Source organism: Hyphomicrobiaceae bacterium (genome assembly GCA_041397645.1).
GTDB lineage: Bacteria > Pseudomonadota > Alphaproteobacteria > Rhizobiales > Hyphomicrobiaceae > Hyphomicrobium_B.
Map to the genome: position 1 here is coordinate 1496659 of JAWKWE010000004.1, position 57671 is coordinate 1554329.

Consider the following 57671-nt stretch of genomic DNA (forward strand, 5'->3'; position numbering starts at 1 on the left):
GATCGCATTATTGGCGGAATGACGGAGTTTTGCGTAGCAAAAGCGAACAGCCTTTATGAGTCGTTCGTAAAGGGTACATCCTATACCACTGATTGCCGGACAGCCGAATTCGTCAAGCTGATGGAGAACGCCTACCGGGACGTCAACATTGCGTTCGCCAATGAGGTATCGCTGATCTGCGACCGTCTAGATGTCGACGTCTGGCAGGCGATCGATCTTGCTAACAAGCATCCGCGTGTGTCGGTGCTGAAGCCTGGCCCTGGTGTTGGCGGTCACTGCATTGCGGTCGATCCTTGGTTCATCGTCGATTCCGCCCCTGAGCAGAGCCGCCTCATCAAGACGGCGCGTGAAATAAACGATCAAAAGACGGACTATGTGTATGATCGTATTGTTCAGGCGGCCAGCCGCTTCCGCAATCCTGTCATCGCTTGCTTTGGTGTCACGTATAAGCCGGATGTCGATGATCTTCGCGAAAGTCCAGCGCTGCATATTGTTGAACGCCTGTTGAAAAACTCAAAGTTCAAGGTGCTTGTCTGCGATCCCATGCTGAAAGATCTGCCCCAGAAGATCGCATCTCATCCAAGGCTCAAGGTGGTGGATGCTGAAGCAGCCCGCGCTGAGGCGGACATTGTGACATTCCTCGTGGGACATAAGAAATTCCGCAACTTGCAGCCACAGAAGTTCCTGGAGAAAGTTGTGGTCGACACCATCGGCCTGATGTCGGTGACGCCAAGCGCTCAGTGAGGGCAGCCACGGATCGCTAGCGGCGGGATCAACGGCTCGAACCGCGGCAGCTGGGATCTCGCCGGTCGGGCTTTCATGCAAGAAAGTCATTCACAAGCCGTCGCCTCATGCACTGGTGAGGCTACGGAGAATGCTTAGGGCTTGTTCGCGCTATTTCTAAGCGAAGAAAGCGCTTCCTTCAGAGAGGCGGCGAAGGCGGCGTACAAGATACCAAGGAAGAGTCCGAAGATAAGGGCTACGCCGAGAATGTTGAAGCTAGCCAAGCCGGATGGCAGAGTGTTCGGCCGGGCGGGTACAACGTATCCGGTGGCGGCAAGCTCGGTTTCATCCGGCGGCTTGCGATTTTCTTCAGCTCTTAGGGCCCGTTCGGCCTGATCAAGAGTATCCTTGGCGCTGATGACGCTGGGGTGTTGGTCCCCGTAGGTCATTCGTAGGTTTGTCAGGGCCGTTCGCGCAGCTTCGGCGCGCGCTGCAATTCTCTGCGACCGCATCGCATCGACATACTCAGCCACAACGGCATTCGCGATGCGTGCTGCATCCAATGACGAGCGAGAGATAAAGTCGACTGTAACGATGTTAGAGCGCGGTTCGTTTTTCACGCTCAGGCGCTTCATGAGCGTCTTTGTGGCGGCATCCTCTTTGGTTGGAATGGTGTAGGTAATTGGTACGAGATTATTCAGTCGGCTATTCTGCCACTGCTGTGCGATCTCATCCATCCAGGAGCGTTGCTGCAGCTTGTCGAGGCCCAATCGCACAACGACTCGGTGGGCAAGCGACTCTGATCCGATGAACGTCGCTGCATCGGTCGCCGCCGTCGGAGACACCATTATGGGCTGCTGGGTCGGGGTTTGTGGCTCTTGAGCCGAAGCGATCTGGACAATGGCACGCGCAGTATAGGTGGGCGACCTAACGAGAACGACGATTGTCGCTAGCAGAAATACCGTCCCGCAGATCAAGGCAATAGCCCGCCGTTCACGCCATGCGGAGAGAATGACGCGATGGAGCGAATTATCATCGTTCAGCGGAAGCGTGTTAGCCGCGCTTCTTATGGAATTCGGAACGTTTTGCAGCATATTTTCGAGTACCAATGACTGGGGTTATGCAAGTGCGCTATTGGGCGTTCGAGTTGGCGTTTTGTTTTTGAGCATCTTGCATGCTTTCTGCTTTTGTCTGCATTTCAGCGCGCCCGGCCACCTTGTCGTTGATAAGAATTGCATTTCTTACCTCCAAGATATCGCCGGGCTCCAAGAACGCTGTGTCATCCACCTTGGAGGACGTGACTTGACCGTTCTGCACGCGCGTGAGCGTCAGAACGAGAGCGGCTGCATCGACGTCCTTTCCGGCGACAGCAGCTTTGAAGTCACGCAGTTGCTGCGCTGATGGCAGGGTAACATCGATTTCGCGAATCCGCTTTTCAGCCTCTTGGAGCTGAGTGGTCAGCTTGTTGTTATAGGTGGCTTCAATGTCGTTCAGCTGGATCTCAAGTGCCAATATTCGGTTCTGGAGCTGAAGTTTATCGGCTTTAAGCCGGAAGACGTTGGACTGCTTGTTGGCCTCGCCAAGCTGTAACTCGATGACCGAATTGGACTTGCCCAAGCCCTTTTCGATGAGTCGCCTGTATTCCTTCAATTGCGCCTGAACGAGCTCAATCTGCTTTGACTCAGTTTCGATTTGGCCATCGATCGCCTCGCTCTCGAGGAGCAGTTGAGGCTTCAGCGATCTTATCGTTTCCCGCTGCTTTTCTATTGCTGCAGTCTCTCCCTTGAAGACAGCAGCCTCCTGCTGAATAAGGTTCGACAGATCCGCGTCCTGCTTGTCTCGCTCGGACAACGTCTCCTCAAAGGTCTTCGCCCCATCGCGCTGCGCCTCTAGCCTTGACTTGCGGACGAGCAATTGCTTGCGCTCGGAATTGAGCAGCCTTAGGCGCTCATCACTCAGCAATAATTCGGAGACCGCCGCGCCGGCAAATTGCTGTGCGAACCCAAGCCCACCAGCCTGAGCAATCGCTCCCTTGACGATGCTGCCGAAGCGATAAGGATAAACGCCAGGTGATCTCACATCCCCCAGAACCTGAATGGGGCGGAGTTCTCCAACCTTGACGTTGACAACGGGCTTCTGAAGGATTCCGTCTTCAAGCAGGCCGACGATACGGTCCTGGCATTCAAACACGGTCAGATTGGCCACTTCGAGGTTTCCAACCAGCGGCAGGAGTATGTTGCCGGCGCCGTCGACGCTGAAATCGCCGGAGAGCTCAGGTTGGCCGAACACTGTCACTGTGATCTTGTCGCCAGGTGCCAAATGGTACTTGCGCATGTCGATTGGCCCGTCCGCTCGCACCGGAGAAGTGACGGCGATCAGAGCGACAATTAGAGCGAAGAGTTTGGGAACGATCGAAGTCCAAATTGTCGAGAGCTGCGTCATATGAAAATCCGCTATCTCCAAATCGCAATTTCCGGCCACCGCGGGTGATCTGGCGGTGTTATGTCCCAAATTCAATTGGTACAAATACTCGGTTGCTGGTGAAGCTTCAGAACTATTGCCGCTCTGATTGGTGGCGTTCGCTCAGCGTGGCGCCACTATACTTGGACATCCATATTCGTTGTTGGTTTGAGTTTCTGTTTTTTAGAAGTTAGCTAATGTTTATGGTAAGCTCCAACCTGAGCCCATATTTGAGGGCAATTCGGCTTGTTCCCGTTTGGCGGGCACCGGCCAAGCGAGCTATTGCGGGAAATTTTTCCTTGCCTCGAAGCAGGCGGTCAGGAGCGGTCGTAGCTCGCTGAGACTTTCTCACTTAGATCCCATGGCACTCTAAAACTGTTGGAATAATGCCGTTAATCTGGGCGGACTGTTCCTGCTGTAGGAACCGCGCGCTGCCGCTCGTCAGCAGTGCTAGCAGCAGGTCAAGCCCATTTTGAACGCGTGCAATCAAATCGCTCAGACATCGTTGTCAGCGTCATTTCGCAGACATGTCCGCGATAGCGGTGGCACTCGTTACGTATTGCTACGGGGTCCGCCGATAAGCAACAGATGCGATATTGGTCCGAACTTGCGGCACTATTTTTGGGGTTAAGCATAACCGTCAATAAATATGAAAATCGGTCACTTGTTGTCGTTGCGCAGTGATAAATTTTACGTCTAATTCGAGCGATATTTTCGTGTCAGCGTAGAGGATATTTTAAATGCAGGTTGTGATCCAGTGCGGAGGCAAAGGTACACGTCTTCGCCCTTACACATCCGTATTGCCAAAGCCCTTAATGCCGATCGGTGCCCGTCCGGTTCTTGAATTACTGTTGAAGTCATTGCGGCGCCACGGGCTCGAGGAAGTTTTCATAACGACGGGATACCTCGGGCATCTCATTCAGAGCTTTTGTGGAAACGGCCACCAGTGGGGCATCAACATACGCTACACGACTGAGCCGGAGCCGCTTGGCACAGTCGGTGCGCTTGCTCTTCTTCGAGATCGGATCAATGACACCTTCCTGATGCTAAACGGGGATGTGCTGACCGATCTGGATCTGCGTAAATTCACCAGCTGCCACAGAGCTCATGGCGGCCCCGTGACGATCGCCACGACGCTGCGGTCAACGCGCATGGATTATGGCGTGATCGAAGATGCCGATGGAGAGGTCACGCGCTTCCTTGAAAAGCCCATTCTGCAGCACCGTGTGAGTATGGGTGTTTACTGCATGGAGCCCTCCGTGATGTCGCTCGTGCCACCAGGAACGCCATTCGGATTCGACGACATGGTGTTTGGGATGATGGCACGCGATCTTCCTGTCCATACTTATCACCATAACGGCTTGTGGCTCGACATCGGCCGGGTTGAGGATTTTCAGAAAGCCCAAGACTTGGATTGGGACGGCGAAACCGTATCGCCTGAAGCGGTTCTCGGCTGAACCGTCATTAACTATGTTCTCCTACTCAACCATATCTCCAGCAGCGAGCTTCGTGCCACATGCTAAGCGTTTCTGAGCCTTGTCTCGGGCAAGACGAAAAGAATGCCCTGATTGAAGTCATCGATAGCGGCTGGATCACTGCGGGCGAAAAGGTCCGCCGGTTCGAGCAGGCGTTTGCCGCAGTGCACGGTGCGGACGATGCGGTGGCGGTGTCATCTTGTACTGCTGCGCTGCATCTCATCCTGCTCGGGCTGGGGCTTGGTCCGGGCGATGAGGTTCTTGTCCCGGCGATGACCTTCGCCGCCACCGCAAATAGCGTCCTTTACGTAGGGGCGAAACCTGTCTTTGTGGACATCGAGTCGGCCGATGTTCCATTGATGTCGCTGGAGCACGCGGCAGCCAAATGCACAGAGAGAACCCGTGCGGTCATTCTCGTGCATTATGCCGGGTATCTGGCTGACCGGGAGAAATGGCAGGCATTTGCGGAAGAACGCAATCTTTTGCTTGTCGAGGATGCTGCGCATGCGTCCGGTCTGCGAGAGGCCGGCACCTTCGGTGTGGCGGCCGCTTTCAGCTTTTACGGCAACAAAAATATGACGACTGCTGAGGGGGGGGCCGTTATTGCCCGGGATCCGGCCCTCCTTGAGCGCATTCGGCAGGCTCGCGGGCACGGACTGACGAGCGCTACCTTTCAGCGTCACGGAAGTTCGATGCCGGGGTACGACGTTACGATGCTCGGCTATAACTATCGAATAGACGAATTGCGCGCTGCAATAGGCCTGGTGCAGCTCAAGAAGCTCTTGGAGTGGAATGAGCGTCGTCGTCAACTTACCGCTCTGTATAGGACCCTTCTGTCAGAGCGTGCTCAACATGTGCGCGTGCCATTCTCGGCGCCGCGTACATCTGCTTGTCATATTATGCCGATCGTATTGCCCCATGAAAGTAATCGTGCCGAGGTCATTGCGGCCATGCGTACCTCCGGGGTACAAACAACCATTCACTATCCGCCGACCCATTTATTTTCGTATTATAGAAATCAGTTTCCAGGTGTTCATTTGCCCGAGACAGAGGATTTCGCGCAGCGTGAGTTAACGCTTCCGCTTCATCCGAAGATGGAAGAAGGTCACGTGGATTTAGCGGTGAATGCTCTTGTTGATGCGCTTTGAGTAACGAGAAGGTGTGAGTTCCGTGGCTACAGTAACGACGAGTTCAGTGCGTAGCGTGACGATTGGCCATATTACCCGTCGGGTGTTTGATATTGTTCTGGCCGCCGTTTCGTTGATTGCGCTTGCGCCGCTCATGGGCCTTATCGCACTCGCGATTGTGCTTGAGAGTGGTCGCCCAATATTTTTCTCGCATACGCGGCTTGGCCTGCACGGCCGGCCATTTCGCATGTTCAAGTTTCGCAAATTTCACAAGACTTGCAGTGCCAGCGGTCTTCAGCTGACATTGGACGGTGATGCACGCATGACAAGCGTAGGCCGCTTGTTGAGGCTGACCAAGCTCGATGAGCTGCCTCAACTCTGGAATGTTCTCCTTGGCGACATGTCCATTATTGGACCTCGTCCTGAATCGACCGGTTATGCCGATTGTTTCAAGGATGGCTTTGAAGAGATCCTGAAATACAAGCCGGGAATTCTTGGGCCGACGCAGGTCAAGTTCCGCGACGAGGGTGCTCTGTATCCCAAGACTGGCGATTTGGACGAGTTCTATCGCAAGGTTCTGTTCCCCGCAAAAGCCCGCATTGATCTGGACTATTATTCAGACCGTACCCTTCTGGGAGATCTCGGCTGGCTTGTGCAGGGCATATTAGCGACGATTGGCGTGCAGAAGCATACGGTCTCGCTGAAAACCAGCGAAACACGCGAACGCGAGCCTTCAAGGTCGAATGCTTGAAGGCCGCGTCGCGGCAAGTCGATTGCGCGTGTAATGGCGAGTGTACATACGAACAGCCAACGGCTGGGCCGACTAACCCAGGAAGCGTCTCGGGTTGGCGGCGTTCTCCTGATCGGACCGTTGCCCCCACCCAGGGGCGGAATATCAATCCATATCCTTCGTCTTGCGCGCATATACGAACAAGAAGGTATCGCGTATCGGTTACTTGATGAATCGCGAACCGCCAAGCCTGGGGTTCCCAACCTTCGACGACAAACGGTCTTTGCCTACTTCGGGCTGCTGCGTGCGGCGGATGTTGTTCATATCCACACCAGCAACCGATATCTCCGTTTGGCGCATACCATTTTTGCTCGACTTATGGGCGCACGTGTTCTTCAAACCGTACACGGTCATGACAGTCGGTTCTTCCCCAGACTTTGCCTTCGCGCGGCATGTCGGCTGGCTCATGAACGCATCGCAGTGAGCGACGCGGTATCCAAAGAGATTGGTGTACCGTCACGTGTTATCCCTGCTTTCATCAGTCCAACCGTAGACCAGGGAAAAGTTCCCGCAGACATCGTGCGGTCGATTGCGGATTACCGGGCGAGTGGAAAAAAAGTACTGGCTTTGAATGCGAGCCGTCTGCCACAATTTAATGGTGCAGATATTTACGGAATCGATTTGTTGATGTCCGCATTTTTGCGCTCAGATGTTCGCGAACGATGCGGCGCAGTCGTCTGCATCTCAGATATAGACCAGAATAACGCGTATCTTCACCATTTGCGCGATCGCTTAAGGCACAACGGGCTTAACGACCATATATTGCTCAGAGTGGGTGAGATCGAGTTTGCTGGTATGTTGAAACATTGCGATTTATTCGTCCGTCCAACGAGTACGGACGGCGATGCAGTTTCCATTCGGGAGGCACTTTGGCTGGGCATTCCGACAGTCGCGTCTGATGCCGTTGCCCGTCCCGCTGGGGTCACCACGTTCCGCAGTCGTGATGCGAATGATCTCGCGCGAAAAATTTTGCAGACCGTCTCAACAAAGGAAGCAGTCGCCGTACGTTCCGATTGCTATGGCGAGCAGGTTCTGGAGACATGCAAGGGATTGCTAAAGAGGCAGTGCGATGTGGAGTAACATCTACTTCAAACTGCCGGTGTCGCTGCAAAACGCAGCTTGCTCGCTGGTTGGGCTGAGGCTGAAGCGATTCCGGTATAACAGCGAGTTCTGGAAACTGCTCCATCAGCTTGAAAGAAACGGCCAGCTTGATGATGCCGGCTTGGTGCAACTGAGAGATCGGCGTCTTGCGGAAGTGGTTCGGCATGCCGCCACGACTGTTCCCCATTACCAGAGGCTTTTCGCCGAACTCGGCATCAGACCGACGGACGTTCGCAGCTTGTCGGACATCGCCAAGCTTCCCATTCTCAACAAGGTCGAAGTGCAAAGGTCGACCGAGAGCTTCTTTTCGAGCGCGGTTCCAAGGTCGGAGCGCAAATGGGTGCACACGAGTGGCACGACGGGTGCCGGGTTGGATTTCGTCACTACCCCGACAGCAGTGCGAGAGCACTATGCTGTTTGGTGGCGCTATCTGCGATGGCACGGAATACCGTTTGGGACGTGGTGCGCTTATTTTGGAGGGCGCTACATTGTCCCTTCAGAGCAGACTTATCCGCCCTACTGGCGCGAAAATATCTTCGGAAAGCAGCTTCTATTCAGCGCTTTTCACACGACGCCGGAAAATCTAGAACATACTGTTCGCAAGCTTCGAGAGGCGCGGCCGCCTTGGCTTCATGGATACCCATCCCACCTCACAATTATCGCCACTCACATACTTGAGACCGGATTTGATCTTGGCTACAGGCCTCGATGGATAACGACCTGTTCAGAAAGTGTGCTCGCGCATCATAGTTCTGCCATTCGCGCGGCATTCGGTGTCGCGCCCCTGCAGCATTACGCAATGGCCGAGGCAGCCGCCAATATATCAGAGTGTCCTGCAGGCAATCTCCACGTTGATGAGGATTTTGCCGCGGTCGAGTTCATTCCGTTGGGTGAAGACGGACTGCACCGGGTTGTCGGCACGAATATGTCCAACCTCGCGACGCCTCTGCTGCGCTACGATACCGGCGATCTCGTTCGGCTGTCGTCAACACCGTGCTCGTGTGGGAGGCATGGACGAATCGTCGTGTCGATCGAGGGTCGTGCGGAAGATAACGTCGAGCTCCCGAACGGCGCACGCATTTGCCGGTTCGATCACGTTTTTAGGGGACAAGTGAATATTCGAGCGGCCCAGATCCACCAAAGCGAGGTCGGCGCGATCGATGTCCTCATCGTCAAGGGAGAACGATATTCAACGGAAGACGAGGCCAACATTCTAGATGGCTTCCGGCTACGTGTCGGCAAGAATACCGATGTTCGCCTTCATTATGTCGACGAAATTCAGAGAGCCGCGAGTGGTAAGACGCGGTTTGTCATTAGTGACGTCCGGCGGAAAAGATCAACGTGCAGTTCAGGCCAATCCGTTGCCAACACCATGTCGTGATGTCTGCGTCCAATAGGGTTTCCGCAAGCAGCATTCATTCAACAGAAACTCCAATTGGCAATAGCGTTAATTTCGAATTGAACAAGCATCTGTACTTTTGGGATGCGTCATGCGCCAGCCCTTAGGGCGATTTCAAATTAGGGTTGTTGAGCAGGATACAGGGCAGACAGGTTCAAATGCTTGTTGTAAGCCTGTATTAATGGAACGTGGTGCCCTCGTTACCAGGCGTCAATCGGCGTTTGAGAAGGCGGAGCCAGCAAAGGTCGAGTCTGAGATATTTGCATTTATGTCTTCAATCGAAGAGGCACATGCAGATCTCGTTTGTAACGACACAGAAAGACAGCGCGAACTCCAAGCACTTCCGAACTTCCAGAACGTGGAATGTCGATATTGACCCGGCCGGAAGAAATAGCTCGACCTGAGAAAAATGACCTCCCATTCGATGATCGAGCGGGTGCGTCAGCGATCGGGTCGTTGAGTGAGCTCCGGAAGTTGAAACCCAAATTGGTTTCTGCTTTGCCGGAGTCCGGACAGCCGGCAAAGGTTCTTCTTATTGGCTCGCTGCCGCCACCGCTAGGCGGCGTCACGGTGCACATCACGAGACTAACAGAAGCGTTGAGGAAGCTTGGCTACCTTGTGAGCTTGTTGAACGAGTCGCGGAACTTGCGCGACGACGTCCCCAATGTCCGGACGAGCTCCCTGCGGGCCTATTTCGCTCTACTGCGACGCGCAGACATCGTCCACATCCATTCAAGCAATCCGGGTGTCAGACTTTATCACGCCGTCGCCGCGCGTCTGGCCGGAAAGCAGGTTGTTATTACGCTCCATTCCGCCAAGTCGAACGTTATCGGCAGGCTGCTCTATCGCATGGCATGCGCCGTTGCTCACCAAGCCATTCCTGTCAGCAAGGAAATAAGGGAATCGCTGGGGCTGAAAGGTGAGCCCATACCAGCATTTCTTCCGCCGTCACGGTCGGAGGAGGTTGTTCCGCCGGAGTTGGCCGATTGGATGGAGATGCAGCGTAGAGAGGGTCGCAGGGTTGCTGTCTCTAACGCATCGAACATGCGCTTGTTCGCCGGTCAGGATCTCTACGGCTTGGACATGCTCGTTGAGTGCTTCGCGCGGCCGGACGTTGCGCGCAAGTACGCATTGCTGCTTGTTGTAGCATCAGTTCGCATCGGAGCCGACAGCTTCAAGGCGTTGCAGCAAGATATAGAGCGTCGCGGATTGGGTGCGCAGATCAAGCTCGTCAATGTAGATGCGCCGTTTGCCGGTATCATTGCCGCTGCGGACGCGGTAGTGCGTGCAACAAACACTGATGGCGATGCGTTAACGGTGCGCGAAGGACTTTGGTACGGCAAGCGCGTTTTGGCATCAGATTGTGTAATGCGACCAGAGGGCACAGAGTTGTTTAAGACCCGCGACGTCGACGATCTTGCGATCAAGCTTCTTGATGACGTTAGCGAAAGATCCGTTGTCGAGTCACCCGATTTCGTCAGCGACTTGGATGCAGTTTATCGGAGTTGTCTTAAATCGCGGTCCCGCCAAACTGGCGTTGAAGAGGCGGTTTTCGATAAGCCCGCGCAGGCCAAAAAGAAAATTCTCGTCATTGCGCAATTCTACGCGCCCGACATAACCGCGGGCGCGTTCCGGATCAGCGAGACGGTAGGACTATTGCGCAAAGATGCGGACGTGCGGGTCATCACCGCTGTTCCCCACAAGGCGCAGGCAGAAGCGGCGGGTGATAGAAGCGAAGAAGGCGTGGTGCGGGTCTGGATAAGACCCTACGAGGGTGGCGGTGCGTTCAACTATATCGCGCACTACTTTTCGTTCGTCGTCACCGCGATTGCAGCTGGCATCCGGCTACGACGCAGCGGATGGCGTCCCGATGTCATCTGGGTCAGCTCTCCGCCCTTATTTGTTGGCATCGCCGGGGACGTGTTGCGGCGAGTGATGGGTTGTCCCTTGGTCCTGGACATCAGAGACATCTGGCCGGAGTCTGCTGTCGGCGCCAAGGTTATTACCCAAGACGGCGCGCTGTTTCGCTCAGGAAAAGTCTTGGAACGCTGGCTCTATGCCCGCGCCGACCGCATGACGTGCGTATCGCAGGCGATGCAGCGCTACCTGACCGAGATGTCAGGCAAGACCGTGCACGTCGTCTACAACGGTATTCTTACCCGTCCTCGGCCGGAGCCGGCGGCTAAAATCGAAAAACGGATACTCTACGCGGGCAATCTTGGTCGTGCGCAAGGTTTGGACGTCTTGATTGCAGCGTTTGCCGAGGCAAAAAAGCGATCTGAGAATCTTGTTGGCTGGACGGTCGATTTCATCGGCACCGGTGCAATCGAAGAGTCGCTACGCGCCAGCGTTGCCGAACTTGGACTTGACGACAAGGTTCGCTTTCTTGGAGTGCGCGACAAGCCGTCAGCCATTGCGGAGATGCGCCAGTCGGCTGCCTTGTTTATCAACCTCCTAAGCGAAGCAGTGTTTGCGCTGACGGTTCCCTCGAAAGTCTTCGACTGCATGCTTGTGGGTCGGCCCATTCTATTTGGTGTCGAGAACGCCGAGGCGCGGGCCATATTGGCAGAGAGCGGCGGCAACATCGAGTTCAGCGCTAACGATCAGGAATCCCTTACAGCGGCAATCATCGACCTCGCCGCGCGGTTGAAAGAGGTCGAAGTTTTGGCGCATGCCAATTCCGACGTCGTTCTGAGCAGGTACACTCGTGAGGAGGCGACCCGCGAACTGGTCTCCGCGCTAGATGCGGCGCTAGCGTCGCCACGCCCGTCTGCGTTTCATAGACTACGAGCCAAAGTCAACGGGCTCTGGCAAGGGACGGTCCGTCAAGCCGAGTTCATCCGCCACGTTCCAGCGCGCAAATTGCTTCGTAGAGGTGAACTCACGGCCAAAAGGCAACTGCTGCAGCGTTTTCCTCCAGCTCAGTCGGCGCCGCAAGATGCTAGGCTTGCTATTGAGCTGCCGTTGCCTTTGATGCCGCCCCGACGGGGCAGAGCAACATCTGAGAATGGCGCCTTGAGGTTTACGCTTCTTGGCAGGACGCGAAATGTTTCGCTGCCGATCGCTTGGCAAAGCGCGGAGCAGGAGCGCGAGACTCAGCTTTGGTGGATGACACTCAACTATATGGAATTTCTTGAGGAGTTGAACGACGACATCTTTGCGTCTGTCGTCGACTCTTGGATGTCGTCTGTGCGTCCTTATGCGAAGGGATATTGGCGCGACACCTTCAATAGCTTCACTCTCTCAATCAGAACCGTCGTATGGATGCAGCAACTTGCCAGCAGGAAGATGTTGGCGCCATCGCTGCGCCTGAAGCTCGCTGACAGCATCGCACAGCAGCTACATTTTCTCGAACGTAACCTTGAGACCGATCTTGGCGGCAATCATCTGATCAAGAATGTCAAGGCGCTTATTTTCGGAAGTGTGTACTTTGAAGGAAAGACAGCGCGCGGATGGCGCGAGCGGGCCTTAAAACTTCTCGCGAGAGAACTGCCACATCAGATCCTTGTTGATGGCGTTCACTTTGAGCGGTCGTTGTCGTACCACAACCAGGTCTTTGTCGATCTGCTTGAGATTCGTCATGTGCTCGGGTGCGATCCGCTCGCTGGCGCATTGGATCGTGCGCTGGCGGCAATGGCCCAGGCGATTGCAGATTTCGCTCATGGTGATGGAATGCCGGCGCAATTCAGCGATGCTGGCCTTCATATGAGTTATTCTTCTGAGGATTGCCTCAACGCCCATCAGGTTGTCTTTGGCAGTAGGCCAGAGGGCCGTTCGGCCTTTTCATATCCCGATGCGGGCTACTTCGGTTTGCGGGACGCGGAGACAGATACTCTCTTTGTTGCCGATTGCGGTCCGATTGGTCCCGACGATCTTCCAGGTCATGGCCATGCGGACATCTTGTCGTTTGAATGGTCCATCGCCGGAAAGCGACTTATCGTTGATCAAGGTGTTTACGAGTACGTGGCTGGTGCTCGCAGAGACGCATCGCGATCGTCGCAGTACCACAATACGTTGAGCATTGCCGGCGTCGATCAGGCCGACTTTTTCGGGGATTTTCGCGTTGGACGTCGGGCCCATGCAACATTGCTCAATTTTGAACAGACCCAGGACGGGATCGTGATGGAGGGACGTCATGATGGATTTGCGCCGGCGGTCCATACGCGGCATTTCACAGTGTCGGGAAGCGAAGTAACGGTCAACGACCGCTTGCAAGGGAATGCGCACAGGAAAGTAGCAGTCAGCCTCTTGTTACATCCGGAGGCCCGTCCGCGTCTCTTGACAGACGGTATTCACATTGTGTTAGGCGGCCGGACGATACGTTTGCGCTCCAACATCCCGTTCCAAATCGAACCTGCGGTATGGTGGCCGGATATCGGTGCCGAGCTGGAGACGAACCGTCTGATCGCCCGATGGCCCGAGGGATGCGAAAGCGCGACGTTCTCTCTGCGGGTTGAGGCGCGGCCAGACCATGAATAGACATGCTTTGCCCTCGGTATTGCACCGGTTCGTGGACAGATCCTTTAACGCAAGGAGTCGCCCGTGATCCGCGATGCGTTGCGTGTTTTTGGATCAAATCTCGCGGTTAATCTGAGTTCCTTTTTGGTGCTCGCGATTGCAGGCCGTGTGATGCAGGTGGAAGAGTTCGCGACGCTTAGCCTCGTAGTCGCGATGAGTCAGCTTGGGTCCAGCGCACTCGATCTTGGGATCAATGTTGGAACGGTCAAGAAATACTCAGAGAAGAAGGAGCAGCGCTTTCTATCGACGCTTATATGGTTGAAGCTTGCAGTCTATGCAGTTTGCGTGGCGTTCGTCTTCTTGGGCTATATGGGCGGTGCTCCAGCTTACTGGTTGGTAGTGATCGCCTGCGCTGCATCGATCGATCTGTGGAGTGGGGCGCGAGCCCTTGATCAGGCGCGGACGGATTTCGAAAGCTTTGCGCAAGCCAACATTTTGTTCGCTATCCTGCGCATTCCATTATCCGTCATTGGGATAATTAGGGGCAATGCTTTCTTGGTGGCTGCGGGGCTCTATATTGGACCGCTGTTAGCAATCGCACTGTATAAATGGAGAGCAACGGCCTCTCATGCCGAGAGGCCCGACGTCGATACCGGCTCTGAAGTTCTGCGTTATGCGTTGCCCGTATACGTTTCGTCTACAATGTACACGTTTGCGATCTACTGCCCTCAATTCTTTATCTCTCATCGCCTGGACGCTGCAGCTGTTGCGACGTTCGGCGTGCTCCTCACGTTTCTCGGTCCGCTCGTTTTGCTGAATGCGTCAGTGAGAGTTTATCTTCTGCCACTTGTGGCCGGAAGCGCCATCAGGAGATCGGATATTCTATCAAATCGACGGGTCGTGGCGATGGTGTGGGGGCTGCTGGGAGCTGCATTTCTGGGTTTATCTATCTCAGCGGTTCTAATTGAGAAGATTTATGGACAGAAGTATCCGGGCATTGCGCTCCCATTCGCGATATTCATTGGGCTGAATTTTCTGTGCTTATTGATCGGTGAGTTCAATATCGAGGTCCACCGGCTGGGGAGGATCAAGGTCGAGGCCTTGGTCAACTTTGCGCGCCTTGCAGTTCTAGTAACTGTCCTGTGGTTGTTTGGTAGTGATCTCCTTTCGATCGTGATTTTGTCAGGACTTACGATGGTGGTTGGAGAAATAGTCCTATTTCTCGTTATTGGTGAATTGCTGCGTAGAGAAGCAATTGAGCACGGTTCGCGAGCGATAGGTGAGCGAGCGTAAAGATGGGACCGCAGCTCGAATTATTTTGGGACATCATGTCGTGACTGCACAAACGTGTGCCCTCAAGAAGCCAGCAGGACATGTTGTACGTGACGACCCAAAGCCGTTACGGTTTGCCGTCATTTATCGGGATGTCGATTTAGCGCCTTGGCAACAGCGGTCCGTAGGCTTGATGGAACGGAGCGGTTACGGGCGATTGGTAGGCTGCATTCGTGTCACGACCGCCCAAGGTGCGACTTCTCAGCTCGACAAAGACGCTGCTGGCGTCAACCTTAAGGTCGTTTCCTGCCGAGGGGAGAAGTCGGAGCGCGGCTTCTGGCAGTTAGATCATGAAGGTGTGGCAGTCGTTCGTGCGATGAATCTGGACGCTCTGTTGGTGTTCGGGATTGAGCGACTAGACGCCAGCGTGACTGAAGCGGCGCGATACGGCGCTTGGTGCTTTGCAGGATTTGGCGACCGACCCGATGCTGATGCGGCTATCGTGGCAAGCCCGGTGCGGAAAGGAGAGCCGCTGACAAGAATTGCGCTCATCAAAATGGGCTTGTCAGCTGATGATGCCATAATTCTCAAGCATGCAATCTTGCGGACACGGCGGACTATTCAAGAAAACTTCGATCACGCGGTCGACGTGATGTCCGAGTGGCCGGCAAGCGTTGCAAAAATGCTGACCTGCGGATGTGAGTTGCCCGTCGAGCACGCTTCCATCGCGGCTTTCAACGATGCCCAAGGCTTGTCTCTGGGCCAGTCGACGAAGGGGGCCGTCTCAGAATTATTACGGTGGCTGCGGTCAAAAATAGGTTCTCTCTTCACGTTCGATCAGTGGCACATCGGACTGGCTCATAGGAGCTTTCAGGAGGTGCTTGAAGGCGGATTGCCGGATGACATTTCGTGGGCTCCCACGCCAAGATGGGGTGTATTTTATGCCGATCCCATGGGCATTGAAGTCGCTGATGGCCTGAAGGTACTATGCGAGCGCTACGATCATTGGATTGGGAAGGGCGATATTTGCGCATTCGACTGCAGCGCCAGCAAGGGATGGAGCAAGAAGGCTGTCGATGCCATCGACGAGCCTTTTCATCTCTCCTATCCTTATGTGCTTCAAACTGGCGATCTTAAGGTATGTCTACCAGAATCCTGCGAGGCGGGTGCGGCCTTTGCCTATTCCATCAAGGCAGATGGGGCGATTAGCTCTACGGAAAAGAAGCAATTCCTTAATTTCGAAATTGCCGATCCAACTCTAATCAAGCATGAGGGTTTATGGTATCTGTTTGGTGCAGAGGCGAGAGAGGCTCAACACGCGTTAAGGATTTGGTACTCTGACAGCGTTGAGGGGCCATGGACGCCGCATCCAGCAAATCCCGTCAAATGCGATGTTCAAACAGCCCGGCCCGCAGGTCCGATTGTTCGCCTTAACGGTAAGCTTTATCGGCCGTCGCAGGATTCGACATATTCCTACGGCTCTGCCTGCAATATCATGGAAGTCGTTGAGTTATCGCCTACCAGCTTTAACGAAGTTTGCGCGCGCAAGATTGAACCTAATCCGCGTTGGTCTTATCCTGAAGGCATTCACACGCTGACCACGACGCGGGATGGGATTCTAATTGACGCAAAAGCTGTCCGCATCACGCCGCTCGCCCCCCTTCTTAGAATCGCTAATTTCATAGCAGTTCGTTGGCGCCGGAGGCGACTGGCAGCGCACCGCTCTAGCCTGTCCTCGTCGTGATCGGTGGTGATTATACGCCGCTTTAATTTCGGTGATCGTGATTATGAATTTCCATAGCGTGAATTTGCGAGGAAGTCGTCCCACACTGCAGCGCTTGGCATTTGTCATTCCAAACATGACAGTCGGCGGCGCCGCTCGGGTGGCTTCTATCCTGTGCGCGGAGTGGGTAGCTGCTGGTCACGAGGTCCATCTCGTCACCTACGAAGATCCGGGTACGCCTCCGATCTATCCGATCGACCCGAGCGTTGTTCGCCATCAGATTGGTTTGAGCGTTTCCCCGGAAAACATGTTTGGCTTTGTCTCCAATAACGCCCAACGTGTTTTCCGTTTGCGTCGGGCGCTTAAGAAAATCAAGCCAACTGCCGTGATTTCGTTTCTGCTAAATGCAAATATTACGGCTGTTGTCGCAGGCCGCAGCCTTGGCATTCCAGTAATCATCAGTGACCGAAACCATCCAGGCCACGACAAGATCTCGTCGGTCAGAGAGAAGGTTCGGGAATTCATTTATCCCTTCGCGAGCCGCGTGTGTGTGCAGACCGAGAATATTCGAAGCTGGTACGGCGAGAATCTGAAGCTTGATACCGTGGTCATTCCCAATCCCGCGCCTTCTCCAGACTGCCGACCGGTGACAGTTCACGCAGCTCAGTCCATCCGGCGGCTCCGCGCCATCAGCCTCGGTCGTCTTGTGTACCAGAAGGGATTGGACCGGCTCATTGATGCATTTGCGCTTATCAGCGCCGAGGCCGCACAATGGGATCTTGCGATTTACGGTGTAGGGGAGGCTCGTGAAGATCTCGAGAAGCAAATTGAGGCTCGAGGACTGCGAGAGCGCGTTTTTCTCATGGGCAATACCACCGATGCCATGAGAGAGTTGCGTGAATCTGATCTCTATGTTCACGCCGCCCGTTACGAAGGTTATCCCAACGCAATTTTGGAGGCCTTGGCGGCAGGACTTTGCGTCGTCGCAACGGACTGTCCCGGTGCAACGAGTGAGATACTGGACCGAGGCAAATACGGCATACTCGTGCCAGATGCAGATGCGGACTGCCTTGCTGAGGGCATGAAGAAGGCAATGATAGACGATGTGGTGCGGGAGAGGTTTGCAACCCTGGCGCCTAAGGCAATTGAAAACATCACGCCCGATGCCATCGCCCAACGCTGGGTGAGAGAAGTAGAGCAATGCCAGAAAGTGGCGGTATAGCCTGTGGGGTTGTCATCGATCCACTGCTGCGAGAAAGTCAATGCGGGCGCGCGCTACCGCATCGCTGCGCTCATCGCAATTCTTGTCGCATATTGTAGTGCGTTCCCGGCCTACGCAAAGGACGGCGATAACATTGCGCCTTCGGCTCCATACACGTTGACGCCGCCACCAAACTATGACCTTGCCACAGGGCGCTGGGACAAGGTCTTGAATGACGAACGGAGGGCAAACCACTGGGTAGGTTCGAAAGCTGTCGGATGGTATTGGAGGTCGCCCATTATCTATCGGCAAGAATTTCAAAGCCCGACTCCTATCAAGAGTGTGGAACTGGGAACCTTTCAGGGTTCGCAGTCGGAGGTCGGAATTCCTGCTAATGCTTTCGTGTATGCAAAATCGCCAAACGGCCGGTGGGTCTATCTTGGTGACGCGACGGAGGTGGCGTCATCGTCGGATGGGGCGCAAACAGCCAAGTTAAGTTTTCCTCCCGTCAACGCGAGTTCAGTTCTAATCGTCATCTTCCGAAGTGCGCCCTACCTAATTCTCGACGAGGTGCGCATCGTTGCTGGATCCACCGCCGACCCGAAGCGCACCGAGACTGTTGTAGCCGACGCTCTAGATGATGCGGTGATGCGTCGGCGGATATATGCCGTGCAGCGCGCCGGAACGGAGCCCCTTGGGGGCGATCCAGCTTCAAAAATTGCGTGGCCAATCGCGAACGTAGGTGCCGAAGCTGGTGCGTGCCGCATAACGCAAATTGCACCGTTGACCGAGAGCGCTCCCGCTGACATCGCCGCCGCCAAGGCAAGCAGCATTAGATCCATTCATGCAGTCGATGGGTGGCTCGAAGGTCTCGTGAGGATCGAGAATACCTCGACCCTTCCCCTTGTGGTGAAATTCGGCGATTCGAGCGTCGAAGGGGTGGAAGCCCCAGAGACCCTTGTTGCGCAGTACGTTCTGGGGCTCGACTATAAATGGCGCGCCGACGTCCTTGTCCCCACAAGCAGCTTCACGCTACCTCCGCATAGCATGGGGTTGGCGCTACTCAAGGCGCGCGTGATCAAAGCCGGCCCCATTCATGCCGCTATAAAATTGTCTTGCGGCAATGGGGTCCAGAACATTCGTGTCGAAGGTCGCGCGGTCGATCTTAGTCCGAAAGATCGCCCTTTCGGCACGACATGGTCTTATCTGAAGGGCCCCGCACGCAATCTCCCGCGCTGTGGCGCCAAAATCGACGCAGACGCTTGGATCGATACGGCGGTAGTCGATTCAGCTGCACTGTTGCCGAGGCAGGCCGGCAGGACTTCTGCGCTGCTGCGGACCTACCTGAGAACTTTCGCGTCGTCGCGCCGACTTTTGCTGTTCATGGACGTGACAGACCCGTCGTGGGTGAAGGACGAGGGCCCTCAATTCGAGGAGCAGCTGAAGACGTGGTGGTTGTGGGTTTCGAAAGCTATTCGCGAGGAGGGCTATAGTGGCGAGGTTATGTTCTACCCGGTCGATGAGGGGCGCGGAGCAAGCATAGATCGCTTGAATGCAGCTGCTGAAATATTGCGCCGGATAGCACCTTCCATTCCAGTCTACGCAACCATTGATGACATCAATGCCGCGTACGCGGCACGAATTGATGCGCCTCAGTACCTCGACCGCATTTTAACCCGTCATCCGCCACGGCCAGAAGGTGACCACGCACCCCAGATTTACGCGACCGAGAGTTATGCAAAGACACTCGGCCTGTCGTCTTACTATCGCCGGCTGTCCTGGCTGGCGTTTGGCGAGGGCTGGGAGGGTGCTGGAGTTTGGTCCATGTGGGATTCAAATGGCGCAGAAAGGCCCAGCCTGGGGTGGTCCGACTTTGGAGGTTCAGAGCGCGACTTTGGCCTGATCTATGCGGATAAGGGGGGGTGTCCTCTGCCAAGTCGGCGGCTGATGGCATTTCAAAGAGGCTTGGAGGACTTCTCGCTATTGCGGATGTGCTCGCGCCTCGCTGGGGATCGCGGCTTTCAAGATTTAGCGCGCACCACGGCGCAGTCCGATCAATGGGATGAGATTCGCCTCAAGCGAAATGCCACTCCGCCTGAGTTCGACGCGGCCCTGTCGCATATGATCGACGTTTGCACGGCGGGAGCGAACAATGGCTGAGAGCACCACATACGCCGTAACGCCAAGACAAGGATGGCAAGAAATTATCGGATTGGTTCTGGTGATCTACGCCGGAATGAATTTGAACGGCATCCTGCATTACGCCACGGGTCTGGAGGGATTTCTCTCACCGCTGATCCTTGTCCTTTCGCTGGTTACAATCATGCTTTGCGCAAGCACACGATTGGTCAGCACGGCGTATGCCTGGTTCATGTTCTTCCTGCTGGCATACGGTATAGGTGGGTTGGTTCCGCTGATTGGTGATGGTGAAGTGGATGCCGAACGCATCGTAGCTTTCGCGGGAACGGTCATCTACTGCACCGCGATGTACTTCTATATCGCCCAGAGGGGTGAAGACGGTGTGCGATCTGTCCTCAGTGCTCTGCAGATTATATTTTTCATAAACTGCATTGCTGTGTTGAATGATCGCTTTATCGTGAATTACTTCAACATAGACCGGCCAGAAGAACGAGCTTCAGGTTTTTTCGACAATCCGAATGAAGCCGCTGGCATGGCGCTCTACTACATCATCCTGATAGCGAGCACAGCGAAGAAGATTGATCTTTGGACCGTTATCAAGTTCTCAGTGGCGCTCGCTGCGCTTCTCATGACGTTCTCAAAAACAGGGATGCTGCTCTTCATCGGCCTGACGGTCATATTCTTGTGCGTGCGTCGCTTGTATGGCGTGCTTGCCGTGGCGGTGTTCGGCGCGGTTGCGCTGCTGCCCGTCATACACTTCATCGTGTCCGTCAATCCTTTGGATATGACTGACGAGCAGGTGCTTCGCATTGAGCAGGTGCTTGATGTTTTTTCCGGCGAAGTCGACAACAAAACAACCACGGGGCGCGTTGAACTTTGGAAAATTGGAATTGACCGTATATCCAAGACTATTCCGCTTGGTACGGGGATTGGCACGTATCATCGTATGGATGGTAGCGGATATATCGATCTGGAAGGAAACTGGCTCGGAGTTCACAACACATTCTTGATGGTTCTCGGCGAAAGCGGTCTCGTGCCGTTTCTCATCTTCTTGGGATTTCTTTTCGTGCTTATACGGGCCGCATTTTTGGGAATGGCGCCCGTGACGATGGTTGGATTCGTCGTCGTATTTATAAGCGATATGTTTGTAGGGCACGGCGTGCTGACCACGCGGCTGCACGATCTGATGATGTGCATAATAATGGCAGCGGGTTTGCAGCCGCAAACCCAGCCATCCGCCTCACGCACGTCAAACGAGGTAATGCGACCGACGTAGCAACACCGGTGTTGCCCCGTTAGCCGCGGATTTCGCCGCCGGTTGCTTTCTTTACGCCCGCGACTATTTTTTCCGAGATCGCTTCGATGTCCTTATCGGTTAACGTAGCCGTCATAGGCTGCAAGGTGACTTCGATCGCGATCGATTTTTTGCCCTCCGCCGACAGCGCGCCGCCTTCGAACACGTCGAACACGTTGACAGTCTGCACGAGCGTCTTGTCGGCACCGGCAGCGGCCTTGATGATATCGGCAGCAGCAACATCCTTGCTAACGACAAAGGCGAAGTCGCGGGTGACTGGCAAGAGATCGGCAGCCGCCAGCAGCGGCTTGGCCCGTGATTTTTTCTTCTCCGGCGGAAGCGCGTCGAGAAAGATCTCAAAGGCGGCGATTGGCGCTTCTGCATCGAGCGCCTTCAGCGTTGCGGGGTGAAGGTCGCCGAAGTGCGCCAGCACAACCTTCGGACCGAGCCTCAAGGTGCCAGAGCGCCCTGGATGATACCAGGATGAGCAATCGCGCGTGATCTGCGCCTTGCTCGGATCGAAGCCCAGTGCCGAAAGTGCTGCAAAGACGTCTGCTTTAGCATCGAAGACGCCCGCGTCTTCGGCTTTGCCAGACCAATGACGTCCGCCTCCGGTCAAGGTAGCGGAACCGGCGCGCACGCCCGCCGCGCTCAGATACTGATCGTCCGGCTTGTCGCCGCGGTAGGCTTGTCCCAGCTCGAACAACGCCACATCCGTCATGCCACGGTTGCGATTACGTGTGACCGACGCGATCAACCCAGGCAGCAGCGATGGTCGCATGGACGACATCTCGGTCGAGATTGGGTTGGCTAGCTCTACAGCGTCTGCGCCGCCGCCGAAGTGAGCGGCTTCTGCGCGCGTGACGAATGACCAGGTCACGGCCTCTACAAGTCCGCGCGCCGCCAGGGCACGGCGGGCGCGACGCGCACGCTTCTGCTTGTCGGTTAGAACCGGCTTTGCGACGCCACCTGCGCGCGGCAATGGCGTTGAGGGCACGCGGTCTAGACCTGCGATGCGTACAACTTCCTCGACAAGGTCGGCTGGACCATGGATGTCCGGGCGCCACGAGGGAACAGCAACCTTTGCAGCATTCGGCTTGCCGTCGATCGTGCAGCCCAGGGCTTCAAGGATCGATTTAATATCTGCATCCGACAGGGCAACACCCGACAGCTTGCCGACGCGGGCGAAGTCGAACGGGATGACACGGTTGAGGATTGGCTCTTTGCCGGCGATCTCCATCTTCGTCGGCGTGCCACCGCAGAACTTCAGGATCATGTCGGTTGCGAGATCGAGCCCTCCTTTGACATAAGCCGGATCGACGCCGCGCTCGAAGCGGTAGCGTGCATCGGTAGTGAGGCCAGCCTTGCGGCCGGTTTGCGCCGTGCGCACCGGATCGAAATAGGCGCTCTCTATGAAGACGTTTACGGTTTCTTCCGTTGAGCCCGTTGTCTCGCCGCCCATGATGCCGCCAAAGCCAAGCGGACCACTGTCGTCGGCAATCACGCACATGGTCGGATCGACGGTGTGTTCCTTGCCGTCGAGTCCGAGGAACTTTTCGATCTTGTTGCCGAGGCGTGCCCGGATGGGGCCTTTGAGCTTATCGGCATCATAGACGTGCAGCGGGCGGCCGCGGTCGTAGGAGATGTAATTCGTCACATCGACCAGCGCGTTGATGGGGCGCAGACCAATGGCGCTGAGCCGATTTTGCAGCCATGCCGGCGAAGGGCCGTTCTTAACGCCCTTGACGAGACGGCCAGCGAATACCGGGCAGGCGTCTGCCGTTTCGGGGCTAAACTCCAGCTTTATGGCGACCGGACAGGGCTCCTTGCCCTCCACGTTTCCAAGCTTGGGTTCAGGTTTCAGTCTGCCCATACCGGCGGCCGCGAGGTCACGCGCGATGCCGCGCACGCCGGTGCAATCGGGTCGATTGGGCGTGAGCTTCACCTCGAACACGGGATCGTTCAGGCCAGCGGCATCGACGTAGGGCGTGCCGACCTTGTCCGCCCATTCGGCGGGAAGATCGAGAATGCCGTCCGACTCTTCGGAAAGCTCCAGCTCGGCCGCCGAGCACATCATGCCGTTGGAGACGACGCCGCGCACGGGCTTCTTCTCAAGGGTGATGTCGGAGCCGGGAATGTAGGTGCCGAGCGGTGCAAAGACGGCGAGCATTCCAGCTTTTGCATTCGGCGCACCGCACACGACTTCCAACAACGGCTTGCCGTTCTCGACCTCGACCTGCAGCACCTGAAGCTTATCGGCATTGGGATGCTTCTTGGCTTCCACGACGCGAGCAATGGTGAAGGCGCCAAGTTTTGCCCCGGCGTCTTCCACGCTCTCGACCTCAAGGCCGATGTCGTTGAGTTTGGCTGCAAGCTCATCGACCGATTTGTCGGTCTCCAGGTGATCTTTCAGCCAGCTAAGTGTGAATTTCATCGGTCAGTCTTTCGAACGGCCAGTATGCGTTTGAGATGTTTAGCCCGACAGTCCGCCGCCGAGGGTCGGGACGTCGAGCATGGAAAATCCGTAGTGCTTCAGCCAGCGCAGATCGCCGGAGAAAAACGCGCGCAAATCCGGGATGCCGTACTTGAGCATCGCCATGCGATCGATGCCCATGCCGAACGCAAAGCCCTGATACTTTTCCGGATCGAGTCCGCAGTTCCTCAGCACTTTGGGATGCACCATTCCGCAGCCGCCGATCTCGAGCCACTTGCCGGGCTTGCCGATGGCTTCCGCGCCAATGTCGATTTCCATCGAAGGCTCGGTGAAGGGGAAGTGCGACGCGCGAAAGCGCATCTTCACTTCGTCCACCTCGAAGAACGCCTTGATCATTTCTTCCAGCGTCCACTTGAGGTGACCCATGTGGGTCTCTTCGTCGATAACAAGCGCCTCGATCTGGTGGAACATCGGCGTGTGCGTCTGGTCGCTGTCGCAGCGATAGACGCGGCCCGGCGCGATAATGCGGATGGGCGGCTTCTCGCGCAGCATCGTACGGATCTGCACCGGAGAGGTATGGGTGCGCAACAACATGCGCTCGCCGTTCTCCTTTGGCGCGAAATAGAACGTATCATGGTCCTGGCGCGCAGGATGATCGGCGGGGATGTTCAGCTTGTCGAAGTTGTTTTCATCGGTCTCGATGTCGGGACCTTCGGCAACCTTGAAGCCGAGATCGGCAAAGATCTCGATAAGCTCATCCATGACCTGGCTGACGGGATGGATGCGCCCCTCGCCTTGAGGGCCGAGCCTCACGGGCAGTGTGATGTCGGCGCGCTCGGTCGCAAGACGCGCTTCGAGAGCCTTCTCTTCCAACACGCCTTTGCGTGCGTCGAGAGCTTCGGAGACCTTTTGCTTCACGCCGTTGACAGCCTGACCGAAGTTCTTGCGCTCTTCCGGGGGCAGAGAACCAAGCTTGCTCATGAGCTCGGAAATGCGGCCCTTCTTGCCGAGCGCCGACACACGCACAGCGTCAAGCGCTGTGAGATCAGCGGCAGCTGCCACTTCGGCGACGAGCTCAGCCTCTAGTTTCGGAAGATCAGTGGTGGAAGTCATGGGCGGGCAAACCCTCGCAGCTTGTTTTCCTCGGGATTGCCCCGAGGATCCGTTCGTCAGCGGGTCCCGGTCTTTTGCTCGTTTGAGCCGGCCGCGCCGCCGGGACTATTGGTGGCACAATGCATCAAAGACCTAGCGGCCTGTCATGACACTGTGGATGCAGACATTGACAGCGCGATGCAACGCGGCAGTGCCGGGAGAGCCGGCCGCGCCGCATTGCATTCGTTTGTTCGTCTTAGGCTGCCTGAGCGATTTCTTTACGCACCGGCGATGAAGCAGCTGCAGCTGCCTTGTCGACGAGCGCCTTGAATCCGGCGGGATCGTTGATGGCGATGTCGGAGAGAACCTTGCGGTCGACTTCGATGCCCAGGTTTGACAGACCGTTGATAAAGCGGCCGTACGTCAAGCCGTGCTCGCGGCAGGCGGCGTTGATGCGCTGGATCCAAAGGGCGCGGAAGTTGCGCTTGCGGCGCTTGCGATCGCGATAGGCATACTGCTGGGCCTTCTCGACCGCCTGCTTGGCGACGCGGATCGTATTCTTGCGGCGGCCGTAATAGCCTTTGGCGGCCTTGATGACTTTCTTGTGCTTGGCGTGGGCGGTAACGCCACGTTTGACGCGGGCCATGAGGAACTCCTCAGAATTTGGTGTGCTTCAAGATAATTGGGTTGGTGGAATGCTCAGGCGCTTGCGACCGGCTCGCGCAACGCGAGGCGGAGGCGCCGAACATTCATCACCGCGCGTAGGGCATGTACTTCTTGACGATCTTGGCATCGCTGTCGTTCAGCACGCCCGTACCACGGGCCTTCTGGATGAACTTGGCGGTGCGCTTGATCATGCCGTGACGCTTGCCGGCCTGGGCGGCTTTGACCTTGCCCGTTGCCGTCATCTTGAAGCGCTTTTTGGCGCCCGACTTGGTTTTCATTTTCGGCATTTTGCTTTGTGTCCTTAGTTCGTACTCACGGGCCGCTTGCGAACATGCGCGCTTGGACGCTCATGTTCCGCCCTTCGCGGCAAAGGCACGCCCTAGCGCAGGCCATAAGTCGTGGCCTTGGCCCTCGCGGGCTTGCGATAGGCGGCTGACGATGCTTGAGAGCTGGACCAACGGCGGCGGCGCTCGACCCTGGGAAGGGCGCGCTGTTCGCGTATGGCAAGCTTCAAGGCGCTCGTCGTGCCCAGGGCCGTTTCCGGCCCTCAGCCGGACGAGCCCAAGGGGCCGAACGGCTGGTTGCGAAGGGATGCTTTTGGTCGGTTTCCGCTTGTTTTTCAAAAGCATAAGAACCGCCACGGCATGCCTCGCCGGGCGGCTCTGAGCAGGGTTATAGGGGAAGACCCCAAAAGGAGCAAGTGGGTTTGCTGCTGACCGTGTTGCCTAACGCATTGGCGCCGCAGCTGCAAATACGGCCCCGCCTTCTGAGCGGGGCCGTATCGTCTTTTTGCTCGTCTATGGGCTCAACATCAGTTGCCCGTAGGCAGAGGAATGCTAATTCCTTCCTGCGCAAGAGAATCACGAATGTATTTGAACCGTTGATACTGTGAGAGCGTAATGGGTCCCGAATAGCTCTCGCTTTGCAGCTTGCGCGGCGGGTACTTGACGTAGGTCTTCATGAGATCTTTCACGGCTTCGCTGACCGTAACCATGATCCAGGTGCGCTCCGTGAAATTGTTCATGAAGATGTCGTAGCGTTCCTGCGGGTCCGCCCACAAGTCGAAGACCTGCGGTACCGTGGCGACGTATTTATCTGGTCCCTTCCAGCCAAGGTTGGAATCGACGGCGAGACCACCGGTTGTGGCACCGTTATCGCCGCGCAAATTGAAGACGGCCTTATAGTTGCCGGTGCGGGCTGCTCCGGGCGTCAACTCGTTCTCGGTGAAGTAGAACCACGACTTGCGTTCGGATTTTCCAGTGCCGAAAAGAACAGGCGACATGTCGTAGCTATCGAAGATGATCGGCTGTCCTTCGCGGTCTTTGTCGGGAAGCGTAACGCCGCCCAACTTTGCGAAAGTTGCCATAAGGTCCAGACCGCCGACGATGTCATGGTTTTTGGAGTTGGCTTTGATCTTGCCAGGCATCCACGCAATGGCAGGAACGCGGTTGCCGCCCTCGCGGACGGTGCCTTTGGTACCGCGCAGTGGGGTGTAACCAGCGTCGGGATAGACATCCTGCCAAGCACCGTTGTCGGTGGTGTAAAAAACCAGCGTGTTGTCGTCGAGCTTCAACTCTCGCAGCTTATCCATGATGTGGCCGATGCGGGCGTCGAGTTCGACGACGGAGTCGGCGTACTTCGATTTCGACAGCGACTTATGCTCGTACTCCGGTGCAGGCATGTTCGGCTGGTGAACTTTCATGAAGTTCACGTTGATGAAGAATGGCTTGGAGGGGTCCTTGGCTGCCGTTTCGAGAAATTCGATCGCCGCCTTTTCCACGTAGCCGTCGAAGAAGGGGATGCCGACCACACCGTCTGGATAGTTCACTCCGTGGAGTGTTACGTTTTCGCCGGGCTTATCGACGTATTGACCATTGATCTTGAAGTCTTCCTTCGCCTTCTCGCCAGCCTTGCCGGAAAGCGACCCCTTCGTCACCTTCTGGAACATGGCGCGAAGCTCCGGATCCATGTCGGGGAACCAAGTCGGGTCGGCGTAGGTATAGGCGTTCAGATGGTAGAGGCCGGCGTATTTCATCACGTCGTAGCCTTGGGCATTTGGCAGTGCGTAATCGTCTTCGCCAAGGTGCCATTTGCCTGTGAAGTAAGTCTGATATCCGCCGAGCTTGAGAACCGACGCCAGCGTCCATTCTGCTGCCGGTAATCCGCCGCCCTGCCCCTGGAAAGCGACCGTCGTCATGCCGCTACGATTGGGGATACGACCCGTTTGCATTGCCGCGCGGCCGGGCGTGCAACTGGGCTGAGCGTAGAAGGAAAAGAAGGTCATCCCTTCATTGGCAAGCCTGTCGATGTTGGGCGTCGGCATGCCACGTCCCTCGCCTCCGCCGTAGGGGCCGAGATCGCCATAGCCGGTATCGTCTGAAACGATGAATAGAATGTTCGGCTTTTTATCCTGGGCCAAGGCCGAGGAAGCTCCTATCACAGTCGCCGCAGCGAGTGTAATCGAGCTAGCCAACAAGTAGGCTGCTCTACGCATACGCTTACCTCCAATTATGTTTAGCGTTTTCTACATGTTCGCCGGAGATTGCAGAGCAAGGGGCGTTGTTTTCGACGACAATCTAAAGACAAATGATCTGCAATATCATAACGCGATAAGTTGCGTTATGAATGAAGGTTATGCATGCCACGACGCCAACGCAAGGCGAGAATAAAATTTTTTCTCTTTTCAATGCGATCGGGAGATAATCGTTTAATACAGCTTACGGAAATTCTGAACGAATCCATTTTGGTGAAACGGTGCGCGTTCTAAGGACTTTCCGCGAGTAACTCTATTCACTTGGAACATGCACCGGCGTGGACGTTTGCGCCGCCCCGTCATTAGCAACGAGGCGGCGCGGATCGTGAGGCTTCTCAAGTGCGAGTGGACGATTTAGCCCGCGCTGGATTGAGCCTTGGCTTTCGCCTTCGTCAGCGTCCAGTTAGGCCGCACGTAGTGGCAGGTGTAGCCGTGAGGAATACGCTCCAGGTAATCCTGGTGCTCAGGCTCCGCTTCCCAGAAAGGACCAGCCGGCGCGACTTCTGTCGCCACCCGCCCAGGCCACAGACCGGAGGCGTTGACATCCGCAATCGTCTCGTCAGCAATCCTTTGCTGCTCTGCGTCGGTATAATAGATGCCCGAACGGTAGCTTGTACCCCGATCGTTTCCCTGCCGATTGAGAGTCGTCGGATCGTGGATCTGGAAGAAGAATTCCAGCAAAGTCCGGTAGGTGATCACATCGGGGTCGAAAATGATCTCGATACCCTCGGCGTGCGTACCGTGATTGCGATACGTAGCGTTGGGTACGTCGCCGCCTGTGTAGCCCACGCGCGTGCTGATCACGCCGGGGAGTTTGCGGATGAGATCCTGCATACCCCAGAAGCAGCCGCCCGCCAGGACGGCGCGATCGGTTTTCATCGTGCTCATGAAGTGTCTCCTTTTTCGGGCGTCCCAGCGGTCGGTCATATTCTCCGCAAAAATGGTGCGTCCGCAATGACGAAAGCCGCCAGAAGCGCTTGGCCCGTATCGCGCTAGATACGTCTTTGTGGGGCCGTTTGTTACCCGAGCCAATCCAACAGGCTGCACTTGAAGCGGAGGGCGGCGGCAATTGCCCTTAATGCCCGAAAATTGCGGGCTGCCCAGCCATCAGGGCGACCGCCGTACCGCAAAGCGCTTTTCAGCAAAGGATCTTTTGGAAAGTCGCGACTCGCAAAAACACCGCGCCGCTTTTTTAGTGCGGCGCGGTGGTGACGAGGGGGGACGTGTTATCAGAACTTGTAGCTCAGGCCGACGTTGAAGCTATGAATGTCGGAGTTGTCCCAGCTGGCATTTGCCGTAACCGGAGGTGCAAAGACTGTCGTGTGTGGGGTAGATGCCGAGACGCCATCGAAATTGTAGAAGAGATATTCAGTGCGCAGCAACCAATGGCTATCCAGTGCCCACTCCAGGCCCGCGCCTAGAACGTAGCCGGTATCCGTATTGGAGAATGATGTGCTTGCACTGGAGTTGGTGAAGACTTCGCGTGCTGTGTAGTCAGCATCCTTCCATGCGACGCCGCCGGTAAAATAGATAAGTGCCATCGGCGTGAGATTAAAGCCAAGTCGACCGCGCACGCTGGCCAGCCAGTTGACATCAGCCGACCACGTGTGGCCTACGGGGCCAAGCACGGCGCCAGCGGCGTTTATGTTTGTTGCGACCGACGATTCGCCGAGGTTCGTCCATTTGAAGTCGCCTTCAATTCCGATCACGAAACCGGGTGAGGCAGCCCAGTTATAGCCAATGTGGACGCCGCCGATCACGCCGCTGCTGTCGACATCACTGAATGCGGGTCTTTGATTGCAGAACGGGTAGGGCGAGCAAGCATCCGATACGTTTGCGTTTCGGGTTATGGCTCCACCCAGGTCGCCACCAATGTAGAAACCACTCCAGATATATGGTGCAGCGTACGGTACGTCGTCTTTCAGTCCGCCGAAATCTGCTGCTTGGCTATTCCCGGCGAGAAATGTGGAGATGACCGCTGTTGCTGCGATTGAAAATAGGCGCCGCATACTGAAAACTCCCTCAAACAAGATACGGCAAATGATTCGCGCTCAATTCATGCTGGAGTCAATTAGACCAGATTTGTTGGGGTGTGGATCAATGCACGGATGCGAATGTTCTGTGGCTCCCTTGCCTCATCTACTCAGCGAGAGCACGATGCTTTTGATACGCTGGTGGCCGTGAGTGGACCAACTTTAGAGGCAAATTGCTCTACTTACTCTGCGGCCGCGGCGACTGCTGGCCGGCGGCGGGGACCGGCAAACTTCCATGCTGTAACGGCCTCCACCCAGTCGCCGGTGTTGAGGTAACGCAAATTCGGCTCTGCGCCCGCGCGCCACTCGAGGTTCAGCTTTTTCCGGCCATCGACGCGGATATGCAGCGCGTATGCTTCCCGCTGTTTGGGGTCGCGGTACGGTGTTTCCAGGGTGATCTCGAATTGCGCCCGCGTGTAGGATGTCTTGCGGAAGAAGTAGGTGTGCCGCGACTTGGGATCTTCTCGAAACCAACCACCCTCGACGAACTTCTCCATCACGGCATCGCGAACGCGCAAAGCGAGGAGCTTGCGCAGCTTGGTGCCGCTTGGCGTCTCCGCGGTCCGCCCCTTTCGCGGCTGCGCGGGTTGTTGGCCGGGTTCGTTGTCGTTGAAGTTGATCTTGATTTCGTCCACGGCCTTGTCGAGTTGAGTGGTCAGACTCGCGTTGAGGCTTTCTTGCACGCGCTGGAGATCGTGTTTTATGCCACCCACGTCCTGCGCGATGATGTTGACCATCGCCAGCTGATCCTCAGGCAGCGCGCGGATGTCGTTGAAGAATGTACGCCGCACCCACAGGTAAAGCCCCTTGAGCGCAAAGATAGCGAACAGCGCGAGGCTAGCGGCGATCGCAGCGTCGCTCCACAAGGGATCAAGCTTGAGACCGGCATATTTTTCGAGCAGCTCCGCGGCAGGCTCGGTGAACTCCCGCAAGATCATCCTTCATTCGAGCCGGATCGGTATTCCGGCGCGCTCCTCCGTCATGCATTCGATATGACTTAATCAGAGCACTCAGGGTTTTGCCATGATCTTGGGCTGTCGGGCCTGTGAATGGCGGGGATTATCGGTGCCGAGGACGTGAAACCCGCTGCCGGGCCCGGGCAGCGGGTCTTCCTAAGACGGGCTCGCGGGAATGAACGACGGCTGAATACCACCTTCCAGGCCGGTTCATATTGCCGGCGCTAGGTTGTCAGTCATCGGAGCCCGAATGGCTCCTGAGGCGTTCAACGGAGACATGCCGCAATGTACAAGTCAATTCTCGCCGCAACTGCCCTGGCTCTGGCTGCATCGGCTGTGCCCGCTGCCGCCTACGATAATGGCTCACGCCATTCGAATTCGTCGTCGTCGTACTCGAAGGGATACTCGAATGGGTATGCCAAAGGCTATGATCGTGGCGAGTACCGCGGAGAGCGGTTCGAACACAATCGGTATGGCTATGGCCATCACCATCATCACCGCCGTCCCTGGTGGTGGCAGCGCTACTACGGCTCGAACCGCTACTGAGTTATCCGGCACCGTCCCAAAGCCTCTCTCCTGCACCGCGGGGAGAGGCTATTTCTTTTTGTTGGGTGCGACGACCAGCTTATTTTTGCATGCTGACATGAATTCCGTCTGGTCAATGCTGTCGTCGCCGTCTGCATTGGCTTTGGCAAAGTCGGTTACGACGCCTTTTACGTCCTTCTCCTTTAAAGACGGCGCATTCTGTGGATTGATCTCAAGCCAGATGCCCGTGCAGCTATCTTCAGAGAGATCGGTGCCTGCCATCGAGTCCACCGCATCTTCCCTTTGAGCATTAGGTGCGGTCTGCACGGCATCGCCAGTTGGCTGCTGAGCCGATAGTGATCCGGCCAAACTCGCAGCGGCGAAAAGGCTTATGAGCAAGAAGTTCGCTGTTCTCATTTGGCTTCCTTTGATGGGACTATTTCTAGTCGGCCATCGACCGATAGAATGGCGACGGCCTTGTCAACGTGGTCTTCATCGACTGTAACGGTCACTAATATGTCTGTTGGATCGTGACGCGGGCCGGCCATTGGATCTTGCGTCATCGTAATGCTTTCTGCCGCGATCCCTGCCACTTCCAGTCGACCGATGGCGCTATCGGCACGATCTCTGCGCGCGAAAACTGCAAGAATGGTCTGCATTGTCGTCTCCTGACGCCTCGCTATCTGTCAACACCGGTGTCGTCGCAATGACGCTTTCAACCTGTAAGCGGAACGCATATGCCCAGCACAACGTTCGCGCCTAAGTGACTTCCTTCTCCTTTGCGAGGGGAAAAAAGCAAAAAAAGCCGCCGACCGACCGTCAGGTCAATCGGCGGCTGCTTTTCGATGCATATGTTCAAATCGATCGATTTCGACCGATCTACTCGTGGCGATAGCCTCAGCCGACGCGGAACACGGCGCCAGAAACCGAGCGTGCGCGCTCGCGAACGCGGCCACCATCGTTGCCCGACTTTACGATCCAGCGACCGTTCGAAGCGCGGCCGGTAATGATGCCCACATGATGCGGCCATACGACAACCGCGCCAACGCGCGGACCGCTTGCAGAGCGACCCCAACGGCGCCAATTGGCGGCGAGATTGTATTCGGGTCCTCCGCCAAGCTGTGTGCGCATCCACCAACCGCACCACTTGGCAGGGCGTCCGCCCGCACCCGAATAGCGCTTTGCCTCAGCCGAGGTCGTGCCCACGCTCATAACCGCGAGCGCGATAAGGAAGCTCGCCAAAATCTGCTTACGCATCCGATAACTCCTCAAGTGTCTTCGATTGCAGTGCGCAACGGCCCGCTCAATGCGGCGAAAACAAGAGGACAAATTTGACTGCGGTAAATGCGCCCACGTCTGCGAATCCGCGCGGCGTTTGCGGAAAATCAATGCAATTTCAGAAATATGTTGGATTCAAAGTGCGTTCGACAAAACGAGAACATGCGTAGGCATTAACGCTCAAATCGGACGACATGCCGCACTGTTGCTGTGCCGGTTGATTAGCCAAACGTATTGTTTTTGACATCGACACATCTGCGGCGTCGTAAAGCTCGCTAGTTGCTTACTGCAGAAAAAATTGAGCGGCTCGCAGACGGGGGAACCTGCGAGCCGCTGGGGGTCGCCTCAAGGGGGGAAGAGGCTTAGATGCTGGAGGGTGAATACGTTCACCGGCCATTGCATCAGCCAATAAACGCCACGCGCCAAAAGCGGTTCCGCTCAGTCGAACAAAACTCCGAGAAAGTTTCGGGTTGCCTCGGGGTGGCGTTTTCACGACGGCTTGTGGCGCTCTCCTCACCATCACCGAATGCGGCGCGTCAGCGCCATGCACTATCTTGTCTGCGCGCTGATGTGCAGGGGTCCAGGATACCCGAAAAATCCTTACGTATTCACACGCATGGGGGAAGCGTTCCGCGGTGGGAACGAAACATATGTGAGGTGGTTGTACCCGGTGGCGGGTTCGGCGGGTTTAATCCATTCGGATCAATTTCTCTGATCGGTTGTTTCCGTTTGAGATCTGCCGACAGCCAGCGTTATCGAAAGACACCGTTTTATCAGGACGGGAGAGAGTGCGATGCAGCGTGATTTGAGGGCGATAGAGCAAAGCGATTTCGAAATGCGCGCGAGCGCAGAGTTTCCGCAGGCGAGCCTAGAGATGAAGGACGATCGGCTTAACGACGAGGAGTTCGTCGGGACCGTCTATGAGATACCTAGTGCGTCGGATGAAAAAGACCTACTCATGGACGAGCTTCATCATCGTGTCCGAAACAACCTTCAGATCGTCAATGCGCTGATCTCTGAGCAAGCTGGTAAGATCGGCAATACGCAGGAGAAGCAGGCGCTCGGGGTAATCCAGCGGCAAATTGTGGCGCTGGGTATCGTACACCGGTACCTACACCAGCCCGGAATGCCCAGCCTCTTTGATCTTTCTCTGCTGGTTCGCGATCTTGTGTGCGAAAAGGCGACGCGCTATTGCGAAATCGACTTTGAGCTGGTCCTCGGCGTAAACACGCTGCTCGCACCCTCGCGCTCGGCATCGGCTGCTGCGCTGGCGATTGACGAACTCTTGAGTGTGCTCGCTGAAGCATCCGTTGCCAAGGTCACGGACACGATCCGGGTTCGGCTCGACAAGCGCGATCGGCTGAGTGTGTTGACCGTAGCCGCGAAGGGCGCGCGGCAAAGTGCTGACCTCTCGCGGGCACGCAGGTTGGTGGAAGGCCTTGGTGGCAGTCTGAATGTCGTTCGCGCCGACGGAGCATATGAAATAACGTTTCCGGGCTCTTGATTATGGGCTTCCTCAAGATCCTTCTGGTGGAAGATGAGTTCCTAATCGCGCTCGATCTCGAGCAGATTCTTCAGGACGCAGGCCACACTGTTTGCGGAATTGCGACCAATCGCGATGAAGCAATCATGCTGGCACGCTCTCAAACCCCGCATCTGGTCTTCTTGGATATGAACTTGTCTGACGGATTGACCGGCCCAGATATAGCGAGAGAATTCCTGCGCTCCGGCGGGCCTCGCGCCGTCTATCTCTCCGCAAACGCAAGCAGACTGCCGCAAAACTTTGACGAGGTTATTGGCGTTATTGCGAAGCCTTTTGCGCCCCGCGAGGTGCTCGACGCCGCTGCTTATCTAGCTGAAGGTCTGCTCGCCCCGCCGCCAAAATTACCTCGACCGGCCAGCTTGCGCCTCTCTATGGCGATCGCCCAGGAGTGGGGTAATTTCTCATAGCTTTAAATGACGAGAGCTTTTCTAATCGTGGACAAGCGAACTGTGGAATATGCCGATGTCACGTCCGCGTCCGAGACCGAATGCGTTGTGGGAGATGCTCTTGGCGGACGCATAGGTCTGCAAGTAGTTGACGGCGCCACGACATATCGAGCCAGCTTGCCGCAAGCTTTGAGCGAACCTGCTGCGACTTAAGCGAAGATTTTCTCGAGACCAAAGCCGATGCGGCTTTGGCGCCGATCGTATTCGTGTGCATCGTCGTCATGGCGTTTCGTCCCTGATGTTGCGGTCTTCCCAGCTTTGGACAAAAACGTCTGCGCTCCCTGTCGGTTCCCCTCTCAGGGCGTCGAACAGTCTGCAAAAAGGGCTCCAGCATGGCGCTGGAGCCCAAAGTAAGGAACGTCGAAATTCTATTTTTGGTGCGTCGATAGTCGGATCGATTACTTCTCGATCTTGGGCAAAGCGTTGGCCTGATCCGACGGGATTGTCAGGATCACACGATCGTTCTGCAGCTTTAAGTCTTTCGGTTCGATGCGAACGCGGGTTTCACCAAGGCCCAGGAATCCGCCGATATCGGCATGAAGTTCCGTTACGTGGCCGGAGTTGTCGCGCAAGATTTCAACGACCTCACCGAGGTTCTTGCCGTCGCTCGAATAAACGACCTTGTCGACCCAAGCCTTCGCTTCGTCATCGGTCATCATCGGACCTTTAGCGTCCGCGGTCGTTGCAGGAGCAGCCGCACTTTCACCCGTTGTCATGGTCGAAGGATCGGTCGCCGACGGGGACGTGGCGGATGGGCTCGGTGTTACTGGAGCAGCCTCGGCGTTTGCTGGCGGATCAGCAGGAACGGTGCTGTCGGACTGCTGTGCAAACGCAGTCGACGTCATGAGTGCCGCGCTCAGCGCGAGAATGGGAAAGAACTTCATGCTCAAAACTCCTTGTGACGTTTTTTCCGGGAGGGACATGCCGTCTCGGCAGTCGGGGAAAAAACGACCCGTCGGAGAAATTGTTCCGCATGGCGCGGTCGCTTGTCGCAGAAAAGGGGCGGAAAGTGCCGATTTTACGGGGGAAATTGTATATTCTAACGAAATGCGATTTTGCGATGGATGGCCAAATTAGTTGGCCATCGCGTGTGCATTTGTGGGCGCGCGATCATGATTGTCGTTCGCATGTTGTTGCGTGCCGTGTGCTTCGCGACGTGCGCCGTACACAAATTCGGCTCCCGCAATATCGCCCGATGACAGCCCATGCAGAGACTCGTCATATCGAAACGACATCAGTTGCCCGCGTGCAACCGGGTGATCGAGACCGATGGCGTGACCAATCTCATGCGTCAGAGTGTACTGAAGGTCATATACGGCTCGATCGCCATCAAACCCGATTTTCCACTTACGCATGGGGTTCAAGCAGACTTGCGCGCGCTTGATCTCACTATAGCCGTCTAGAACGCGCGTTCCGGGCGTAACGTTGGAGAACGCATATCCCTGAGGGACAACCTGTTCGCCAATGACAATCGCGGCTTTGGATGGATCGTCGATCTCCACAAATCTCATATTCGCGGCACGTTCCCACGACGAAAATGCCGATTTCAGAGCACCGCGAAAGCGCTCGGTGTCAATCCCGGATTTTTCGAGCATATTGCCAGGCTGGCGGATGCGATTGCAATTTATCGCATCATCGAACTCCATCTCCGAGCGCGCGATTGCGTAGCTTAACACCACTTGGCCAGCTCGGTTCGGGAACCATCGGACGGGATGACCGTTCATAACGAGTGGTTGAAAAAGATCACTCGCGTTGGCGTGGCCAGCAGATATCGTCGCGCACAGCATAAAAGCAGCGAAAAGTCGCAAAGTCCCCCCCAGCACTTCCCTTCCTCCTGCGTGTCCCCACCTAGAGAAGCAAGTTCAGCAAATCAGAGCGCCGTTGGCAAGTTAACCAATTGGCGGGTGGTGAGTGAAAAAAGGTTCAATCGGGCGGCAGGGATTTCCGCTTCTAAGCTTTCTATTCTCTTGATAATGTTCGCCTATTGCGTCCATTCCAATGAAAGGCGCTACGTAGATTGAGTCTCAGTGTCCAACCGTTGATGAACACGCGATTCAAGAGCGTTCTGCCGGCTCTGGTCGTGCTGCTTCTTGCCATGGCAGCCGCGTCTCTAACCGCGCTGCTGGTCAAGAGAGATGTGGGTCTCGTCGAGAAATCCCAATTTGAGTCTGAGGCAGGTGAAGTGCGAGACGCCGTCGCCGATGCCATGAACGCCTATGGGATGGTTCTGCGGGCGGGCGTGGGGATGTTCAAGGCTCAAGGACAGCTTACCGCCGCCCCATGGAAAACCTTTGTTGAAACGCTCGACGTTGGCGCCGCGTATCCTGGCTTTCAAGGCCTCGGCTATAGCGCGGTCGTTCATAAAGATCAGATTGAGGCATTGGAGAACGAACAACATCGTCTGGGTAACACGACGTTCAAGGTACATCCTCTGGGAGATCGTGCTTACTACACCGCGATCATGTTCCTTGAGCCGGATGATTGGCGCAATCGTCGTGCGTTGGGCTTTGACATGTTCTCCGAACCGGTGCGCCGGGAAGCGATGGAGCGGGCACGCGATAGCGGGCGGCCGGCATTATCCGGCAAAGTCACTTTGCTGCAAGAAACCGACAACGATGTTCAAGCCGGAACTTTGTTATACCTGCCGATCTATACGGGCGATCAAGAGCCGAATGACATTCAAGGCCGCCGCTCGCGCCTGACAGGCTTTATGTATGCAGCCTTTCGCATGAAGGACCTGTTGCGTTCGGTATTGAAGGGACAAACTCCGGCGCAACTGAGTGCATTTGATATCACGGTCTACGATGGTTCGGTGGCCGACCCAAAGGCGGTTCTATTCTCCAGCACCTCGAAGGACCAGGCACGCTCTCATGCCTTCAAGCTGCGTTACCCGCTGGAGGTGGCAGGTGAGGCATGGACGATGGACGTTTCGGCCGACCGGCCGATGAGTCCATCGATTGACCGCTCTAAGCCTTGGCTTGTACTCGTCGCAGGCTCGATCATTGCCGTCCTCGTAGCGGGCATCACAGGATCGTTGGCGCTGTCGCGCGAGAAGATGCAGGCCACGCAGGAAGCGCTTGCCAAGGAAGTGACCGAGCGCAAGCGCGCGCAGGAAGCGGCAGAGATGGCTAACAATGAACTGATCCACCGGGTAAAAAATACGCTGGCTGTCGTCTCGGCTATCGCCTCGCAAACGGTGCGCTATTCCTCCAGCCTAAAGGACTTTTCCACCGCCTTTCGCGAGCGTCTTGCATCGTTGGCGCGTGTGCAGGATCTTCTGCGACCCAATAGTAATGTCGAGCCCGATCTTGGGGTTTTGGTGCGCGAGGTACTTCAACCGTATGCAAGTGCTGGAAGCCACGAATTGATTGTCGAAGGGTCACGCGCTCCGATTGCACGAAATGACATTGTCTTGTTCAGTCTGGCGCTGAACGAGCTCGCGACCAATGCCATGAAATATGGCGCGTGGTCCGTTCCCGATGGCAAGGTTCGGGTCACTTGGCAACTGGAACATTCAAGCGCGAACGATGATGACGAAGGCATTTCCCACCAGGCCGAGATGATTGTCCTTCGCTGGGTTGAGGAGGGGGGCCCGCCCGTCGTTGGGGCTGCGAAAAAGGGCTTTGGCTCAGCGGTCATGCAGTTTGCAATTGAGCGTGGCTTGCGCGGGCACATCGACGTGGACTTTGCGCGCGAGGGCATCCGGTACACGATCCAAATCCCGCTAAAACCTGCTCAAATCGTCTCGGAAAACGAAAAGACGAATTTGGAGATGGCGAGCTGATTTGTTCGGCTGGGTCCCATTAGTCCAAACTCGTCCTGCGGTATGGTTGCGCAAGTCGTGTATGCACGCGCTTGCGAACATGAGAGGCGCGAGCGATGGCCTCGCTCAGCTCATCGTTGCCCCGTGCCGCGATCGCCATTTCCAAAGAGGTCGGGCGATCAAGCCGACCGGCAACAAAGTCGCTGACGAGGCTTGTTTCGAATGCCGCGAGGGTTGCTAGCCGTTCCATTACAGAATTCCCGTGAGGTTCAGAACGATCAGCAAGGTAATCGGAACGCCAAGAAGCCAAAGAACAACGTTTTTCATGTTACGTCTCCATCGAACTACGTTTCATTGAGCTGTCTGTAAACGTAAGGAACGATGGAAAGTTGCAGGCACGGTAGAAGTGTCGTGTGGTTGCCAATCAAGTCGCGGTAGCGAGGTCACCCCTCTCCGATATGGTTGGGACCTCTGGAATGCGCCCGAGAGGGGCGGTTCGCTTGGAGTTTAGCAGCTCGATGAACTGTTCAATGCGCATCCAATGACCCGGCATGTTCTTCTCGGTGATTTCAGTCCCACGATCCGCGCCGACCACAAACAGCGGGCTTGACGGAAAGAGGTCGGCTGCGCGCTTTACGATGAGTTTGAGTTGTGCGCTTGTGCTTTGACCTGTTGTTGCGATGACAATCTGCGGATTGTTGTGCTCGGTGGTGGCCTCGGCTCGCACGTCCGACAACGCCGTCAGACCGGATGCACCGGGTGTGGTGATTTCATAAGGCGTCATCGTGTCGAGCAATGCGGACAAGTATTCGGCCGCTAGTCGGTCTACCGGCCCGCGAGCTGGAACAACGACGATTGGATTCTCATCAGGAGCTGTGCGCTTGCTATCAGCGGTATCTATCTCGGCAATTGCCGCTGTCATCATGTCGACGGCGTCCTGCATCGAGGCGATCTGCTTATCGTCCAGGCGGTCGAGATCGTAGTCGAGGCTGGCGAGCCGCAGCGCAGGAAGCACAATCTCATCGCTCGTCTTTGCCATCGACGTTTCCGCGTTGGCTTCCTCGATTTGGCGGATGGCCTCGGAGGAGTCCTTAGAAAGGAGCCTATTGTACAGCCGTTGTTGTGGCGTCAGTGCAGGCTCGTCTCCCAAGAGCACGTTGAGAAATTCCAGTCCGGGGACGTAGCGACCGAGAACCACAATCGAAAGCGTGATCGGCACCGCGAGGATCAAGCCTATCGGTCCCCACAGCAGGGTCCATACGCTGAGTGCCAAGACGATTGCGAAAGGTGAAAGGCCGGACGTCTTACCGAGAACCAGTGGCTCCACGATGTGCCCCATGAACGGCTCGCCAATCAAGAACAGGGCGAGTGTAGCAAGAAACATCGTCCACTCTGGTTCAACGCCTGCCGCGAGGAGCAGAGGTGGTAGAGCAGCAAGCAGCGATCCGATAAATGGCACGAACCGCATGATCGCGGCGAACACGCCCCACAAAGCTGCATTGGGTACTCCGATCAGCCATAGCACTGAGCCGACGAGCACGCCGAAGCCCGCGTTAAGAGCGGCTTGCGTGAGAAAGAGCGTCGAAAGCCGGGTGCCGGCTTCCGCCATGGCAGCGGTGGCGCTCGACATGTTGTCGGTTCCGGCGATGCGAATGATACGGTCTCGCAAATCGCTGTGCTGAAGCAGGAGAAAGAACGCGAACAGAATCGTGAGAGCCGTCTTTCCTAAGGGTTCTGCTACCGTCGAGGCCATGTCTTTTAGAGACTTCAGCGTGTCAGCTCTTTCAGCAGAGGTTTTCGGCGCGGCAGCGGGCGCGGGAGGTGCGGGTGAATTTATCGGCGATGGCGATGCCGCTTCTTCGGACTTTTCATCGTTTGCACGACCAATCTCTTCAAGAACGTCCTTTTGGAGTTTGTCCACCGCCTCAGCAGCGCGTGCGAGTGCGCTGTCGCCGCCAGATCTGTTGGTAACCCACTTCACCTTGTTCATCAGATTGTAGCGATAGACGCCGATGTTGTCGGTCAGCGCCAGCATCTGATTTGAGAATGTGTAGATTCCGCTCCCTACGATTGCGGCAGCGGCCACGAGTGTCAGGGCCACTGCTGCACCATGAGGGACGCGCGCGCGGCGCATGAAGCGCACGATCGGAGCCAGCAGAAAGGCAAGGATCACCGCCAGGGCAATCGGGACGAGAATGTCCTCTCCGAAATGAAGTGCGGCGAGTATTATTGCGGCGACGATGAGAAATGACGACAAGTTCTTAACGGAATCCGCCAGCATCGGCATAGGTTCAAATCCCCTTGCCGCAGTCGGTCGCGCCTTCCCGGCGTGACGCTTTGGCGTCCAAATAGCAAATGAACGCTTAGCCTCGCAAAAGGTTGCAAGTGTAAATCGGCTTCTAAGAAATAGGCTCGGATGGTCGAGGAATGTGGAACCATCTGAGGGGGTTGGCCATTATACGGCTAACCACCGAGTTCGTGACGCGGGCCCGCCGCGGCACCCGACGTTTCAAGATCTCACCCCATTTGGTGGGGGTTCATGAGGGCTTCGTCGAGCATTTTTCGAGCAACTGAATCGTTCTTATCAGGAGGTAATCCATGTCGAGCACCACCGACAAAATCAAAGGTTATGCCAACGAAGCGTTGGGCAACGTGAAGGCTGGCGTTGGCAGGATAGTCGGATCTGAAAAGATGGAGTTTGAGGGCCGCGCTCAAGCGATGAAGGGTGAAGCCCAGAAAGTCGTCGGCGAAGCCAAAGATATTGCGGCGGACACGTACGATGCTGCCGAAGATGCGGTGCACGAAGCAAGCGACACAGTTCGTCGCTCCGGTTTGAAAGATAAGGTTACAGGCGTTGCTAACGAGGCAATCGGCAAGACCAAGCAAGCTATCGGCCGAGGAATTGGCGACGCAGGCCTAGAAGCGGAAGGCAAGGCCCAAGAGGTTGCTGGCGACGTTCAGAGAGCTGTTGGGACGGCCAAAAGCAAAATCTAAAAGCGTCGGCACACGTCAAATTCTAGTATCAAAATGCCCTCCGTTCTCCCAAGAACGGGGGGTTTTCCTTTTTGATTCGCGGTGTGAGCTTTCATCATCCGCGGCAGTGGTAACCACGATTATTGTTCTTCGTGCATTTGAAGCGGAACCCTCCGAAGCGCCGGGCGTTACCTGACAGGATCATTTAGGAGCATTTATCATGGGTAATCTTCTTCATTATGCGATTGTTTTTCTGGTCGTTGCGCTAGGCGCGGCGTTCTTGGGATTTGGTGGTGTCGCTGGTACGGCTATGGAAGGCGCGCGCATCCTGTTCTGGGTTGCCATCGTGCTGTTCGTCGTTTCGCTCATCGGCGGCATGATGAGACGAACCTGACGACGCATTGTCATTATTTGCGATGGGCCGGTTGCCGTAGAGCTGCCGGCCTTTCGTGTATGGTGATATGCTTACTGCCGCCGGAGGGTGGTCCTAAATGAGTGCTCCAGAACAGAAATCTGCACCTGAAACGAAAAAGAGTCCGGCGTTCCGCTTCTCTTCGCCCACGCAAAGTGTGATGGCGGGGGCTGCGGTTTTGCTGCCAACTTTGACGTTGGTTCCGCTGGGAGGTCTTTATCTCTGGGAGCACAGACTGCTTTTGTGGTGGGCGCTGGCAGCGTTGATTATGGCAGCCGGTATCAGCCTGGCGCTGCGCTATGCGCTTCCGCCTCACACGCGCGCAGATCCCATACCGCCGGGCGACCAGCAGTCCAAGGGCGACGTCCATTGGACAAGGTCTGAAGCCGAGGCCTGGAAAGATGTTCTTGCGATCGCCGCGCGCGTCGATGTCGACAAGATGACCAGCACTGATTATTTCGTCGAATTGGGGCAGCAGACGTTGGATAGCGTTGCAAAGAGATTGCACGGCGAGAAGCCGGATGCGCTCTGGCGCTTCACGCTGCCTGAAGCTCTGGCCATTGTTGAGCGGGTTTCGCGACGGCTCGGCAAGTTCGTTGTGGCTTCGGTTCCGTTTGGTGACCGATTGACGGTTGCGCAGGTTCTTGCGGCTTATCGCTGGCGTGGCGCAATGGACGTCGCCGAACGAGCCTACGATATCTGGCGCATTCTTCGTATCGTCAATCCGGCGACCGCGGTGACCAATGAAGCGCGGGAGCGACTGTCTCGGGCTCTCTATGATTACGGCAAGGAGCATGTGTCCAGGCGCATCGCTGAAGCATTTGTCGAAGAAGTCGGCCGCGCCGCCATTGATCTTTATGGCGGCCGATTGAAGGTCGCGGAGCGTTTGAAAGTTACCGAAGAACCCGAACTCGATCTCGGGGCTTTGGATCACCTCAGCAAGCAACGCGTCGTATTGCGCCTGGTCATTGGCGGCGGGAGCCGGAGCGACAGGTTGGGCGTTGCGTCGTTACTTTCGGATGCGCTCGACAAGAAGGCGATCTCGCGCACGACAGCGCCGGACATGGCGATCACCGTCGTCGATCAGCCGGAAGCTTTGCGCTCTGAGGCGGCCGATACCATTCCCGCGGTCAAAGAGTTGGATGGCGCCGACATTGTCGTGTGGCTGGCTGCCGACGAGACCAAGGAAGCGGACCTAGCTGTGATGAAGGCGTTGAGAACCGCTCAGGAGGCGCTGTCGGCTGACGAAATTCCACCCTTGCTCTTACCTACCTTTGTCCAGGCTGGGCCGGATCAACGCAGTAAGGCCGAGCTTGAAGCGGCTTCTCGATCATTGACGAGCACATTGGGTAGTCCGTTCGTCAGTGGCGTGATGCTTGGACAAATCGATGTGGCGGCGCCGGATGACATGGCTCCGCTTGTTGACGCGATAGCCGATCGCCTCGCGCAGGCGAGACGGGTCCACACGATACGTAGGATCTCTGATGCCAAGCGTACTGGGGGCTGGGGAAATGCCGCCCGTCAGGCATGGCGTGCGGCAGGATCACTGACGCGAGCCGTTACGCGACGTTCAAAACGCTAACCTGTCAGCTGCGGGACCGGAAATTGCAGGGTCTCAGTGGAACTCAGGGCAACTCCTCCACGTTCTTGCTGGTGAGAGCCTGCAGGGGCAGGCCTGTCTAACAGATTTTTATAGGAGCTTGTCATGGCTTATTCGGCCTCTAACACTTCGGACTTGCGTCGCGATGCCCAGCAGGGCGCGCGCGAAGCTGCGAACGATCTTGCGGGTAAAGCAGCCGATCTGGCAGACAAGGCAAGCAAGCATTTCGACAGCGCTGTCGAGGGCGCGGAGGCAGCAGCCCGCGAGTTTGCTGGCCAAGGGCGCGAAGCAGGCGAACACATCAGCGAAGTTGCCGGAAACCTTAAAACCGCAGTAGACAAATCGCTCAAGGATCAACCCTTGACGACGCTGGCAATGGCTGCGGCAGCCGGATTCGTGATCGGCGCATTGTGGAAGAGTTAAGCCTCGTCGACGAGCCAGGTGGCGACAAGAATTTGAAAAGGGTTAGCCGATGATTTTTCAGTCCGTGATACGTCGCGCAGAGACTGCGATCGAGAACATGGTCGATCAAGCGCTGGCGCGTGTCATGGTTGCGCTTCCCCTGCTTGTCGCCGCTGGTTTTGCCACTGCGGCGCTCTCGACCTACCTCAACACTAGGTACGGAACGCAAAACGGCCACCTCATCATGGCGGGTGCGTTCGCGGCGATGGGGTTGGTTGCGATGCTGTACGTCAGCTCCATGGGATCATCTAGCAGCGTTAGTGACGGCGAGGTTGATGCCGCTAACCAAGAAAATTCGTCGAGTGATCAGGCTTCCGCCGATGCGACAGCGAGTGCATTCACCGATGCAGAACGCGAATTGATGACGAGCGTTCTAACAACCGCTGCGCCGATCGCAGTACCAGGGCTTATGCGGACCGTTATTCGCAATCTGCCGTTGGTAATCTTGATCTTGATTGTTGGCTTCATCTTGACCCGTGTCACAAGTTCGGAAGCCAATGAGGAAAAGGCCAAAATGGAGGCATCCGGAGTGGCAGAAGCGGCATAAAATGGTTATTTTTATCAGCAACTTGAGCTGGGCTCCAAATTTTTTCCGTTTGTGTGGAACCACGTTTCTAGTTGCGCGTTCCCGAAGGCTAGCGGCAATTGCGCTTGCTGTCGGTGGGGCCGCTGTGGAAGTTACGAAGGGGCAGTTCCTAATGTCGGAAAAAGATGAGAGCAAAGATCGCAGGTCGATGTCTAGCGCACAACAGATCACACGTTCAAACCAGTTAGATGCTCCCGCGGAACTTGGAAACGAAATCGCCAAGCAACTGCGAGCTCTCTACGGCAAGCAGGTTTCTGAGCCTCTACCAGAAAAATTCGCAAACCTTCTTGATCAGCTGGCGAAATCCGAGCGCAAGGGATAGTCGATGAGTAGTCAATTCCAAGACGATTTGGCTTCTCTCGTTCCCAATCTTCGGGCATTCGCCAAGTCGCTTTCAGGCAACGCCGACTACGCGGACGATTTGGTGCAGGAGACCCTCATCAAGGCGTGGAAGAATCGTAGCACGTTTGCTGAAGGGTCGAACTTGAAAGCCTGGCTATTCACAATCCTTCGCAATACGTTTCTGTCCGACAGGCGTAAGCGCAAGTTCGAGGTCGAGGATCCAGATGGTGCATTCTCGGCCAAGCTTTCGACGCAAGGTGAGCAGTCGGCACACATGGATTTTCTCGACTTTTCCGAAGCATTCGAGAAATTACCCGACGATCAGCGCGAAGCATTGGTGCTGATCGGAGCGGAAGGCTTCTCATACGAGGAGGCCGCGCTGATGTGTGGCTGCGCGGTTGGAACAATAAAGAGCAGGGTCAACAGGGCTCGCAATAAACTCGTCGAGATGATGGATTTGGACGAACACGCCAATACTGAACAAGGTGAGGGTGATGATAAGCCTCGCCCAGTGAGGTCGGCGTCTTCGTTGGTGTGACATCACAAACCTCACTTTGGAACGATGCACTCGGCCGCGTGAGTCCTTATGTTGGCCTGAAATGTTTGGTGGAATACGAGCAAGGAAAAGGATCGGGGAAAATGCAAATGACAGAAACGATTGCCGATCTGGTGGCGCCGCAGCTGCCATTTTTGCGCAGGTTCGCGCGTGCCTTGACGGGTTCGCAGGAGCAAGGCGATGCTTACGTCGTGGCGACGCTCGAAACGTTTGTTGCTGATCCGCGCACCTTTCGCCGTGACATTCCTGCAAAAGCCGCGGTCTATCAGACGTTCCTCAACGTATGGAACGCAATGCCGATGAACCAAACTGCCGACGCAATGGCGGGATCTGCTTTGGAAGAGGCGGCTCAACGACGTATCGAGACATTAACGCCGCTGCCGCGCCAAGCGTTCCTCCTGGCCGCGGTAGAGGAGTTCTCGACGAAAGACATGGCGATTGTCCTGGATCGCAGTGAGGATGAAGTGCGTAAGCTGGTCGACAAGGCCGGTCGCGAAATCTCCGAGCAGATCTCTGCCCGCGTCCTCATCATCGAAGACGAACCCCTCATCGCGATGGATATCGAGAACCTCGTCGGAGATATCGGTCATGAAGTGGTCGGCATCGCAACGACGCGGGATGAGGCAACTAAGATGGCCTCGAAGAGTAAGCCGGGTCTTATTCTTGCCGACGTTCAGCTTGCTGATGGAAGCTCAGGCATTGATGCTGTGAACGACATCATCAAGACGCTCAACGTCCCGGTCATTTTTATCACGGCCTATCCTGAGCGCCTGCTGACCGGCGAGCGTGCGGAACCCACCTTCCTGGTGACAAAGCCGTTCAAACCCGAGATGGTCAAGGCTATCATCAGCCAGGCGCTTTTCTTCGATATGTGTGCAGGAACTCCTTCGAGCGTGAACTAAGACAACAGCGCACGAGTGCAAGCGTATCGTGCGGGAAGAAACCGGTGCCGAATGGAAGGAGAATGAGCCAAGATAGGAAAGTTCCATCGCCTTTTGGGAGCGCGCAGACGAGTGATGGTGCAAATGCTTCCTCCCTTGCGCTGCAGCTTCTCGCCTCCAGTCCTTGGAGCGCGGCCCTGCTTTACCCGGACGGGCGTATTCGCGCTATCAATTCAACTGCGCTGGAGCTGTTCGGCTCGGTTCAGGATGCGAACCTCGAAGGTCGGGACATGTCGAGTCTTTGGCCGTCGGACAGTGCTGAAATCATAGAATCAGCCATAGAACGGGCGAGCAAGGGGATGCGCGTCGTGGAGACGGCCTATCGACCGTCTGGCAAGGGCGTTCCGCGATGGATTGAAGTCACTCTATCCCCCATCAGAAACGACGATGGAACGCTTGCCTGGGTTATGTGCAACCTGCGCGATGCGACCCAACTCACAACTATGCAGCATTCGCTCAGCGTCAGCGAAAAGCGCTTTCGCGCGCTCGCCGATAACATTGCGCAACTGGCATGGATGGCCGACGCGCAAGGGTACATCTTTTGGTACAACAAACGCTGGTTCGACTATACGGGCATGACGTTGCCTGACATGGAGGGGTGGGGCTGGAAGAACGTCCATCATCCCGATCATATCGACCGTGTGATGCGCAAGTGGGAATCCAACCTCGAAAGCGGTCAGGTTTGGGAGGACACCTTCCCGCTTCGCGCTGCAAATGGAAGCTACCGTTGGTTCCTATCTCGCGCGATGCCGATCAGGGACGCTGCCGACAATATCGAGCTTTGGTGCGGAACCAATACTGACATCACCGAACAACGTCTTGCAACGCAGCGTCTGCGCCAGAAGGCACGACTGATTGAGCTTTCGCACGAGGCCATTTTTTCCTGGGACCTGACCGGCGCGATCATAAGTTGGAATCGCGGCTGCCAGGAACTTTATGGCTATTCTCAGCGCGAAGCGATCGGCAGGGTCAGTCATGAACTCCTGAGATCCGAACACTGCGTCCCCTTGCCCGAGATGCTCGAAATTCTCAAAAGCGAAGGGGTGTGGTCGGGCGAAATCCTGCATTACGCAAAGGACGGGACCAAGGTTCTGGTCGATAGCCGCCACGAACTTCTCGGCGTCGGTGGCCGCCATATAGTACTTGAGTCAAACCGCGACATCAGCGAGCGCCGCAAAGGTGACGAGATCAGGAACATGCTGGTTGCCGAGCTCAATCACCGTGTCAAGAACACCTTGGCGATTGTGCAATCCATCGCCGGACAGACTGCGCGCACAAGCACAAGTATCGAGCAGTTTGTTGGCAGCTTCCGGGGCCGGCTGCATTCGCTATCCAATGCTCATAACGTCCTGACCGACGCCCATTGGTACGGCGCGGACTTGCGCAATCTCCTGGTTTCTGAACTTGCCGTCACGCTTGGTTCAACGGAGAACATAACTATCGAAGGCGAGAATGTATTCTTGTCGCCGCAAAGTGCGTTGCAGTTCACGCTCGTGCTACATGAGTTGGCAAGCAACGCTCTCAAGTATGGCGCATTGTCCTGTCCTTCCGGGCGTGTGGAAATCAGTTGGAAACGGACGGGTCCGAAAGGCGAAGTGCTTAATTTCGTTTGGCGCGAAATGGGCGGGCCGAAAGTAAGCTCGCCGACGCGGCGCGGATTTGGAACACTGCTGATTGAAAGGTCTGGCGGACTGCCGCACATGAAGACCGATCTCAGGTTCAATCAGTCGGGCGTAGAGTGCCTCATCGAAGCAAATCTCGATGATGACGCCATCAGTGAACCGGTTATGTTCAATCCAATTCGCAAGGAAGCGCCTCTGGAGGTTCATGCGCGCCCAGAGACGCCATCGTCAGTTGGAGATTCTCAGCGCATTTTGCTGATTGTGGATGACCCTTTGGTCGTTCTTGAGCTGCAGCAGACGCTCATTGATGCCGGATTTAAACCTGTAGGGCCGGCAACGACGGTTGAGAGCGTGCTTGAGGCCATCGCCAGAGGTGGTGCAGATGCCGCGATCGTCGATGTAGCATTTTTGGGGTCGTCTACATCGAAGGTAATCCAGCGCCTTGAGGCGGACGGCGTCCCCTTCATCTTGCTGACCCGCGATGGGGCTGGCGTCGAGGAGAGCGCGCAAGGCCGAACGTTTCGGCGGGGGGCGAGGATATCGCTGCTGCTCGACACCCTCTCCGAACTATTGGCGTGAAGTTTCGACCCCTGATCAAGGGGCGAAAACGACTTCCAAAGCACCTAAGACTGAAGTCTAGCATTGATGGTGGTCAATGTTGCGGGCAAACCTAAGCCTAGCATTAGCCTTTTAGAGTGGTTGGTGAGGAGGCGGCTGGATGACCAAATCTCATACGAGAGTTGCAGTTATGCTGGCTACCGTGTTGGGTTTCGCTTCGATGGCCCATGCTGACGCGCCGAAGCCGCCGCCCGGCAGTGCTCTTGCCGGCAAGGGCATTGCGAAACTTAAGTGTGCAGGCTGTCACAACGTCGATAAGAATGATAAACCCTCTCCCAACCTGAAGGCTCCACCTTTCGTGGTTATTGCCAAAACGCAGCTTGTCACGGTGCGCGAAGTGGATCAGTGGCTTCAGGCTGCGCATCATGACATGCCGGACCTAAGTCTGGATTCGGGGCAGCGCGGCGACATCATTGCGTATCTGCAGAGCCTCTCACCCAAAGACCCCATCCAATAGCGCATCAGCCGAGTTTAAAGGTTTAAAAGTGCAAAGCCGCGTGGCTCGGCCCCGCGGCTTTCTCATGTTCGCATTTCGCAAAGCTGTTGCCCGGCAACTGGGTAATCAGCGCGGCGCGAGTACCATCACCATCTGTCGGCCCTCGAAGCGCGGTTCGCTTTCGACTTTTGCCAGAGTTTCGGTGTCGGCTTTAACCCGCTGAAGGACTTCCATGCCGAGTTGGGAGTGCGCCACTTCGCGGCCGCGGAAACGAAGGGTGATCTTCACCTTGTCTCCATCTTCGAAGAACCGCCTTATCGCACGCATCTTCACGTCATAGTCGTGATCGTCGATGCCGGGACGCATCTTGATCTCTTTGATTTCGACGATCTTCTGGTTCTTACGCGCTTCGGCAGCCTTCTTCTGTTCTTGATATTTGAACTTGCCAAAGTCGAGGATTTTGCAGACGGGCGGCTCTGCGTCGGGCGACACCTCGACAAGATCGAGGCCGGCGGCTTCGGCGCGGGCGAGGGCGTCAAACTTGGCAACCACGCCGACATTCTGGCCGGTTTCATCGATTAATCGAACTTCACGGGCGCGAATCTGGTCATTAATGCGGGGCCCGGATTGTTCCCGGCTCTGAGGCTCGGGGCGCATTGGCTTTCGGATGGTGTTTCTCCTATCGCTGTTTCAATGTAACGGCTGCTTGCCACCGTGCCAGAAATGCATGGCTAAACCGGAGGGTGTATCTGCCGGGGCAGAAGATCGGGAACCTTTGGGGACAAGTCAAGGTCCAGCTGCGCCTGTAAGGCTGAAATCAGCCTACTTTCGTAAGCTTGCGTGTCTTTGTCGCCGACTTTAAGGCCCATTTGGCCGGATCATTGACGTAAATGTCGGTACCAGGGAAATCGTCTTTGAAAGTGCGGAAGGGGCCGGTATGGGAAAGAGCGACGGCAATGGGCGGAATTAGGTGAGCGGAATCCAAACAGAATGACGCCTCAGACAATTATCTGCATGAAGTGGGGAACACGGTACGGGCCCGAGTTCGTTAACCGCCTTGCCTCGATGGTGAGGCGCAGCACAAGGCGTCCGACACGGTTTATCTGCTTCACCGATAACGTCGCTGGGGTCGAGGCTGAAGCGCACGCCATAGAGCTACACCCTCTGCCTCCGATCAAGATCCCCGACCGCGTCGCCTGGACGCCATGGCGGAAGCTGTCTGTGTGGCAATATCCGCTTGCCGGTCTCGAAGGAGATGTCTTGTTCCTGGACGTCGATCTGGTGATTACGGGTGGGCTTGACGATTTCTTTGACTTCGAGCCGGGTAAGTACGTCGCCATCGATAATTGGACCCAGCCGGGCAAGCGTGTTGGCAACACATCTGCCTTCAGGTTTCCCGTGGGTCGATACAAACATATCTTCGATGACTTCGTCACCAATCCGGAAGCGATCCTCTCGAAGTGGCGTATCGAGCAGCAGTACATCTCGGACTCCATAGATGAGATGTTGCTCTGGCCCAAGGCTTGGTGCGTCAGTTTCAAGCACTCGCTTCTCCCACCCTGGCCTTTGAACTTCTTCAAGGTGGCGCAACTCACACCCGACGCGCGCATCGTAGCGTTCACCGGAAAGCCCGATCCGGACGATGCGCTGATTGGCGCATGGCCCGGACGCACCTTGCGACAGAAGTTCTACAAGCACGTTAGGCCAACCCCTTGGATCGCTGAACATTGGAGATAAGATGCGTAGCGATCTCGCCAACGGCATCTTGCATGGTGGTGGCGAAAGTTTCGCTGGAGCGGCTTCTTTAGGCATCGGAATTTTGTCTTGGCACGGCTATGAAACGCTCCGGGCAACGTTGGTATCGCTACGCCAGCCTGGTTTCTTGGAACTCTTCAACGAGCACGTTGTCTTCTTTCCGGAAATCACGCACGAAGGTCGTGCGCTTGCGGCCGAATTTGGTTTTGAAGCTCACGGTCTGCCCGACAACAAGGGCATCATGGAGGGATTTCGGGGGCTCGCGTCGAGTATGTCGAGCACATTTGTGCTTATGCTGGAGAATGATTGTCCGCTGATCGAGACTGTCGAGGAAGCGACATCGCAGATTACTCTGGCGCGGATGCTTCTTCAAAGTGGACGTGCTCAGGTGATCCGGTTGAGGTCGCGCCGTGAACCCGGTGAAAACTTTGAAGCCACGAGAAAGTACAAACGCTACTATCCGCGGCCCGAAGTCTCATTACAAAGCCGTGTGCTGTCAGTGGTATTGAGAGCAATGCGTCCTTACAAGGCGCGTCGCCTCATCGGAACGTCGGTTTATGTCGACAGCAAGCCTGAGGCTCGGTTCCCAAGCGATGTGCATGCCGTGGAGGGTGGCTTCTATCTCTTGCCGACAGCCGTTATTCCATGGACGAACCAATCCATTATGATCGATCGCAAGTTCTTTCTGGACAAAATCATCGCCCGATCCCTCAGCGTCAGCGGGCGTCGCCAGACCAATGGTTACAAGAACATCGAGATTGAGCTGAACGGCTCCTGGTGGCGCAAGCAGCCGTGGAAGATTGCCGTCGCGCCTGGGTTGTTCACCCACCGGCGGATTGGGTACAGAGGCTATTGACGGTCAAGCGGCTGTCTTTCCGTGGCGCCTGCGCGCCAAAACACGCTCGTAAACGGCAAGTGTCTTGCTGGTCAGTTGCTCAAGCGTAAAACGCGCGCGTACATGGTCGCTGCCGCGTTTCCCGCAGGCCTCACGCTCGTCGCTACTCCACGAAAGCATTTTCTCGATTGCGTCTGCCAGTGCCTTTGAGTTGGCATACGGCACACGCAGGCCGGACGCGGCATCAGGTGCAACATCCGGTGCAGTCAACGCGACTTCACGGCCCGGTCCTGTATCGGAGACGATGAGCGGAACGCCCATGGCTTGAGATTCGATCGCCACACGCGGAAGCCCCTCCTGCTCAGAAATGTTGAGCGAGATGTCGCTGATCCTATAGGCGGCGGGCATGTCGCCAACGTGCCCTGGAAATCGCAGCCACTCTCGAACGCCAAGGCGTTCGGCTTCGGTTTCGAGCTTGGTCTTGAATTCAGGCTTCTCGATCTCGCCTGCGAGGACCGCAACAATATCGCTTTGTCCACGTGCTGCGAGGAGACCGAGTGCTTCGACCAGATATTGCTGCGCCTTGCGCGGTGTGATGCGGCCCGCAAGCATCAATACCCGATCACCTTTCTTGATACCAAGTGACCGCCTGACCTCGTCCAGTCGTTCCTGCGTCAAGGAGTCGAGATCGAAGCGATCTGGATCGAACGCGCGGTGAATGACGGCAATTCGCTCCTCGGGCGTCGCGTACCGGGTTCGGATGAGATGCGCCATGTAGTCCGAAACGGCGATCACGGTATCGCTGCGCGCCATGACGCTGTTGTACCAGTTCTTGACTCGATTCTTTTCCGAATATTCGGAATGATATGTCGTGACGAAAGCGATATTGGTCTTACGCGCGGCCCAAAGCGCGCTCCACGCAGGAGCGCGGCTACGCGCATGAATGATGTCGACCTTCTCTCGCCGGATAATGTCGGCAAGCTTGTGCGCGTTCGACAGAATGCCTAATGGATTCTTGGTCGCGAGCGGCAACGTGATGTGTTCGGCGCCAAACTCAGCGAGACGGTCGGCCAGGCGTCCACCCTGGGACGCAACAAGTGCACGATGCCCGTTCTTGACGAGCGCTTCCGCAACCTGAAGGCAGCCCAGCTCCGCGCCACCTGCGCGCATGCGTGGAATGACTTGCAATACAGTCAGGCGCTCGGGCATTGTCGGTCCTTCATAACACTGTGGCCCAATTTCTGGCGGCCGGCTCGGGTTCTATAAGGCTGAGATGGACAATCCGCAAACTTTGATCGTGGGAGAAGGTCCCGTCGCGCGCGCAATCGCGTACTTAAGCGATAAACCCGCCAAAGCGCAGGCTCCCAGTCTGTTTTGGCTATCGGGGTTCATGTCGGACATGGGCTCCATGAAGGCGACCGCGCTCGTTCAATTTGCGGCCAAGCATGGCCTGGGATACACGCGTTTCGATTTTTCGGGTCATGGTCGCTCGGGCGGTGATTTCAAGCGAGGCACGATAGGTCGCTGGTTGGAAGAAGCGCGCGCTGTCTTTACTCGGGTGACGCAGGGTCCGCAGATCATTATCGGCTCCAGCATGGGCGGGTACATTGCGCTCCTCCTGCTGAAGTCGCTTCGCGAGCAGGATCCGCAGACCGCCGCGCGTATCAAGGGGCTGGTTTTGATCGCACCCGCCTGGGATATGACGGAAGAGCTGATGTGGAAGCGGTTTCCCCAGCAGGTTCGCGACGAGATCATCACACAAGGATTTCATCTTCGTCCGTCGACCTATGACGCGCCTTATACCATCACGCGCGATCTGATCGAGGATGGCCGAAAGAATCTGCTCGCTCGTTCGCCTTTCGATCCAGGTTGTCCAGTTGCCATTATACAAGGCGTGCTTGATGCGGACGTTCCGGTCGAGCATACCCGTGAGCTATTGAGCTTTCTCACGGGAGGCGACGTATGTTTGATCGAGATTGGCGACGCAGAGCATCGCTTGTCGCGGCCACAGGATCTTGATCGACTCTACCGGGAGATCGAGCGTCTTCTGTAAGCGAAGAAACGGGTTGCCACGCACTATTTGTCGGTATCGAGCGCGATGTCGGGTTCTGGGAGCTCATCGTCAAGAGCAGCTTCCAGCTCTTCTGGGCCGGCACTCTTGGCAACGTCTTCCGGCACGATCCAAACTCGATAATCCGGTGCAGTCAAAGGATGGTCGCACGTGAGATCGCCTTCGACGAGACGGCAGCTTTGATCGATCTTTGCGTTGAGCGCACGCCTCCGGTCGTGACGCACGAGGCCCAAATCCACGATTTCCAATTGGGTGTTTGCGGAGATCTCAATGCCACGGAAGGTGCATTGGCTCTTGCCCGCGCAAGCGTCGGCACCTGATGTGATGGCGTTCTTCGTGCTAAGAGCTTGTGACTCTGGCACAGGGCGGGCGTCCGAATTGGGGCCCGTGGAAATGTAGCATTCGGACTTCACACACAGGATCGGGTCGAAAGTTCTGGGCACCGAGCTGGGCTGTTCCGGCGTATGAGAGAGGACCAGCAGGACCGTCGCGCGGCCATCTGATTTTGCAGGTGAGGCGGGCTTCGCGCTCTGTGCTTCCGCGGTGCGGATCCCGACATAAGGCGCTTTGATCTTCGCTTCGATTTTGATTTGCATCGGCGCAGCAACCGGGGTTGCAGCTCTGGGCTCAGTCGTCACGACCAACGCCGGTTCGACCTTGGCTGCTTGCGCCCGCGCCTCTGCCTCGGCGCGGGCGGCGGCAAGCATCTCCTGCTCATATTCGGCGCTGGGGGGCGGAGCATTTTGCGAGCTTCTTGCAGCTTGTGAGTTTACCGCGCTTTTGATAGGGGCTGGCTTTGCCTTGGATGCGCGCTTTTGAATGTCGGGCTGGCTCTCGATAGCAAATTTCTGAGCTAGCGCATGGGCCGGATCGATTGCTTGCGCGTGGAGCGCGCTCGGCGCGGCACTCAACGCCGCCAGTGCCGGGAGGAAAAACATAAACCGCATAATCGCACTCTGATGTCGTCGCTGCAGATGACTTCTAACAAGCATACGCCGGCATCCTGGCCCCGCCAGCAAGCCTCAGATTGCGCATCATTCGGGCTGAAAGACGGTCGCCTTGCTAAAATCGCTATTTTTTTGCCGCGCCGCGCTGGGTTGCGATCGCCGCCAAACCTTCGCGATACGTGGGATAAGCAAGTCGTGGGAGTAGATCGCGTTTCATACGCGCATTCGATACGCGTTTGCTTTCGCTATAAAAACTGCGCGCCATGGGAGACAGGTCGGCCGTATCGAAATCGATCTCGGGGGGCGGAGTCCGCCCGAGCAAAGTGGCGGCGTAAACTACGACGTCTTGTGGTGGGCCCGGTTCGTCATCGGTGACGTTATAGATCTGCCCGGACGCCGACGTCTTATCGATCGCCGCAATCACGGCGCCTGCAATGTCCTCGACATGGATGCGGTTGAATACCTGCCCCGGCTTGACGAGCCGCCGGGCGGTTCCTCCAAGCACATCCTCAATGGCGCTGCGGCCGGGACCGTAGATTCCAGGAAGCCGGAAAACGTCGACGCGCTTGCCGCTCAACTGGCCCAAGGCCTGCCAGCTTTGCTCCGCGGCAAGGCGGCGTTTCCCGCGGTCGGATTTTGGACGTGCTTCGTTATCTTCGCTGACCCAGCCACCCGCCGCATCGCCGTAAACGCCGACGGTGGAGAAGTAACCGATCCATTCGACGCTTTTTGACGCCGCAATGTCTGCGCCGTGATGGATGAGCGCGGGATCGCCGTTTGCCCCAGGCGGAATGGACAAGAGAATATGGCTAGCAGTGGAGAGCAGGTCAGCAACTTCAGAACTCGGGTTCTCGCCGTCGAATAGGACAGCAGAATATCCCGCGCTCTTAAGTGTTGCGATCCTGTCTTGTGACGTCGTGGTGCCGGAAATCTTCCAACCGCGCGATGCCAGGCGGGCTGCGATGCGCTGAGCGCTGTAGCCAAGTCCGAAGCAAAACAGATGACTCATTATTGCTCTGCCTCCGTGAAGTTCCATTCGTCACGCACGGTCGCGTCGGTTTCCAAAGCGAGGCGACGGACTTTCAGAGCTGCAAATTCGCTGGGATCAGCAAGCCGCTGCAACGCCCAGACCGCCATGGCGCGTACCAACGCAGATGTATCATTCAGCAACTCGATAATGGCGGTCAGATATGTAGTGTTGGCGCTGTTGCCCGCAGCAATCAGAGCGTTGCGGACAATGCGATCACGTCCCGTGCGTTTGACGGGCGTTCCCGCGAACCGCGCGCGAAACGCCGCATCGTCAAGGGCAAGGAGGTCAGCGAGGGGCGGGTTGTCGGTCTCGGCGCGCGCCGCATACTTCGCTTCTCGCGAGGCGTGTGCAAATTTGTTCCATGGGCATACGGCAAGACAGTCGTCGCAGCCGAAAACGCGATTGGCCATGGCTTCGCGGTAATCGCGCGGGATATGGCCTTTGTGTTCTATCGACAGGTAGGCGAGGCACTTGCGCGCGTCGAGCTGGTAGGGTGCCGGAAACGCTTTGGTCGGACAGGCGTCGAGACACCGCCGACAGGAGCCGCAATGGTCAACCTCGGCGGTGTCGGCTGGCAAAGGTGCGGTGGTGAGGATTGCTCCGAGAAACAGCCACGATCCATGCTCGCGCGATACGAGGTTCGTGTGCTTTCCCTGCCATCCCAGCCCTGCCGCGGCCGCAAGCGGCTTCTCCATCAGCGGCGCGGTGTCGACGAAAATTTTTACGTCCCAGCTGCCTGCGCGCGCGATTTCGCTTGCGAGCGTTCGGATCTTAGCCTTGAGGACGTCGTGATAGTCCTTGCCCTTGGCGTAGACGGATATGATGCCCTGAGATGGGTCTTGCAGCGCGTCGAGCGGATTTGTTCTAGGTGCATAGCTCTGACCAATCATGATGGCGGATTGCGCTTCCGGCCAAAGCAGCGAAGGAGCGGCGCGCCGCTCTGCGGTATCGGCCATCCAGTTCATGTCGCCGTGGCGGCCTTCCTCAAGAAAATGCATGAGGCGCGGAGCGGCGTCTTCTATGGCATCAGGTGTCGTAATGCCGAGCGCGTCGAGACCAAGTGATCGCGCACGATCACGTATGAAGTCGAGAAGTGCTCGGCTATCGGCTGTGGTCATAGGACTTGCGCGCTCCAGCAGGCGCGGCGACGCATCAGAAGTCCAGATCGGCGTAACTGGCGGGCGGCACGACCCCGGGTACGCGATCGGCCAGCAGTGGACGGAACGCGGGGCGCGATTTCATGCGCGCATACCAGAGCTTGGATGCCGGATATTCCGACCATGGCACCTCACCCAGAAAGTCGATCACCGAAATATGGGCGGCGGCGGACAGATCTGCAAAGCTCATCTGATCGCCTGCGAGCCAGCGCCGCGTTTCGCTCAAATAGCTGACGTAGGAAAGGTGATAACGCAAGTTAACGCGCGCAGCACGCAGGATGTCGGCGTCCGGCGACTGCGGGTTGGTTGGGTGCAGACGCTGATAAACCTTTTCGATCAGCAGCTCGCGGGTTACCTCCCGGTCCAGCTTGCCGTTGAACCAATCGACCAAGCGGCGGACCTCTGCGCGCTCTTCTACGTTGCCCGGAAACAGCGACTCTGTCCGGCGGCCAGACTGGGGAGAGGATGCCGCGTTTTCGCTCAGGTACTCGGAAATGGCATAGGCCCCGCACAGCGTTAGTGCGTTCGACAACTCAAGAACAGGCAGTTCTCCGGCTGGGTTCTTGCCCAAGAAGTGAGGCCGGTATTGCCAGGGCTGTTCCTCAAAAAGTTCCGCCTCAAGTCCCAATTCGCCCATGGCAAGACGAATGCCGCGAGATTTGGGGCACAGGCGATACTGGGTCAACCGGTAGGTCGTCAAAACGGAGGCTCCACGGGATCAAGACCCGAGACCTATGCCGTGATTCGCACCCTTTGATGGTGGCCCATGGGCCCGCATCAAGGATAGGCTGGCCCGTCGTGTGCAAACTTACTCAGCAGGCGAGATGCTGGCTTCGGCTGGCGCCGTAGCCTTTTTCTTTTTGCCCAGACCGCGCACCAGCACGAAGAACACGGGTG

General features: G+C 56.4%; 54 protein-coding genes and 1 pseudogene (2 of these 55 only partly in view). 30 read left to right on the plus strand and 25 right to left on the minus strand.

The features are described 5' to 3' along the window. Window positions 1–744 carry the 3' portion of a UDP-N-acetyl-D-mannosamine dehydrogenase gene (wecC, locus tag R3D51_06845; protein MEZ5899197.1) on the plus strand. It extends 522 nt beyond the left edge of the window, so only the last 744 of its 1266 coding nucleotides appear in the window; its start codon lies off the left edge, out of view; it ends in the stop codon at window positions 742–744. A gap of 134 nt (window positions 745–878) precedes the next feature. On the opposite strand, the gene R3D51_06850 is transcribed toward wecC, so the two are convergent. Both R3D51_06850 and R3D51_06855 read right to left on the minus strand, forming a co-directional pair. Next, window positions 879–1817 carry a Wzz/FepE/Etk N-terminal domain-containing protein gene (locus R3D51_06850; GenBank protein MEZ5899198.1) on the minus strand — a complete coding sequence of 313 codons (939 nt, stop codon included), beginning with the start codon at window positions 1815–1817 and terminating at the stop codon, window positions 879–881. A 37-nt stretch (window positions 1818–1854) separates the two neighbouring features. Then, window positions 1855–3165 carry a polysaccharide biosynthesis/export family protein gene (locus tag R3D51_06855; protein MEZ5899199.1) on the minus strand — a complete coding sequence of 437 codons (1311 nt, stop codon included), beginning with the start codon at window positions 3163–3165 and terminating at the stop codon, window positions 1855–1857. 758 nt (window positions 3166–3923) lie between these two features. Between R3D51_06855 and R3D51_06860 the strand changes: the two genes are divergently transcribed. The 3 genes from R3D51_06860 to R3D51_06870 are packed head-to-tail and all read left to right on the plus strand — an operon-like array spanning window position 3924 to window position 6536. After that, window positions 3924–4640 carry a sugar phosphate nucleotidyltransferase gene (locus tag R3D51_06860; GenBank protein MEZ5899200.1) on the plus strand — a complete coding sequence of 239 codons (717 nt, stop codon included), beginning with the start codon at window positions 3924–3926 and terminating at the stop codon, window positions 4638–4640. A 59-nt stretch (window positions 4641–4699) separates the two neighbouring features. Beyond that, complete coding sequence (locus R3D51_06865) at window positions 4700–5806, plus strand: DegT/DnrJ/EryC1/StrS aminotransferase family protein (protein MEZ5899201.1); 1107 nt, start codon at window positions 4700–4702, stop codon at window positions 5804–5806. 22 nt (window positions 5807–5828) lie between these two features. Continuing rightward, window positions 5829–6536 carry a sugar transferase gene (locus R3D51_06870; GenBank protein MEZ5899202.1) on the plus strand — a complete coding sequence of 236 codons (708 nt, stop codon included), beginning with the start codon at window positions 5829–5831 and terminating at the stop codon, window positions 6534–6536. A 201-nt stretch (window positions 6537–6737) separates the two neighbouring features. Here R3D51_06870 and R3D51_06875 read toward each other — a convergent pair whose 3' ends face one another. After that, window positions 6738–6983: a hypothetical protein gene (locus tag R3D51_06875; protein MEZ5899203.1), complete on the minus strand. Its 246-nt coding sequence runs from the start codon at window positions 6981–6983 to the stop codon at window positions 6738–6740. A 12-nt stretch (window positions 6984–6995) separates the two neighbouring features. On the opposite strand from R3D51_06875, the gene R3D51_06880 reads away from it, so the two are divergent. The 8 genes from R3D51_06880 to R3D51_06915 all read left to right on the plus strand — a co-directional run bounded on the left by R3D51_06880 (window position 6996) and on the right by R3D51_06915 (window position 21144). Next, a complete protein-coding gene (locus tag R3D51_06880; protein MEZ5899204.1) occupies window positions 6996–7655 on the plus strand; it encodes a glycosyltransferase in 660 nt (219 codons plus the stop codon). Next, window positions 7645–9057, plus strand: a complete 1413-nt coding sequence (locus R3D51_06885; protein ID MEZ5899205.1) for a hypothetical protein — start codon at window positions 7645–7647, stop codon at window positions 9055–9057. Before R3D51_06880 ends, R3D51_06885 begins: the two co-directional genes overlap by 11 nt. 381 nt (window positions 9058–9438) lie before the next feature. After that, on the plus strand, window positions 9439–13554 hold the full coding sequence (locus R3D51_06890) for a heparinase II/III family protein (protein ID MEZ5899206.1): 4116 nt from the start codon (window positions 9439–9441) through the stop codon (window positions 13552–13554). Window positions 13555–13617: 63 nt separating this feature from the next. Next, complete coding sequence (locus tag R3D51_06895) at window positions 13618–14826, plus strand: hypothetical protein (GenBank protein MEZ5899207.1); 1209 nt, start codon at window positions 13618–13620, stop codon at window positions 14824–14826. Between the two features lie 40 nt (window positions 14827–14866). Next, entirely contained in the window at window positions 14867–16549 is a 1683-nt protein-coding gene (locus R3D51_06900) for a hypothetical protein (GenBank protein ID MEZ5899208.1), read from the plus strand. Between the two features lie 115 nt (window positions 16550–16664). After that, window positions 16665–17750, plus strand: a complete 1086-nt coding sequence (locus tag R3D51_06905; GenBank protein ID MEZ5899209.1) for a glycosyltransferase family 4 protein — start codon at window positions 16665–16667, stop codon at window positions 17748–17750. A 3-nt stretch (window positions 17751–17753) separates the two neighbouring features. Beyond that, window positions 17754–19889: a hypothetical protein gene (locus R3D51_06910; GenBank protein MEZ5899210.1), complete on the plus strand. Its 2136-nt coding sequence runs from the start codon at window positions 17754–17756 to the stop codon at window positions 19887–19889. A gap of 82 nt (window positions 19890–19971) precedes the next feature. Continuing rightward, window positions 19972–21144 (plus strand): O-antigen ligase family protein, encoded by a 1173-nt coding sequence (locus R3D51_06915; protein ID MEZ5899211.1) that lies wholly within the window; start codon window positions 19972–19974, stop codon window positions 21142–21144. Window positions 21145–21163: 19 nt separating this feature from the next. Here R3D51_06915 and pheT read toward each other — a convergent pair whose 3' ends face one another. The 8 genes from pheT to R3D51_06955 form a co-directional block, all read right to left on the minus strand. Continuing rightward, window positions 21164–23596 (minus strand): phenylalanine--tRNA ligase subunit beta, encoded by a 2433-nt coding sequence (pheT, locus tag R3D51_06920; GenBank protein ID MEZ5899212.1) that lies wholly within the window; start codon window positions 23594–23596, stop codon window positions 21164–21166. A 39-nt stretch (window positions 23597–23635) separates the two neighbouring features. Continuing rightward, window positions 23636–24709, minus strand: a complete 1074-nt coding sequence (gene pheS / locus R3D51_06925) for a phenylalanine--tRNA ligase subunit alpha (protein ID MEZ5899213.1) — start codon at window positions 24707–24709, stop codon at window positions 23636–23638. Between the two features lie 235 nt (window positions 24710–24944). Continuing rightward, window positions 24945–25334, minus strand: coding sequence for a 50S ribosomal protein L20 (gene rplT, locus R3D51_06930; protein MEZ5899214.1), 390 nt, complete (start codon window positions 25332–25334; stop codon window positions 24945–24947). Between the two features lie 106 nt (window positions 25335–25440). Further along, a complete protein-coding gene (gene rpmI / locus R3D51_06935; GenBank protein ID MEZ5899215.1) occupies window positions 25441–25641 on the minus strand; it encodes a 50S ribosomal protein L35 in 201 nt (66 codons plus the stop codon). Between the two features lie 524 nt (window positions 25642–26165). Next, window positions 26166–27848, minus strand: coding sequence for an arylsulfatase (locus R3D51_06940; protein ID MEZ5899216.1), 1683 nt, complete (start codon window positions 27846–27848; stop codon window positions 26166–26168). 393 nt (window positions 27849–28241) lie between these two features. Continuing rightward, entirely contained in the window at window positions 28242–28766 is a 525-nt protein-coding gene (gene msrA, locus R3D51_06945; protein MEZ5899217.1) for a peptide-methionine (S)-S-oxide reductase MsrA, read from the minus strand. A 350-nt stretch (window positions 28767–29116) separates the two neighbouring features. Next, a complete protein-coding gene (locus R3D51_06950; GenBank protein MEZ5899218.1) occupies window positions 29117–29896 on the minus strand; it encodes an outer membrane beta-barrel protein in 780 nt (259 codons plus the stop codon). A 206-nt stretch (window positions 29897–30102) separates the two neighbouring features. Next, on the minus strand, window positions 30103–30858 hold the full coding sequence (locus R3D51_06955; protein ID MEZ5899219.1) for a hypothetical protein: 756 nt from the start codon (window positions 30856–30858) through the stop codon (window positions 30103–30105). A gap of 303 nt (window positions 30859–31161) precedes the next feature. On the opposite strand from R3D51_06955, the gene R3D51_06960 reads away from it, so the two are divergent. After that, window positions 31162–31422 (plus strand): hypothetical protein, encoded by a 261-nt coding sequence (locus R3D51_06960; protein MEZ5899220.1) that lies wholly within the window; start codon window positions 31162–31164, stop codon window positions 31420–31422. A 48-nt stretch (window positions 31423–31470) separates the two neighbouring features. Here the strand turns inward: R3D51_06960 and R3D51_06965 are convergent, their stop codons facing one another. From R3D51_06965 to R3D51_06975, 3 genes are all read right to left on the minus strand, one after another. Then, window positions 31471–31818 carry a hypothetical protein gene (locus tag R3D51_06965; GenBank protein ID MEZ5899221.1) on the minus strand — a complete coding sequence of 116 codons (348 nt, stop codon included), beginning with the start codon at window positions 31816–31818 and terminating at the stop codon, window positions 31471–31473. Beyond that, on the minus strand, window positions 31815–32060 hold the full coding sequence (locus tag R3D51_06970; GenBank protein MEZ5899222.1) for a hypothetical protein: 246 nt from the start codon (window positions 32058–32060) through the stop codon (window positions 31815–31817). The genes R3D51_06965 and R3D51_06970 overlap by 4 nt, the downstream gene beginning before the upstream one ends. Before the next feature lie 238 nt (window positions 32061–32298). After that, window positions 32299–32658 carry a hypothetical protein gene (locus tag R3D51_06975; protein MEZ5899223.1) on the minus strand — a complete coding sequence of 120 codons (360 nt, stop codon included), beginning with the start codon at window positions 32656–32658 and terminating at the stop codon, window positions 32299–32301. 814 nt (window positions 32659–33472) lie between these two features. On the opposite strand from R3D51_06975, the gene R3D51_06980 reads away from it, so the two are divergent. Both R3D51_06980 and R3D51_06985 read left to right on the plus strand, forming a co-directional pair. After that, window positions 33473–34183 (plus strand): histidine kinase dimerization/phosphoacceptor domain -containing protein, encoded by a 711-nt coding sequence (locus tag R3D51_06980; protein MEZ5899224.1) that lies wholly within the window; start codon window positions 33473–33475, stop codon window positions 34181–34183. Window positions 34184–34185: 2 nt separating this feature from the next. Next, window positions 34186–34629 (plus strand): response regulator, encoded by a 444-nt coding sequence (locus R3D51_06985; protein MEZ5899225.1) that lies wholly within the window; start codon window positions 34186–34188, stop codon window positions 34627–34629. Window positions 34630–35066: 437 nt separating this feature from the next. On the opposite strand, the gene R3D51_06990 is transcribed toward R3D51_06985, so the two are convergent. Together R3D51_06990 and R3D51_06995 are read right to left on the minus strand one after the other, a co-directional pair. Further along, complete coding sequence (locus tag R3D51_06990; GenBank protein MEZ5899226.1) at window positions 35067–35552, minus strand: PRC-barrel domain-containing protein; 486 nt, start codon at window positions 35550–35552, stop codon at window positions 35067–35069. A gap of 189 nt (window positions 35553–35741) precedes the next feature. Continuing rightward, a complete protein-coding gene (locus tag R3D51_06995) occupies window positions 35742–36344 on the minus strand; it encodes a matrixin family metalloprotease (protein MEZ5899227.1) in 603 nt (200 codons plus the stop codon). A gap of 365 nt (window positions 36345–36709) precedes the next feature. Between R3D51_06995 and R3D51_07000 the strand changes: the two genes are divergently transcribed. After that, complete coding sequence (locus R3D51_07000; GenBank protein MEZ5899228.1) at window positions 36710–38452, plus strand: CHASE domain-containing protein; 1743 nt, start codon at window positions 36710–36712, stop codon at window positions 38450–38452. A gap of 19 nt (window positions 38453–38471) precedes the next feature. Here R3D51_07000 and R3D51_07005 read toward each other — a convergent pair whose 3' ends face one another. Both R3D51_07005 and R3D51_07010 read right to left on the minus strand, forming a co-directional pair. Continuing rightward, the gene (locus R3D51_07005; GenBank protein ID MEZ5899229.1) at window positions 38472–38681 is read right to left on the minus strand and encodes a hypothetical protein; all 210 of its coding nucleotides are present in this window, start codon (window positions 38679–38681) and stop codon (window positions 38472–38474) included. A 174-nt stretch (window positions 38682–38855) separates the two neighbouring features. Beyond that, complete coding sequence (locus R3D51_07010) at window positions 38856–40718, minus strand: AI-2E family transporter (GenBank protein ID MEZ5899230.1); 1863 nt, start codon at window positions 40716–40718, stop codon at window positions 38856–38858. Window positions 40719–41029: 311 nt separating this feature from the next. On the opposite strand from R3D51_07010, the pseudogene R3D51_07015 reads away from it, so the two are divergent. The 11 genes and pseudogenes from R3D51_07015 to R3D51_07065 all read left to right on the plus strand — a co-directional run bounded on the left by R3D51_07015 (window position 41030) and on the right by R3D51_07065 (window position 49000). Then, a pseudogene (locus R3D51_07015) lies at window positions 41030–41191 on the plus strand (CsbD family protein). 72 nt (window positions 41192–41263) lie between these two features. After that, window positions 41264–41425, plus strand: coding sequence for a CsbD family protein (locus tag R3D51_07020; GenBank protein MEZ5899231.1), 162 nt, complete (start codon window positions 41264–41266; stop codon window positions 41423–41425). 199 nt (window positions 41426–41624) lie between these two features. Continuing rightward, entirely contained in the window at window positions 41625–41798 is a 174-nt protein-coding gene (locus R3D51_07025) for a DUF1328 domain-containing protein (GenBank protein MEZ5899232.1), read from the plus strand. A gap of 97 nt (window positions 41799–41895) precedes the next feature. Further along, window positions 41896–43398: a hypothetical protein gene (locus R3D51_07030; protein MEZ5899233.1), complete on the plus strand. Its 1503-nt coding sequence runs from the start codon at window positions 41896–41898 to the stop codon at window positions 43396–43398. Window positions 43399–43521: 123 nt separating this feature from the next. Beyond that, window positions 43522–43839 (plus strand): hypothetical protein, encoded by a 318-nt coding sequence (locus tag R3D51_07035; GenBank protein MEZ5899234.1) that lies wholly within the window; start codon window positions 43522–43524, stop codon window positions 43837–43839. Window positions 43840–43903: 64 nt separating this feature from the next. Continuing rightward, entirely contained in the window at window positions 43904–44425 is a 522-nt protein-coding gene (locus tag R3D51_07040) for a hypothetical protein (protein MEZ5899235.1), read from the plus strand. A 1-nt stretch (window position 44426) separates the two neighbouring features. Further along, window positions 44427–44786 (plus strand): NepR family anti-sigma factor, encoded by a 360-nt coding sequence (locus tag R3D51_07045; protein ID MEZ5899236.1) that lies wholly within the window; start codon window positions 44427–44429, stop codon window positions 44784–44786. Between the two features lie 3 nt (window positions 44787–44789). Next, window positions 44790–45344 (plus strand): sigma-70 family RNA polymerase sigma factor, encoded by a 555-nt coding sequence (locus R3D51_07050; GenBank protein ID MEZ5899237.1) that lies wholly within the window; start codon window positions 44790–44792, stop codon window positions 45342–45344. Between the two features lie 107 nt (window positions 45345–45451). Beyond that, window positions 45452–46264 (plus strand): response regulator, encoded by an 813-nt coding sequence (locus tag R3D51_07055; protein MEZ5899238.1) that lies wholly within the window; start codon window positions 45452–45454, stop codon window positions 46262–46264. Window positions 46265–46326: 62 nt separating this feature from the next. After that, window positions 46327–48504, plus strand: coding sequence for a PAS domain S-box protein (locus tag R3D51_07060; GenBank protein MEZ5899239.1), 2178 nt, complete (start codon window positions 46327–46329; stop codon window positions 48502–48504). 139 nt (window positions 48505–48643) lie between these two features. Further along, the gene (locus R3D51_07065; protein ID MEZ5899240.1) at window positions 48644–49000 is read left to right on the plus strand and encodes a cytochrome C; all 357 of its coding nucleotides are present in this window, start codon (window positions 48644–48646) and stop codon (window positions 48998–49000) included. 105 nt (window positions 49001–49105) lie between these two features. Here the strand turns inward: R3D51_07065 and infC are convergent, their stop codons facing one another. Further along, window positions 49106–49636 (minus strand): translation initiation factor IF-3, encoded by a 531-nt coding sequence (gene infC, locus R3D51_07070; protein ID MEZ5899241.1) that lies wholly within the window; start codon window positions 49634–49636, stop codon window positions 49106–49108. Between the two features lie 333 nt (window positions 49637–49969). Between infC and R3D51_07075 the strand changes: the two genes are divergently transcribed. Next, window positions 49970–50716, plus strand: a complete 747-nt coding sequence (locus R3D51_07075; GenBank protein ID MEZ5899242.1) for a hypothetical protein — start codon at window positions 49970–49972, stop codon at window positions 50714–50716. 1 nt (window position 50717) lies between these two features. After that, complete coding sequence (locus tag R3D51_07080; GenBank protein MEZ5899243.1) at window positions 50718–51590, plus strand: hypothetical protein; 873 nt, start codon at window positions 50718–50720, stop codon at window positions 51588–51590. A 3-nt stretch (window positions 51591–51593) separates the two neighbouring features. Here R3D51_07080 and R3D51_07085 read toward each other — a convergent pair whose 3' ends face one another. Continuing rightward, a complete protein-coding gene (locus R3D51_07085) occupies window positions 51594–52778 on the minus strand; it encodes a glycosyltransferase family 4 protein (GenBank protein ID MEZ5899244.1) in 1185 nt (394 codons plus the stop codon). A 64-nt stretch (window positions 52779–52842) separates the two neighbouring features. On the opposite strand from R3D51_07085, the gene R3D51_07090 reads away from it, so the two are divergent. Next, complete coding sequence (locus R3D51_07090; protein ID MEZ5899245.1) at window positions 52843–53622, plus strand: alpha/beta fold hydrolase; 780 nt, start codon at window positions 52843–52845, stop codon at window positions 53620–53622. A gap of 23 nt (window positions 53623–53645) precedes the next feature. Here the strand turns inward: R3D51_07090 and R3D51_07095 are convergent, their stop codons facing one another. The 5 genes from R3D51_07095 to R3D51_07115 form a co-directional block, all read right to left on the minus strand. Next, a complete protein-coding gene (locus R3D51_07095) occupies window positions 53646–54587 on the minus strand; it encodes a hypothetical protein (protein MEZ5899246.1) in 942 nt (313 codons plus the stop codon). Window positions 54588–54711: 124 nt separating this feature from the next. Further along, window positions 54712–55596 (minus strand): SDR family oxidoreductase, encoded by an 885-nt coding sequence (locus tag R3D51_07100; protein ID MEZ5899247.1) that lies wholly within the window; start codon window positions 55594–55596, stop codon window positions 54712–54714. Further along, window positions 55596–56735 (minus strand): tRNA epoxyqueuosine(34) reductase QueG, encoded by a 1140-nt coding sequence (gene queG, locus R3D51_07105; GenBank protein MEZ5899248.1) that lies wholly within the window; start codon window positions 56733–56735, stop codon window positions 55596–55598. The genes R3D51_07100 and queG overlap by 1 nt, the downstream gene beginning before the upstream one ends. Before the next feature lie 34 nt (window positions 56736–56769). Further along, window positions 56770–57474, minus strand: a complete 705-nt coding sequence (locus R3D51_07110) for a glutathione S-transferase family protein (GenBank protein MEZ5899249.1) — start codon at window positions 57472–57474, stop codon at window positions 56770–56772. Window positions 57475–57582: 108 nt separating this feature from the next. Beyond that, on the minus strand, window positions 57583–57671 hold the 3' portion of the coding sequence (locus R3D51_07115; GenBank protein MEZ5899250.1) for a multidrug efflux RND transporter permease subunit. Its footprint extends 3091 nt past the window's final position; 89 of the gene's 3180 nt are visible here — the last part of the coding sequence; its start codon lies beyond the right edge, outside the window — the gene reads right to left on this strand; the stop codon is at window positions 57583–57585.

Excerpts from the sequence above, each read along its gene's own strand:
- R3D51_06905 (MEZ5899209.1), top strand. The coding sequence starts at position 16,665 with ATGACAGTCGGCGGCGCCGCTCGGGTGGCTTCTATCCTGTGCGCGGAG.
- R3D51_06955 (MEZ5899219.1), bottom strand. The coding sequence starts at position 30,858 with ATGATCTTGCGGGAGTTCACCGAGCCTGCCGCGGAGCTGCTCGAAAAA.
- msrA (MEZ5899217.1), bottom strand. The coding sequence starts at position 28,766 with ATGAAAACCGATCGCGCCGTCCTGGCGGGCGGCTGCTTCTGGGGTATG.
- pheT (MEZ5899212.1), bottom strand. The coding sequence starts at position 23,596 with ATGAAATTCACACTTAGCTGGCTGAAAGATCACCTGGAGACCGACAAA.
- R3D51_07085 (MEZ5899244.1), bottom strand. The coding sequence starts at position 52,778 with ATGCCCGAGCGCCTGACTGTATTGCAAGTCATTCCACGCATGCGCGCA.
- R3D51_06850 (MEZ5899198.1), bottom strand. The coding sequence starts at position 1,817 with ATGCTGCAAAACGTTCCGAATTCCATAAGAAGCGCGGCTAACACGCTT.
- R3D51_07090 (MEZ5899245.1), top strand. The coding sequence starts at position 52,843 with ATGGACAATCCGCAAACTTTGATCGTGGGAGAAGGTCCCGTCGCGCGC.
- R3D51_07025 (MEZ5899232.1), top strand. The coding sequence starts at position 41,625 with ATGGGTAATCTTCTTCATTATGCGATTGTTTTTCTGGTCGTTGCGCTA.
- R3D51_07075 (MEZ5899242.1), top strand. The coding sequence starts at position 49,970 with ATGACGCCTCAGACAATTATCTGCATGAAGTGGGGAACACGGTACGGG.
- R3D51_06960 (MEZ5899220.1), top strand. The coding sequence starts at position 31,162 with ATGTACAAGTCAATTCTCGCCGCAACTGCCCTGGCTCTGGCTGCATCG.
- R3D51_06875 (MEZ5899203.1), bottom strand. The coding sequence starts at position 6,983 with ATGAGCCAGCCGACATGCCGCGCGAAGGCAAAGTCTGGGGAAGAACCG.
- R3D51_07100 (MEZ5899247.1), bottom strand. The coding sequence starts at position 55,596 with ATGAGTCATCTGTTTTGCTTCGGACTTGGCTACAGCGCTCAGCGCATC.
- queG (MEZ5899248.1), bottom strand. The coding sequence starts at position 56,735 with ATGACCACAGCCGATAGCCGAGCACTTCTCGACTTCATACGTGATCGT.
- rpmI (MEZ5899215.1), bottom strand. The coding sequence starts at position 25,641 with ATGCCGAAAATGAAAACCAAGTCGGGCGCCAAAAAGCGCTTCAAGATG.
- R3D51_07055 (MEZ5899238.1), top strand. The coding sequence starts at position 45,452 with ATGACAGAAACGATTGCCGATCTGGTGGCGCCGCAGCTGCCATTTTTG.
- R3D51_06965 (MEZ5899221.1), bottom strand. The coding sequence starts at position 31,818 with ATGAGAACAGCGAACTTCTTGCTCATAAGCCTTTTCGCCGCTGCGAGT.
- R3D51_07065 (MEZ5899240.1), top strand. The coding sequence starts at position 48,644 with ATGACCAAATCTCATACGAGAGTTGCAGTTATGCTGGCTACCGTGTTG.
- R3D51_06855 (MEZ5899199.1), bottom strand. The coding sequence starts at position 3,165 with ATGACGCAGCTCTCGACAATTTGGACTTCGATCGTTCCCAAACTCTTC.
- R3D51_06940 (MEZ5899216.1), bottom strand. The coding sequence starts at position 27,848 with ATGCGTAGAGCAGCCTACTTGTTGGCTAGCTCGATTACACTCGCTGCG.
- R3D51_06990 (MEZ5899226.1), bottom strand. The coding sequence starts at position 35,552 with ATGAAGTTCTTTCCCATTCTCGCGCTGAGCGCGGCACTCATGACGTCG.
- pheS (MEZ5899213.1), bottom strand. The coding sequence starts at position 24,709 with ATGACTTCCACCACTGATCTTCCGAAACTAGAGGCTGAGCTCGTCGCC.
- R3D51_07010 (MEZ5899230.1), bottom strand. The coding sequence starts at position 40,718 with ATGCCGATGCTGGCGGATTCCGTTAAGAACTTGTCGTCATTTCTCATC.
- R3D51_07030 (MEZ5899233.1), top strand. The coding sequence starts at position 41,896 with ATGAGTGCTCCAGAACAGAAATCTGCACCTGAAACGAAAAAGAGTCCG.
- R3D51_06950 (MEZ5899218.1), bottom strand. The coding sequence starts at position 29,896 with ATGCGGCGCCTATTTTCAATCGCAGCAACAGCGGTCATCTCCACATTT.
- R3D51_06985 (MEZ5899225.1), top strand. The coding sequence starts at position 34,186 with ATGGGCTTCCTCAAGATCCTTCTGGTGGAAGATGAGTTCCTAATCGCG.
- R3D51_06890 (MEZ5899206.1), top strand. The coding sequence starts at position 9,439 with ATGTCGATATTGACCCGGCCGGAAGAAATAGCTCGACCTGAGAAAAAT.
- R3D51_07095 (MEZ5899246.1), bottom strand. The coding sequence starts at position 54,587 with ATGCGGTTTATGTTTTTCCTCCCGGCACTGGCGGCGTTGAGTGCCGCG.
- R3D51_06980 (MEZ5899224.1), top strand. The coding sequence starts at position 33,473 with ATGCAGCGTGATTTGAGGGCGATAGAGCAAAGCGATTTCGAAATGCGC.
- R3D51_06860 (MEZ5899200.1), top strand. The coding sequence starts at position 3,924 with ATGCAGGTTGTGATCCAGTGCGGAGGCAAAGGTACACGTCTTCGCCCT.
- R3D51_06865 (MEZ5899201.1), top strand. The coding sequence starts at position 4,700 with ATGCTAAGCGTTTCTGAGCCTTGTCTCGGGCAAGACGAAAAGAATGCC.
- rplT (MEZ5899214.1), bottom strand. The coding sequence starts at position 25,334 with ATGGCCCGCGTCAAACGTGGCGTTACCGCCCACGCCAAGCACAAGAAA.
- R3D51_06975 (MEZ5899223.1), bottom strand. The coding sequence starts at position 32,658 with ATGCGTAAGCAGATTTTGGCGAGCTTCCTTATCGCGCTCGCGGTTATG.
- infC (MEZ5899241.1), bottom strand. The coding sequence starts at position 49,636 with ATGCGCCCCGAGCCTCAGAGCCGGGAACAATCCGGGCCCCGCATTAAT.
- R3D51_07080 (MEZ5899243.1), top strand. The coding sequence starts at position 50,718 with ATGCGTAGCGATCTCGCCAACGGCATCTTGCATGGTGGTGGCGAAAGT.
- R3D51_07035 (MEZ5899234.1), top strand. The coding sequence starts at position 43,522 with ATGGCTTATTCGGCCTCTAACACTTCGGACTTGCGTCGCGATGCCCAG.
- R3D51_07060 (MEZ5899239.1), top strand. The coding sequence starts at position 46,327 with ATGAGCCAAGATAGGAAAGTTCCATCGCCTTTTGGGAGCGCGCAGACG.
- R3D51_07050 (MEZ5899237.1), top strand. The coding sequence starts at position 44,790 with ATGAGTAGTCAATTCCAAGACGATTTGGCTTCTCTCGTTCCCAATCTT.
- R3D51_06885 (MEZ5899205.1), top strand. The coding sequence starts at position 7,645 with ATGTGGAGTAACATCTACTTCAAACTGCCGGTGTCGCTGCAAAACGCA.
- R3D51_06970 (MEZ5899222.1), bottom strand. The coding sequence starts at position 32,060 with ATGCAGACCATTCTTGCAGTTTTCGCGCGCAGAGATCGTGCCGATAGC.
- R3D51_07045 (MEZ5899236.1), top strand. The coding sequence starts at position 44,427 with ATGGTTATTTTTATCAGCAACTTGAGCTGGGCTCCAAATTTTTTCCGT.
- R3D51_07000 (MEZ5899228.1), top strand. The coding sequence starts at position 36,710 with ATGAACACGCGATTCAAGAGCGTTCTGCCGGCTCTGGTCGTGCTGCTT.
- R3D51_07005 (MEZ5899229.1), bottom strand. The coding sequence starts at position 38,681 with ATGGAACGGCTAGCAACCCTCGCGGCATTCGAAACAAGCCTCGTCAGC.